Genomic DNA, 41,201 nt, shown 5'->3' with positions numbered 1-41,201 from the left:
TAGAGCAGTAGACGGGCTATCGCATCTACTGGTAGGTCTTTAACTCTTGCCGATAACGTAGTGCGCGTGACACTTAGGCTGGTAAGCATAACCTCAGCTAATTAGCTGAAGCTCCGTGTCTTTAGACCGGGGTTGCTTACCATACAATTCCTCCCACTTAAGAACGCTGAATGGGTGAGACGTAGAGACGCGCCATGGCGCGTCTCTACATAGCTAACCGAACTTGAGATTACACATAACTCAAGTTGAGGGTAATCGACGAGGCATTATCGAACACCTTGATGAAACTGATGTTGATGTTATCGTTGTAATACCAAGCATTATTGGCAGAATCATTGAGATGCTGCGCCCGTTCCTCTGGGCTGTTACCAGTAATTGCACTCACCTGTTGTCCGGCAATGGTAACGCTCTTGAGTGGACCAGAATTTCCCTTTGCCTCCCCTGGATCATGCAACAGAGCCACAAAGAAATACTGCTCGTATTGGGGCGTATATCCATCGTGGATGCGCTCTACTTTAATCTCCCGCGTCTTTTCGCTGGTGTAGCTGTGGGTAATCTTGGTCGCCCGATATTCATCATTGGCTTTATCGTCATCCACTTCGGCTTGTGGAGCAGACGAACGGCTCACCCCATCATCCAAGTACATGGTGTATTCCCCTTGCTGCCCAGGATAGACATTCAGGGTAATCGGATTGGGTTTCCCTTCTGCATTTAATTGTCCCACGTATTGTTCTATCTCAATTGTGGGAATAATTGCCCCTGCGCGGACATACATGGGAACGATAAAGTGAATGTGATCGCCATTGAGATTGATATTGGCATCAAAATCTCGTATCGTTGTTCCCCCTTCTACCACAGAACCCAAAGGCATACTGTTGTTCACAAAACCATACCAGTCGCTACCTTGGGGCAGATAAACATCCCGCTTACCATTGTTGTTATTTTCCGATTGCGGGTGCAACACCGGAGCAATCAGCAGATCTTTGCGGACAAAGAACTCATCGTTGAGGAATTGTTCTTTATCGTTGTACAGGGATAGATCTTGGGGATCGTTGAGGAACAAGGGACGGCATATCGGTAGACCATCCAGAGTATTCTCAAACAAAGCATCATAGAACAACTGCATCAGGCGATAGCGCAGCTGAATATAATGCCGGCAAATTGTCGGAACCATGTAGTACAACTCTTGGGGGGCGGGAATCTCCTTACCCCATGTTTCAAACCACTCCGTATACTGGAAGACTTCTTGGAACTCTTTGCGCCCTTTGCGGACGTAGTGATTGCGGAACCAGGGCAAGAAAGCGCCTGCAGCCGTCCAACGAATCACCAATTCAGGACTTGCCCACTTCTGCTTATCGTCGCTGGCTGACTGTTCAAAACCGCCAATATCTTGCCCGGTAATTGCCAAGGCGTGCATACCGAGAGACAGAACTTGGGAGATATTCATCTGGAAGAAATCCCAGTCAGAGGAGTTATCCCCTGTCCACAAGCCAGCATATCGGTGAGAACCCACATAACTGCCCCGTCCAATGATAAAGTTGCGCTTATTCTCCCGTCCGGGTAGTTTATTCAGTCCTTCGTAGGTGGCTTTGTGCAGATTGTAGGAGTAGGCGTTCCATGCTTTGAGGACAGTGGTTTGTTCCACTGTGCCTTCAAAGTCGGTGTTGATATAGAGCTTGAAGGGGAAGCCTTTCATATCTCCCCGTTTGTCTCGGATTGCCGGGGTGGTCATATCCTGCCAGACAAATTCTAGCCCCTGCTCGAACAGGTAGGTATACTGCTTACCCCACCATTCCCGGACTTCCGGGCGGGCGAAATCGGAGTAGTGCCCTGGACTTCCCAGCTCGTTGCCAGCGGCATCGTTTCCGTAGTACACTTCACCGATGTAAGGTTTGCCGCTGTTGTAACCTTCAACCCAGCCACCATTGGAAGAGTATTCATTACCGCCACCGTAGATTTGGTAGTGAAAATTGTCGGGATTGTTCGCATCGTAGCGCAGGTCTTTGACAAAGTAGTCGTTGTCTAGTCCCTCTTTGTAGGTTGAGTAGTAACCTGGGTTGCCCTCATCTTGTTTGCTAATCACCGGGGTAATATTAGTGCTACACTTAACCCCCCGCGATCGCAGGTAACTGAACATTTCCTTGTGATTGCCGAAGGTTTGCTCCTGGGGATTGTTCTTATTCGTTTGGTAGTTCGGCTTGATCGTAAAAGTCCGGTAGTTATCTTGGAGATCCACATCTACAGCCAGCCCATCCAGAGGAATACCATAATCCCGATGTTTGTCAACAGCCCACTTGAGATCTGCCGCACATTCGTATCCATAGCACCCTTGGTGATATCCCAGAGCGTAACGCGGTTTCAACTCAGCGCGACCGACAATGGCGGTAAAGCTATCTAAGATATCCTTGGGATCTTCTGCGATGAAGACGTAATAGTCAAGGTCGTTAAAGCGAGTGCCCAACATATAGCGACTGGAGTTGCTATAGTTGATATCCACGAAGACTTGACTGGGGTTATCCAGGAGAACTGCATTGACGTTTTTACTCCCCGGAATACCATTAAACTCATAGAAGAAAGGCTCCGAGTGGTAAAGGGGTTCGCGGTTATCTAAAGGTCCTCGATCATAGACCTGTCGATACCGCATATTATCGAAGTTGAAATAATTCAACTGCTCGGTATTTTTGCTGAGTTTGGTTCCTCCCTGTTCGCCAAACCCAATATACTTGGAATCGGCTGGACTCTTGACTGCTTGGATGATGGCATAATCATCTAGACCATTGGGGGTATAGTAAATTCCTGGTTCTGCGGTTTGCCAAAGGGGAATTTTTGCATAGTCGGCATTGGATGTGGAGTTGTTGAACACTTTGATGCCAAAGGGGTCCAAGGTGACAACCACTTCCATGACCACGGGATTATGGTCAGACTTGGTTTTCAAAACCACCTGACCATTGCCTTCTATGTACTCTACATCAAAGAGTAGATTTTTGAGTAACTCTTCGTCTGTTTCATCAAAGTTACGGTTTGCCAGCAAGTGGTCAAGAAGGCTATATTCCCCCTCCGTTGATTTTTTCGGGTTGAAGCGCACCCGCAAGGTATCATTCTGAAGGATCTGGATTAACATCAGGCAATCGCTGCCATCTCCCTTCTTGAATGTAAGGCTCAACGTGTTTTGAGTCGCCTCGAAGGAATGACTGACAGCTGAGTCCAGTTTGTCCCATTCTTTATAGCGACCAAAATATTCCTCAACCTTGAGAAACTTGTAAATGCGATTACTTGGAAAAATTTCGTTCGACATGATGATGTTACGTTCTCTCGGCAAAAATAATTAAAGAAATGTTGAATTTTGTTCTGAATAGAGTCACGCAACAAAATATGGGAATTTCCCAGATAATGTCGCGAGGGAAACATGATTGAAAAAGTTGAAACGCTAATGGTGAATGAATTATCGCCACAAGCTTTAAGCCGAAAAACAAAGGCACTATTAAGAATTATTTCATAGATACTGCCATGAAATCAAAACTTAGATATGGATGTTTTGGTACTGAGCAACCCGGAAATACTTTCCCGTTCAAATTCCTCGATATACCTTAATCCAATTATTCCCTTTTTCCCACTTTGTGGCTATTTTTAATGGGGTGATATTCGATCGCCATCCAGATGCAATCGGTATCCGCGTAATATTGATGCCACGGATAGGTATACTTCTGGTGTTTGTGAACTTTACCAAATGGAATGATCTGGGTGTATCCCTCAATCATCAAGAGATCTTCATAGAGAGTGCCAAAATTATTCTCTTTAAACTTCTGCATACTTCCCCGTCCAAAGATTTGGGTATGAATTTCAAGGAAGTCATGTTGGTTATGGATGGCACAATCGGTAAGAGAAGGGGCATACCAGAGGTTGACTTTGACTGAAAACTTCTCTTGGTGATCAGGCTGACTCGATTGCCTTGCCATAAAGTAAGGATCAACTTCTAGGATTCCGGCTTCGTCTTGGGGGGACTTCCAGAGAGGTACATCTTTGGGAAAGTCTACACCAGGGAAGTTGCCTAACAAATCCCACCCTGACTCAAAGACAATCTTACCGATGTTTTTCGTCTCTACCACTTCAAGCAACAGCAACGATTTTGCTTCCTTGATGATGGTATCGTTGAGGATTGTCGAGGAAAAGGCGGGAATAATGCTCCGACTCGTTTCGTTCAGGTAAGCATCGGAATCTTCTGGGTTGACGACAATGGTACGCCTGTCAATGGGATAATTTTCCACATTTTCAACATACTTCGCATCTATGTATGTACCAGAAAAATTAAGGGGCTTGACTTTGTTTGTTCCCATGTATTTTTGATAAATTTATAAGATCAGTTGACCCGATTTTCAGTGAACCCAAGGATGGTTTAGTTCATTTACTATACATACAATTATCACAGTAAGGTAGTAATTACTACTGCCTCAACAAATTTTAATATTATTTATTTATTTTTATATTCATATAGCCATATTGGAGACTATTTATAAAGTAAATAATTGCCTGTACTTTTGAACTCTAGAGAGCCTGTCAACTAAATCTGTCGTAGATAACGGGGGTGAGCAGGTGTACCCCAACACACCTGTTGAGCCGGAATATTACTAAAAACACTACTGCGGGCGCCAATCACTGCATTCGCCCCAATTTGGACACCGGGAGCAATAAAACAATCAGTAGCAATCCAAACTCCGTTCCCAATACTAATTCCCGCCGTTTTTAGACCAAAAGCCGAATCTTGAATATCATGACTTCCGGTGCAAAGATAGCTTTTCTGAGAAATCACACAATGGCATCCGATGCGAATCTGCTCTAAGCTGTACAAAACCACATCATCCCCAATCCAGCTATAGTCTCCGATTTCTACCTTCCAAGGATAGGTAAAGCGAGCGGTGGGACGGATGAGTACCCCTTGACCAATCGTGGCACCAAATAAGCGCAGCAAAAAGCAGCGAAAGCCATTGAAATTATGAGGACTTATCGGAAAAGCAACAGCTTGAACTAACCACCAGAGTAAAACAAACCAGCTTGAACGCCCCCGGTCAAAGTTGGACTGGTCATACTTTCGCAAATCAACTAAAGGTGTGTCATCCAAAACAGGAGGTTCGGTTAAACCTGGAACAGTGGTGTCTAAGTCTTGGCTCATAGATACTTATACCATTTTAGATTTTAGATTCTTGGCTAATCAGTTATTGGATTTTTTCCTAGTCAAATCAATACAGTAAACTGGCAAGCTAAAACCCCTTAATATCACGTATCTTTCGTGTTTTTCCAGTTTTCTGTGTCCTATTTCTTTTCACCAAATCTTAATCAGCAATTTGAACCTTGTAACAATCGATTAGGGCTTGGGAGAAACCCCAGAAGTAGCCGGAGATTTCGGAGATGAAACATCTGATGTTTCTACCTCTGGATTCAGCTGACCGCCAAACTTGCGTAATTCGTAGAGTTTGACACCAATTTGATATTCGTATTGACTCAACAAACGTCCGTAAATATAACCTGCCTTACCATCCAGAAACCCGAATTGGATAAAATAAAAGATAATGAACCGCAAGGTAGGTTTAAATGGCATCCAAACCCAAACCTTTCTCAGAAAACGCTTACGCTGTACCGCATCACCAAATAAATTAGCACCAATCGTACCTGATTCATCATGACCCGTGAGCATATTAAGGTAGACCCGGGCTTCCCAGTTGGAATAGCGATTGTGTCGTGCCAGCCAGTGGTAGATATCTCGGAAATCGATATGATCCATGTCCGCTTTGAGATAACCGACTAAGCCTTTAAGGATAACGTGTTCGTGAACTTCATTATCCCCCGTGTTGGGGATTCCTTCGGTTCCCAGGTTTTCGTAGCGACCTTTTTGATGTTTAAACAAGCGCAGATTCCAATCGGGATATTTCCCCCCGTGGCGAATCCACTTGCCTAAGAAATAAACACGGCGATTGATATAGTACCCTTCATAGTTAGGATCGTTAATCGCCGTAGCAATTTCATCCCAAAGTGCAGGAGGAATGCGTTCATCGCAATCTACAATCAGCACCCATTCATTGCGAAAGGGTAGATTCTCCAAACTCCAATTTTTCTTTTTGGGCCAACGTCCATTAAAATAAAATTGCACAACTTTCGCTCCAGCGTTTTCGGCAATTTCGATAGAGCGATCGCTACTTTGAGAATCCACTACGAACACTTCATCGGCTCTGGCGACACTAGCCAGACAAGCCGGAAGGTTAGCTTCTTCGTTTTTGGCTGGAATTAGAACAGAAATGGGAACTGTAGAATCAGTAGTGGTCATGATTAAAAAATATTTAATCGGTAAAAACGGGAACGTTTGACTTGTATTTTGAACCCTACAATGAATAGGAGTCAAAACGTGAGCGAGTTTGGGCGAGTGGAACTGTGATAAATGTTGAAAATTGTGGCATTTTCCTAATTCCTTGATAGGATAATGAGATTTTGCCACCTTGACCCTACCATCCCAGCTTACTAAACGAACCTTTGGCTAGATACTCAAATCCATAGCCATAGTTTAGCGTCTTAAGCGTCTTTCTTCTGGTGGGATAGGCTACAGTACAATTCTCAGTTAAAGAATTTGACCTGGATCAGGGATGGGAAACAGTGATAGATGTGCCATTACGTTCTATCAATGTTATAGCTTCCTCACTCACTAACCTGCCAACTTTCTGTTGAACCCTCAATCGTTACCGAGATGAGCATGCAACACCGCTAGGGTTTCTGCAAGCTGGCTTAGGCGCGTTTCCAGATCATTTTTGCGACTCAGTAGCTGTCGTAGCTTCTGATAACGCGCGATCGCTAAACTAACGCTAGGGACTTGATCCGCAGGACAGATACGCACCCAAAACTGCCCATCAGCATCCAAACCACAAAGGCGATAACCCGCACGGGGGGATTCACAGGTGACATGAGTATCAGTATCAGATTGATGCCACGGTTGGGTTACATAGTCCATGAGTCGATCCACCTCAGCACGACGTACTCCTGGGTGATCAGCTTCAGGTTGACGGGCGTGAGATTCTAACCAACCCTCAACGATGGGTCCATCCATATAAATATCTTGAATTTGGCGCACAATCGTGTGCAGTTGGTTCTGCCAACCTGAGACAATCTCTTCAATTTCTTTAAGCAGGTTCATTGCCAATGCGGGATTGGCGCTATGGCGATGTTCACTGAAGCTAGCGGATTTAAGTTTAGGTAGTGTAGGAGTTTTACTTTGCTGTTTTTGAGCCGGGAATGGCGTAACACTAATCGAAAATGAAGGCTCTTTTCCTTTGGCGGAGTCACGGGCATTGCTGTCAGTTGAGTCTGTTGGGGACGCCACAGCCGTGGATGAGGCTTTGTCATCCTGGGCTAACTGAGATAGAGTGCTTTCGATCCGTTGCAGTTCTGGTTTCATGTTTCTGATGCCACTGGGCAAAAATCACGCTTAATGCAGCAGATGAAGTCCCTAGGGTTTGGTTTTGGGACATTGCCACCCACTTATTCAATTTTTAACCCAATCCGGGAATGGATTCGGCAAATCGCTAATTTTTGGTCATTGTCCAGTAAAATCGATCATGGCAGACGAAAGCGATCGCAGGAACTATACTACCCATGGGTCAGCTTATCCTGGTCACAGGTCCAGCACGTTCTGGAAAAAGTGAATGGGCAGAACAGTTAGCCCAACAGACGGATAAGCAGGTCGTTTATGTGGCAACGGCACAGGTTGATCCTAACGATTTGGAATGGGTTGCCCGGATTGAGCAGCATCAACAGAGACGCCCTGCTGAGTGGACATTGATGTGGACACCGATAGAATTAGCACAGACAATTCTGGAGTGGGATCAACAGAATTACTGTCTGTTAATTGACTCTTTGGGAACCTGGGTCGCCAATTGCCTAGAACAAGAGGATTCTAGTTGGCAGTATAGGAAAGACACCCTCTTGAGCCTTGTCAGCCAAACCTCAGCCACCATAATTCTGGTTGCTGAAGAGACAGGTTGGGGTGTGGTTCCAGCTTATCCCATGGGCAGAACCTTTCGCGATCGCCTCGGTCAAGTCGTGCGTCAGTTGGGTATTATGGCAAACCCCGTTTATTTGGTTACGGGCGGTCATCTGCTTAATCTCAGCACCCTGGGATCACCGCTATCACGGGAATCGCTACCATAGAAATACAGACGGTAATAATAAAGCAGCTATCGCTGCTGAGGTCTAATATATTCTATGGCATCTGAACAGCAAGTCAAACGTTACCTAGCCTATTGGTTTCAGGTTGGCAAAAAAGTTGTCGTCCGCAATGGTGAAAACGTGCTGCAACCGCAGCGAATCATTGCTGGCGATCGCTATAGTCAGGAGTTTGAGGAACTCTGGCAATATCTACTTTCACCCGAAAGCGGGGATTGTTATCTCACAGGAACCAGTCAAACGGTTTGTGAATTGTTGACATCAAAGTGGGACCTTGAACCCTGTTCCCGCTGTGATATGCCCGTTCCTATGTTCAACGTGGGATCACCGCCAGAGTCTTGCACCTGTGACGATTTATCCAATTGGCCCAATACGGATTTACCCACGCCGCGAGAACCGATCAATACTCAGAATCGCTTGAGTGCGATTCACCAACGCCTTCGTCACGGGGAAAATAGAGAGGGTGGCGATCGCGATCGTTCTCCCGATCCAAAAAATCAGACAAGAGAATCTTCTCGTCCCCCAGAATCGTTAAATCAAAAAGACTATATGCGGTTGGTGCGCGATCGCTCTTGTTGTCCGTTACCTCAAACCTCTACAGAACCTACCGATACCCAGTAAATTCGGATCACAATTCATTGGCAATCTGGTAAGCACAAATCTGCTAGTGATTAAAGTTCTCAATCAAACTTAACACCCTTGCACTGGGTAACTCTTCCGGACTGGATTTGAACCGGAAGTTATTTTAAGTAGAGCTTACATTGAACTTAAAGTGTTTTGCCGACTCTAGGTCGAAGGTATCCAACAAGACATAACCTAAACCGAGCCAATATCCTAGCTGGAGCAGTTTTCCGGCTGATGGCTCGTGATGGCAAGCAAAGTGCGAGCAAACGATGTCTTTGTTTCCCCGTTCACCTCCTGAAAGGAGTGGATAGGATATCTATCCCGATCGAGTCGCCTGTTTGGGTGTAAGGTCTGTTAAGTCGATTGACATTGAGCTGCTTATGAAGTTCTCCGCTATGCGAAATATAGGAATTGCCGCAGGCGGAGCTTTTTTATGGGTAATGTTATTCATTAAAGCTCAAGCTATTAATTCTACTCAACACCATCACTATCTGTCAAATTTACACCAACTTCAAGAAACTAGCGCAACTTTAAATACGGATATCTTGCAGGTTCAACAGGATTCTTTGGATGATTATGAAACTATTCTTAATGATTTAAGGCAACTTCAGAAATTACACCATACCCTAGAAAATATTCCTAATTTTGTCAATAGCCAGCATGAACCAAAAATTAAGTCGGCTTTACGACGTAATCGCTCACTATTTGAGCGCAAGAAAGAGTTAATCCAAGAAGTAATCAAAAAAGAAACTATTCTCAATCAATCCTTAACCTCTCTGCCCAATACTATTCAAGAATTCTCTAATAAAGCCGCAGCGGAACCAAAGGCTGATGACTTGATCAATCGATTAAATCCTCTATTGAACGATGTTTTAATTTATACTCTGTCTCCCAATGATGAATTAATTTTAAAAATTCAGAGACAAGTGGCAGCAATTCGGCAACGTGCAGCTGTATTGGCAGCGTCTTCTGCTTTAAGTATTTCTGAACTCGATACCGCCCTAATCTATGCCGAAATTATTGTGACCCATGAATCTCAGGTTGATAGTCTGGTGATGCAAATTCTGGAATTGCCCACTGATCAACAGAGTCAACAGCTCCTGCAAATTTATCACCGTTCTTATCAACTATCTTTAAGAAATACTCAATTTTACCGTATTTTATTTTATACCGTTTCTGGTGTTATAACCGCCACGTTATTTATTCTGTTTACATTAAAAACTAAAGAGTTAACCCAAAAACTTCAAAAATGTGAAGAAAAATATCGCAGTAGTTTTGACAACTCAGTCGAAGGAATTTTTAAAATTACTCCCAGTGGACGCTTTTTAAGTGCGAATACAACGTTAGCTACTATTTATGGTTATGCTTCTGCGGAAGAAATATGTGCAAATTTAACTAACCTGAATCGACAGCTTTACGTTCAGCCCAACCGTCACGATGAATTAATTCGTATCCTCGAAAAATATGGAACAGTTTCAGATTTTGAATCGCAAGTTTACCGCAAGAATGGTAGCAAAATCTGGATTGAGGAGAAGGCAAGAGCCATTCGCGATCGCCACGGTGATTTTATATATTATGAAGGAACAGTAGAAGATATTACGGTACGTAAAGCGTGGCAAGAAGCGCTACACTATGAACAAGAGCAAGCCGAACGTCTACTGTTAAATATTTTACCCAAAGTAATTGCTCAACGGTTGAAACAACTCGAAAGTACAATCGCCGATAATTTTGAGGAAGTCACGGTTTTGTTTGCTGATATTGTTGGCTTTACAGAATTATCGGCTCGCTTTCCACCAGCGCAAGTTGTTGAATTACTCAACCGGATTTTTTCTGCATTTGATGAATTGAGTGATTGCTACGGGTTGGAGAAAATTAAAACGATTGGTGATGCGTATATGGTGGTGGGTGGATTACCCACTCCCCGCTCCGATCATGCTGAAGCCACTGCGAATATGGCACTGGATATGCAACAGGTAATTACTAAATTTAATAACCAGAATAATCAGACCTTAAGCATTCGCATTGGTATGAATACAGGACCCGTTGTTGCTGGCGTAATTGGCATCAAAAAGTTTAGTTATGATCTGTGGGGAGATACGGTTAATATCGCCTCACGCATGGAATCTCAAGGACTCCCTGATCAAATTCAAGTTACTGAATTTACGTATAAAAAGTTACAGGATAAATATTTATTTGAAGAACGAGGTATGATCCAAGTTAAAGGGAAAGGAAAAATGATGACTTACTTTCTTAAAGGGAAGATTAAATAAGGTCGTCTTTAGACGACTTGAGCTTTTCGCCTTGGGTTTAACCCAAGGCGAGAAGACAGCGAATGTTAAAGCGCACAAGGACTATCGCTTCCGTTATTCTCCATTGGCGCTACCGTATGACTCAAACGCATAAAGAAGGATTGAGGCGTGTCTTCAACATTAGACACCACTCCATGCAAACGTCGCACCAATGCCATAATCTTATTCCCATACTCCGGATCAGGACTCCAGCGCCGACTCAAGTCATACACAGAAGGCGCACTCCCGCGTAAGACAAACTGAAACCGAGGGCTGACGATGGGCGGATGTTCAATGGGCGCCGTTGTTCCATAGGCTTTTAGGTGCTGAATGTGAGCTTTCACACCTGTGCGGATATCGGGGAAAAATGCACCCGCCGGATCACTATTGGCTGTCCCTAAACCGCCAAAATTATTTTGTTCCGGTTGTAATGAACCCCCAAAGCGTAAGAAATCGGTCATCAGACACATCTGACAAAAGGCTATGTCGTGATTAACATCTTCTTTTTCCGCCTCTTCAATGTAAATTGTATGGATGTCGGGGAACTGGTCAAGTGCCTTTTCATTATTACTGGTGAGAAAGGCTTTTAAATCTTCTTCTGAAGCATTGCCAAACCAGATAATCTTGTCAGACTGATCCAGATCGGTTTGAGTCGCTGTATTCAGTAATACCGTTCTGGTATCATTATCCCAGCCGACGGAGATATTAAAGGGCTGGAGATCAACTGCTTTTACATACACGATATTGCCATAACTGATTTGGCGAATATCCGATTCCACAGTCAGATCAACACCTAAATTCGCTACCAGATCCGCCGGAATATAGGAATTCCCATTGACCAGAAGCCCTTTTTCGTCATGGTCATAGTTTTGAATTTGGATATTAATCAGTTGGAAATGGGGTGAAGTTTGATCCGATTTTGCCGTTTGACCACTCCATTGCAGCAAGCCATCAGCTAAACCTTGAGCAAAGCGATCGCGGTTTTCTTGGAGTAAGGTTAAGTCTTCGGGATTGTCTAGGAAGCAGACATTGAAGATAACAGATGATGCGGCAACTTCACGACAAAAGGGAAGCTGATTTTTGGCACTCAAGGTATCAGGTTTAACGCCCCGTGAGAGCGGTTTTCCCGGTAAACGCAGTTCGGGGACTTTCTTTAAGAACGCTTCTAAGACTAACTGAGCATCTTTCTTGCGTTCCTCGTTACCGTCAATATAATAAGCTTCAGTCCCTCGAACAGAACCATTAAAAGCATTGCCACCCAATTCTATCGCCACATCCCCAGGCAGGACGCGCTCGTTGATCCATTTGATTGTACCGGCAAGATCTAGGTCGTCGGGTACGATGAGGAAATTAACCCCTCGTGACTGGAGTTCCTGCACTAGGGCGTTACGGGTAAGAATCATTTCCTGGGCTTCTGTGGTGCCTAACGCCACGACTCCGGGATCTTTAAGGTTATGACCCGCAGAAACCAAGATGCGTCTGACAGAGGTTGCGGGTGGAGTTGGGGGTTCAGAGGGTTTGGGTTCTGGTTCTGGAGTGGGTTTGGGTTCTGGTTTGGGTGGCGAGATAACCACAGGTGCGCCAAAAAATCCCAGTTGCACCAGGGTAGCCGGTCCAACCACACCATCGGCAATCAAGCCCTTTGCCTTTTGAAACAGCCTCACTGCTGCTTGAGTTCCTGGTCCAAACACGCCATCTACCCCAACATTAATTTTGGCATCTGCTAATGCTTTCTGTATTTTGCGGACATCTTTACCATGCATGTAGGGACTTGTCAACTTAATGATTTCAAAGCCCTGCCAGACTTCCCCAAAACCGCCGATAATACTCCGATTCAGTCGCCGTTCGGTTGATGGTCCATAGCCTCCATCTTCGGCAATCCGATCTTGGGGATTGTATCGATTCCAAACCCGTTGGAACGCCTGCACAGCAAGGCTACGAATGTCGCGTCCGCCGCGAATATAGTCGAAGTGAGGATAATCCCTCGGACCCAACCATCGCCAGCCATGTCGTTCGAGAAAGGGTCGCCAGCCATCGGTATCTTGGATATCGACGGCTAAACCACTTTGGTGATTACTGCGAGGCGGACGGGCGGCGAGTTGAATCCCACAGCGACGACCTCCTCGATAGTGATTGTAGAGGATGAGCTGTTGGGCAATGGTGCGATAAGCGGAATTGATGACTAGCGGAATACCGCGATCGCGAATTGCCCGCCCCATGGCTGCTTTTGCAGCGGGCTGGAGGAAGGGCCACACCGCTTGTCCCAGGCGCACATTCAAGTCTTCAAAACTGACCAGGATGTCAGGCGTGACAAAGTTCATCTCATCAATCACCTGTTGATCCAGTCCCCGCACGACATGAGTGGAACAAGAACGCACCTCAGACAGGGTTTGGGTAGAACCCGGGGGAGACACTGGGGGTAGCAAGACGGTTTCGCCGTCCCAAATCTGGATATGGTTGGTGAAGGCGTACCAGGTATTTTTGTTGTTAAACAGGACTTTGGCAAAAGCCACCCGGATATGGTGGGGTTCTCCGTCCTTAGGGTCCCAACTGTGCAGTTCTAACTCTGTCCCTTTGGTCAGACTATACAGGTCTTCAGGGTTAGAGATTTGACTACTATCGACAGGTTGCTGTTTGAGGAGGGTATCTGCAAATATTTTAAGCGTTAAAGCCATTGGCTGTTCATAAAATAATTTGGATCAATTGTAGTAATTTTACTATAGTGCGTTGTGGAATTTCTTGTTTAAGAGAGGTTAGAGTAGATTGAATTAAAGTTAAGGGTTGAACTCTTAAGATTTGATTAAGAAATAGACTCTGAACCTGCGATCGCGCTATACCGAATCCAGGTTATCTAAGGAGTCAGACCCAATTAAAATTGACGGTTTGAGATCGGGGAACAGGAAACAGTAAGGACTTAACATTTGTTAACATTTCTTAGTACAACTTGCCAGAATTTATGTCCAGGTAATGATGTCCCGTCGCCAGAATCCCAAAGGGTTACTTATGATTCACGGACCATCTCCCCAGAACAAATATCCGTTAGCCGACCAAACTCGGTTAGTCTTCCTCAAGAACATTATCAATAATCCTAACATTATCGTTGGTGACTACACCTATTACGATGATTTTGAGAATCCAGAAAATTTTGAACGGAATGTTTTATATCACTTTGATTTTGTCGGTGATAAGCTATTAATTGGCAAATTTTGCGCGATTGCTTCAGATGTAAAGTTTATTATGAATGGGGGGAATCATCGCACCGATTGGTTTACTAATTATCCCTTTCCGATATTTGGTTCCGGATGGGAAGTCGCCATGCCTGATAGCTGGCCCCACAAAGGGGATACGGTGATTGGGAATGATGTCTGGATGGGTTATGAAGCAACAATTATGCCAGGTATTCATATAGGGGATGGGGCGATAATCGCCACCGCATCAGTAGTAACTCGCTCTGTTGAACCTTATACGATTGTGGGGGGAAATCCGGCGCAAGTAATCCGTAAGCGTTTTGACGATAATGTTATCGCTGAACTGTTAGAGATGCAATGGTGGAACTGGGATATTGAGAAGATTACCCGTAATCTGAAAGCAATTTGTGGTTCAAATATACAGGCATTACGTGAAGCGGTATGACTAACGGTTAGGGGAATTAGAACCCCAGCATCTTCAAGACAGCGGGATTCTCGTCGAGTGCGATCGCGTACAATATTCTCCTGCTAAGGAATAAAGGATCAATTTTACGCTATCAGTTATTGATCCAAAACTGGGTGTGACACCCCTCACCCCTCAAGGCGATTATAAGAGTAGTAGATGTACCTTTAGGACTAGAGAGAGTTACATGAGAGAGTGACTCTCTTCTTCCTTTTGGGATCAAAAAATCCACTCAAGTAAATTAATGCAACAATTCTTTGACGCAAGTGGTAAGAGTTGGAGAATATTTTAGCTCTTGCAACGTAGGCGTGACGCGCAGCGATAGCGACGTAAGGAGCGTCAGCCTTCTCAAAGAGTAACCCAACGCAAGCCGTGTAACGGATTGAGTTTCGCTATCGCTCTACCCAATCTACTTGAGACTTTTGTACTTACTTTAATATACTTCCTAGGAACGGGCAGACGATGTTCAAGCAGTATCTGCCAAAGACTACTACTATAGAAACTACAAGTTAAGCTGAAAGTATTACTAAGGAGGGCTGAATGAATGATCAGGAGTTGGCAACTCTGCTAAATGATCTGGAATCGGATCGGGTGGAACGTAAGGCTTTAATATCTGACCGAAATATCATTCGTCAGGCTATTTGTGCTTTTGCCAATGACTTACCCAACCACCAGCAACCCGGAGTTCTGTTTATTGGTGTTAATAATGACGGAACTTGTGCAAACTTGCTAATTACTGACCAACTCCTGCTCACGCTATCCGATATGCGATCTGATGGAAATATCCTGCCTTTTCCGTGCATGATTGTCCAGAAACGAACGATTAGTGGATGTGAATTAGTGGTTGTCATCGTAGAACCATCTGATGATCCACCTGTGCGCTTCAATGGACGGGTTTGGGTACGGGTGGGTCCACGCCGAGCAACGGCTACACAACAAGAAGAGCGTCGTTTAGCGGAAAAAAGACGGGCAAAGGATTTACCTTTTGATATTCTCCCTCTACCATCGGCTAGCTTAGATGATCTAGATTTAGACTTATTTCGTCGCGTTTATTTACCTTCATCTTTAGCGATTGATATCCTCGAAGAAAATGAACGCTCTATTGAGCAACAACTCACCTCAATGCGCTTTGCCACAGTTGAACCCCAGCCCAAACCAACAGTATTGGGTGTCTTAGTCGTTGGTAGTGATCCACGACAATTTATTCCGGGTGCCTATATTCAATTTCTGCGTATTGATGGCAGTGAATTAACAGATCCTATTAAAGATCAGAAGGAAATTGGCGGTTCACTTACTGATTTACTCGGAATACTTGACGCAACGCTTCAAGCTCATATTTCCGTAGCCACAGATATCACCGCCCAGCCAATTGAAATGCGACAGCCTGATTATCCCATTGTTGCGCTACAACAACTCGCAAGAAATGCCGTGATGCACCGCACTTATGAAGGAACATACGCGCCTGTTCGGATGACCTGGTTTAATGATCGTATCGAGATCCAAAATCCTGGTGGTCCTTTTGGTCAAGTGACTAAGCAAAACTTTGGTCAGCCCGGTGTAACCGATTACCGCAATCCTCACTTAGCCGAAGCGATGAAGAACTTAGGCTATGTGCAGCGATTTGGAGTGGGGATTCAATTAGCACGCAAAGAACTGCAAAAAAACGGCAATCCACCTTTAGAATTCGTTGTCGAAGACGCCCATCTGCTAGTCACACTTAAGAAAAAACCATGAACACAACGATTATTGCGTTTTTCAATAACAAAGGCGGTGTAGGTAAAACATCGTTAGTTTATCACTTAGCCTGGATGTATAAAGATATGGGGCTGCGAGTTGTTGCCGCTGATCTCGATCCTCAAGCAAATCTAACGGCTGCATTTCTAGACGAGGAGCGATTGGAAGAGCTTTGGTTAGGCAAGGATGCTCATACTGTTTTTGATTGTATACAGCCGCTATTAAAAGGAACAGGTGATATTGATAATCCCTACCTGGAATTCATTGAAGAAGCTCAGTTATCGCTTTTTGGAGGAGACTTAGGGCTTTTAGTCGGAGACTTATATCTTTCTGGTTTTGAAGATGAGCTTTCAGCACAGTGGCCCAATTGTTTAGGTGGAGGGGGTCAAGAACGAGCGTTTCGCGTTATGTCTGCCTTCTGGAGAATTATGCAAAACGCTGCTTTAGTTCATAAGGCTGATGTTATATTACTAGATCTGGGTCCTAATTTGGGGGCGATCAATCGGGCGGCGCTAATTTCAGCCGACTATGTAGTTGTTCCTCTGTCACCAGATTTATTTTCGTTGCAAGGGTTACGGAATCTGGGTCCAACCTTGCGAACATGGCGCGAAGAATGGCAAGAGAGACTAGCTAAAACAAGTTCTCCGGGAAAGAAGAGTTTAGCCACAGATTTACAGCTTCCCCAAGGCAAAATGCAGCCAATTGGGTACGTTGTTTTGCAACATTCAGCCCGATTAGATCGTCCAGTGAAAGCGTACAACCGTTGGATTGCTCGTATCCCAACGGTTTATCATGAAGATGTATTAAATCAGCCGCTGACTCATACTATTTCTGTAGCCGATGATCCGAATTGTTTAGCCTTGCTAAAAAACTATCAGAGTTTAATGCCCATGGCTCAGGAAGCCCGTAAGCCTATCTTTCACCTCAAACCGGCTGACGGGGCGATTGGCGCTCATACTTATGCAGTGAGGAATGTTTACCGAGAATTTGAAAAATTGGCTCGTGCGATCGCACAACGAACGGAAGTGAAAATAACCCCAACTCTATTAAGTGATGTAAACAATCCTCAAACCCTTACAAATGAAAAATGACGTAGCTTGCTTGGCGCTTCACGAGTATGATTAAGGACGATCCCCAGCGTTAATTTTCATCAAAGTCCGACTACTTAGACATATAACACCAATCAGGAAACATCGGTTAAATTCTGGGCGGCTTTTGTTGTGCAGTTATTGGTGACAAGCTAGCTTGAATCCCTAAACCTACTCCGACAATTTACTTGACCAACACTCTGGTAGAGGCAATTCATGAATTGCCCCTACAAGTAGCGCCTACACCGCCAAGCAAACCTTACTCATAATCCTGTTGCGAATCAACCTTAAATGTCCCCACAGACGCCTGCAACTCTCGCGCCACTTCCACCGTTTTCCGCAGTGAATTCGACACCTTCGTTGAGGAATCTGAGGTTTGGGCTGAAACCATGGCAATTTCATACATCAAACTACTCACTGCTTGAGCCGTTTGAGTCTGAGACACCGTAGCCGTAGAAATTAACTGCACCAATTGGTCAATCTGATAGGATACCTCTAACATCTGACCCAAACTATTTTTCGCATCATCCACCAACTGTGTCCCTTCTACCACCTGCTTGGTGCTTTGTTCCATCGCCTCAACCACCATCGCTGTTTCTCGTTGAATACTCTCGACAATCTCTTCAATTTCTTGAGTCGCCGCTGCCGATTTTGCCGCCAATTCTCCCACTTCTTCGGCAACAACAGCAAAGCCTTGACCCTCTTCACCAGCCCGTGCTGCTTCAATCCCGGCATTAATAGCAAGTAAGTTGGTTTGTAGGGCAATTTTCTCAATGATAGATACCACCTTAGCAATCTGTTGAGACGACTCACCCAAACGCTTCACTTTTTTCGCTGTCTCACCAATCGTACTCCGCAGATTTAAGATATTTTCTACCGTTAAATCCATCGCGGCTTGACCCATTTGTGCAGTATTGGATGCCGTACCAGCAACTATAGCCGCTTGGCGAGCATTCTCTGCGACTTCTTCAATCGACTGGGTCATTTGTTCGACAGAATTTAAAATCTGAGTTGTTTCTTCTGCCTGTTTCAGTGCTGCTTCTGCCAGTTGGTGAATCGCTTTCTCGTCTTCCCCAACCGCCATATTCACCTGAAGCGCTGACTCTTGTACCCGCATTACAATTTGCCGCAAGTTCTCAACAATCGAGTTAAAAAAGTCAGCAACGGTGCCAATTTCACCAATGTTTACCTCTGCCCGTACCGTTAAGTCACCTCTGGCTGCTCCTTCTACATCATTGAGCAGTTCAACTAATTGCATTTGAATGGCTTCTTTTTGTTGACGTTGCTCCTCTGCTAGGTTTTCAGCTTTTTGACGGGATTGCTCAATTTGGGCTAAGAAATCTAAACGATCTAAGGCTGAACCGAGTTGAATCGCCACCTGTTTAAAGAAAGTAATTTCTGATTCTTGCCACGCTCTGGTACTGGAACATTGATGAGTCACTAACAAGCCGTGAAGATCTCCATACGCCAAAATCGGCGCGACTAAATTAGCTTTGACTTTAAAGGGTTCGAGTTGACCCAAATAACACTTGCTTAAACCCGCCTTGTGAATATCTTCAATCGCCTTGACTCGCCCCCGCTTGTATTTCTCCACATATTGCTCCGCAAAACAGGGGTCAGCAATATTCGCGCCCAAGGCTTTGGGAAAGCCTTCTGCCACAGATTCAGCCCTGATTGTTCCTTTCCAGTTTTCGTTAAACAGATAAACGATCGCGCGATCGGTTTTCATCGTTTTGCGAACTCCTGTAATCGCGGCATTATAAATTTCTTCCACGGTCACAGATTCCCGAATACTTGACGTAATTTCGTTTAGTTGTTGCGCCCGTTCGGTTTCTGCTTCTTTCTCCACCAAGAAGTTCACCCGGTCTAAGGAAAGACCTACTTGAATCGCTAACTTTTTGAGAAACTCAATTTCCGACTGCTGCCAATTATGGGGAGCATTACAGTGGTGAGCAATGAGTAAACCAAATAACTGCTCATCTTTGAGAATCGGGGTTACCAAATTGGCTTTAATTTGTAACCGTTCCATTAACTGGAGATGATCCGGATGGAAACCCGCTTCAAAAACATTATTGGTGGGTACGACTCGTCCTTTTTGGTAAGCTTCGATGAGAGCATCCCCAATACAAGCGTCTTCGATTTTATCCCCCAAAGCCCGAATAAAACCGGGAGCGACGGCTTCATTGGAGATGTATCCACGCCAATCGGGTTGGAACCGATAAATTACCACCCGATCAACGCTCAGAATTTGTAACGCTCCTTGAACAGCAGTCTGGAAAACTTCCTCTAAGTCTCGTTCAGTACGAGCGCGGGAAATGGCGATTTTGGTAAATAATTCTGCCTGTTGAGTTTCTGCTGATTGCTGATATAATAATCCTTTAACGCTGGTCACGAGATTATTAAAAGCTTGTGCCAAGAGGCGGGTTTCTGTCGGACCCACGGATTCAGCCTGCACATTGAGATCCCCACCGATGATCTGTTCAGCCGCGCCAACCAATTGTTTTAAGGGCATTGCCAAGCGACGGGCTAAAAACAACAGGGTTGCCGCGATCGCACCGCCTAAGAGCAGAAACGCTAAGGAAAAGGTCAACGTGGCTTGAGACCCAGTTTTGCGGAGATCACTTAGTTCCATGGAAACTGCAACTACCCAGTTGGTTTTGGGAACGGGGACGAGAAGATAACGGCGATCCGCGTAGGTAAAAGTGGCACGTTTTAAGGAATCGCCAACCTGAGAGGGGACGGACTCGATAGTTAGCTCCTTAAATGGTAAATTGCTCACCACCGATTCCGCCTCAGAGTTCTGAGACTGTGCGCTATCGAGCAACATTTTGACACCTTGCGCGATCGCATCACCGCCTACGACTGTCTGCTGACCTTGTTCATCCTTAATCCCCACGTTATGAATGACGGTGACATTACCCTCGTTTGTTAGGGCTAAAAGCTGTACGATTTGAGAATCAACCCGGTGTAGTTCTGAGAGCAAATTATTCAGCACCGTCGCGAACACTGTAGCGGGTAAGACGCCTTTGACCACACCCAAAAATTCCCCAGAGTTGGGATCAGTAATCGCTTGACTCAGTTCAATCCCAAAGGTATTTGCCGATTGATCAAACGTCGGTTCGAGCAACCGACCCTCACCCGTTTTAGTCTGTTGCCACCATTGTTCATCCCGTTGCACAAAGTCCGAAAGTGGCTGACTGTATGCTACATTAAACCCGTGCTTATCGGTGAAAAATAACTCAGCAAATTCGCCAATTTCTGCCGTTTTCTGAAGATAACTATTCAGCGATGGATTGAGTTGGACAATTTTATTCGTGGCAAAGGTTTGTTCAAGCTGTTCAATCGGAATTGTCGGCAGTCCTTCTTCTTGAGCCACTGTCGCCGTATTTTTAGCCGCGTTAATAACTAACGGGTTATTTGCCACAATCGCCGGTATTTTTTCGGCTTCGGCTAACAACTCATTGACAAGATCACTGGTTAACAATGCTTCATTTTGTAATAACTGCTCAGTTTGTTGTTGGCTGCGCCTAGAAATAATTCCAGATGTCACCAATCCGGCTAATGCCAGGGGAACCAGTACCGCCGGTAAAATGGTTTGTAATAACTGAGTCCGCAGGGGAGTACTGGGTTGGGATGACAACTGATTGTAGCCTCCGGAAAGAGTACGCCACACGAAAGGCTGTTTAGCCCCTTCTGGAGGCGTCATTCCTGGAGGTGGAACGGGTTCTAAAGGGAGTTGACTGTGGGGATAATTCGTTGCACTTTTTTGATACCCTCTATTCAAAGCGTCTTCGGTGAGTTCATGGGATTGAGAGTTATAAGTGTTAAGTGGATCAAACTGAGTAGCCATGAAATGATGTCCTTGAAATGAGAGTCTTTTTGGATTTTTGATTGTTGATTGTCATACTCGCTCTTCGAGAAGCAAGCTACGTCAAAGAATTATGGTATTGGCTCAGAATAGGTTGAGTAACATCAGGGTCAAAAAACGATAATGTTGAAACGCACCCCTACTCAAAACTCAAAACAGCCTTATACTTCATTGGTTATATTTGTGACCAAATCCGTTGCCACATTGACAGACGAAACTCTGTAGGCTGGCTCTAAATACAACGGCTCAACTTTCCCCTGTCTTCCTCTCTCCCACTCATCAACACGGGAAATGCTATATCAGCCTTACATCATTAGAAAACTAGACCTAAAAAAAAGGATATCCGAGTGACTTTGGTGTAAAAAACACGGCAGATGTTTATCCTCAGGGGGTGTGCAAAAATAAACCCCACACTTTTTGCTTGAATCCTAATTCACGAATGAAAAATGACAATTGACAATTGACAATTAACAATTGTCAATTGACCAATGAGATACGACGCCTAAAGCACTCGTCTACAAGCCACACTAGCCGCCTTTACACCCCCACCAGAGGAAATTAAAGCGCCGATGGGACCACCAACAGCTTCCCCGGCGATCGCCATTTCAATCGCTACCGCCAACGTACAAACATCTAAATCTACTTCTGATGCGGGTTGCGCTTCTGGATGATTGTCTTTCCAGGCTTGGGCTAAAGGAACGGCAAGTTCTGCTAATTGATTTTCTAGGTCAAATTGCTGCACTTCTTCAGAAGATACAGTATCAGGGGTTGAGGGATTGATCTGACTTAATTGGTTTTCGGATTTGAATGAACTCATAGCGCTAGTACCTAAAAAACACCACATTCAGGAATAGTGGGATTTGAAGCGAAAACGATAGATTACCCTGGTGGTGTCCAACCTTGAGGAGAACGGAAGCAATAAAGGTGAGCGATCGCAGACCCTAGGCTTTCATTCCCACATCTGGTTGAATCTGTAAGACAGTCGTATAACTTGTAATACACTTTCCTTATCATAGGGCAACTACACGAGTATCAGCAACAAAGTCTTGGAGGTTTTATCGAGTCTTCATAAACTTGGACAGGGGAGTGCAGGGGAGATGAGGGAGAATTTCCCCATCACTTCCCCTCCTCACCCACCCCTTAGACATTACTCAAACAGAACCGTCACCTCACTTGATTGGGTAAAGTAGTTCCAAATCGCGATCGCTAAATCATTCTCATATTCCAGCTTTTCTATACCCTGACAATTCTGGCAATCCCTTGCACATGATGAAGTTTGACCATCTGCAGTTTGACCATCTAGGGAACCCTCTGGAATTGCTAAACAAATGTTAACAACCGGGATCTCGTTTCCCTCACCCAATCCGTTGTAGGTGCTGAACGTCACCGCAGCAACATAGTCCATATTTATGATCAAATCGGCGAGTCGGATGAATGCCAAAATAAACTCCTCGCACAGATAATTCAATAACTGTTTTGTCAAAAAAAACCTTAAATAAAAAGGTTAAGTTGTACACCCAATGGGTGTAGTCAAGGTGGAACTCTTCAATTTGGTGTCGTAGATGCACTTACTCGCAACGGACTAGAGAAGATAGCTCCTCTGGCTTGAGTTTTTCTCAAAAAGAGGGTTTCTTTTCTATGCCATTGCGATGACCCTGAAAGCGTACTTAACCGTAAGATAGCGTAAAACACGTAATACACCAATAGCATGATAGTCAATCTGCACCCTTCTCGGCAATAGGCTAATCACCAATATGGGTGATTAGGGATTGGTGAGTGCTAATTGAAAAAATTTTCCTGTGTACCCCCGTACCCCATCTTTCTCATTCCGCCAAAAAATCCAGCAACGCCTTCGCTGTCTCTTGCGGCGCTTCCTCTGGCAGAAAATGACCACAGTCCAACGCCTGACCCCGAACATCGATCGCGCGATCGCGCCAAGTTTGTAAGACATCATAGCGGCGTTGCATGACACCTTTTGCGCCCCATAGCACCAACAGAGGACATTGAATCTTCTGGTCAATATCTGCCTCATCGTGCTCTAGATCAATGGACGCGGCGGCGCGATAATCCTCACAGGTGGCGTGAATCACAGCAGGTTGGCTAAAGCAGCGAATATATTCCGCCATCGCCGCCTCGGTAAACCCCGCCTGTGTCGCACTCCATTGGTGTATCTTGGTCTTCAGGTAAAATTCTGGGTCAGCACCAATCAGTCGTTCCGGAAAATTATTCGGCTGGATCAGAAAAAACCAATGTTCGTAAGCTGTGGCTAACTCTTTATCCACCGTTTGAAAAATAGTTCGGGTGGGTACAATATCTAAAACCGCCGCCTTCTCAACCCGCTCAGGATGGTCAAGCAGGAGGCGATGCAACACCCGTCCGCCGCGATCGTGCCCGACGGCAAAAAAGCGCTTAAAACCCAGGATATCCATCAGTTCTACTTGGTCTTGGGCTGTTACCCGTTTAGAATAGGTCAGGTGGGCTGGATCAGAAGTGGGTTTATCGCTGTCACCATAGCCGCGCAAATCTGAACAAATCACTGTGAAGTGTTGCGACAGAAGTGGCGCAACCTGATGCCACATTACATAAGTTTGAGGATAACCATGAAGTAGTAACAGAGGATATCCTTCGCCACCCATCACCAGATTAATCGTGGCATCTGAGGTAGAAATCCGGTGCTGGGTAAATTGCTCAAACATAACTGTGCCGATGGGGGACAAGTAGACAGATCTTAACTAAGTAGGTTAGTTTATATTCAGACATAGTATCTAGCTGCAACTCAGATGGTGCAGATGGTGAAATCCTTTCAAGCAGCAGATACAGGTGCCTCAGATTATTCATCCTTTTTCTGATCGCGATCGCGCCGTTGAGTCAACGAGAGGGCATTTACATTTCAAGGCAAGCATCTACCCTTATAGAACATCGGTTCCATCATCGAATCAGATGCTGATTTTCTACAGAAAGATTAACATAAGTGACCTGAACATCTAGTTGATGATGTAGGGGAGCCGCTTGCACCCTGACATTAATTTTTATTTATAAAATTATTAAAAATGAATTTAACCCGTCTAATTCAAGAGTTAAACAACTTTAGTAAACATGGTAATGGCGAGCTAATTCTACAAAACGCTCAGACAGTTTGGACGCTTTACCTGGTTCGGGGTCAATTACTTTATCCCAAGAGTAAACAGCATCCAGTGAGGCGCTGGAACAGAGCCATAAGGCAGCATCGAGCGAATTGGAACTGGAGGGATGATTACTCCCAGTTTTCAGACAATCATAATTGGGAATGTCAGCTTATTGATCGCGGCTTGAGCAAAAAACAACTCAGCCTGATTCAAGCCAAGTTAGTCATTCGCAGTTTAGTTCAAGAATGTTTATTTGAACTTAGTCCTTACCCGGATTTAAACAGCGACTGGAAACCTACCCAAACAGCGATATCGACATTTTGCAAGGTTGTCGCCTTATCCACCAACGAAATACAAACGATTCTGGGTACAGCCATGCAAATGCAGCAACAATGGCAAGCGGCTGGCTTAAGTCACCTTAGCCCAACTCTAGCTCCTATTTTACAAGAGGGAGCAGACACTTCTGAGTTGCCGATTGAAGACAAGTATCTCAACGGAAAATTAACCTTGTGGGATATTGCTATTGAGCTAAATAAATCCATAATTGATGTCACTCAGTCTTTGACGGATTGGGTTAAGCAAGGGATGCTCAAATTTAAAGAAATTCCTGATTTATCCTTACCAAGGACTAAGGATAACGTTGTAGATACTCCGGTAGTCGCCGACAGAAAACCACCGGAAGTCAATCCGACTCCACTCAGAAACAAAACGCCTTTAATTGCTTGCATTGATGACAGTCCGGTGTTAACGCTCACCTTAAGAAAAATTTTAGTCCCCAATGGGTATCAAGTGTTGAGTATTCCCGAACCGATGCGAGGATTTTCCCAACTTATTGAATACAAGCCAGACTTAATCTTACTTGACCTACTTTTGCCCAATGCTGATGGCTATAGCATTTGTAAGTTTCTGCGAGAAACTCCTGTGTTTAAAAAGACACCCATTATTATATTGACGGCTAAAAATACGTCAATTGACCGGACTCGCGCTCAGATTGTAGGTGCAACAGGGTTTTTAGCGAAACCACCTCAAGCCCAAGAATTGTTGGACATGGTGCAGAAACATCTGGGGTAAGTCAGTTAGCAAACAGAGACATTCCGCCGGAACGTCTCTACTGATGTGTCTTAACCGATACCCGTGGTTGCTATACAACAACAAGTGACTAATTGAGAGATTTCACATCAATTTTGAAATGGGCAATTAGGGTCATCCTTTCGTAAGATAAGAAGTACAGATGCAAGAGTTCGGGATTATCCTGATCAAGATGCATGACAACGCCATCTAAGGCGAGTTTGTGATGGTCAATCCACCCGCCCTTAGAATCCAGTAATACGCTGAAATAAGGACTTTTATCCGGATGGTTGGCTTTCAGTTCTTCGTAGTCTTGATAAAAAGGAGGGATACCAATCCCTAGAGGCATATACAACCCCTTATTATAGTTGTCTACAGGTAACTGCGGCAGGTCTTTGATATTGACGCCACTGATAAACAACTTATTTTCTTCCCCGGTTTTCGTATCCGTGAACGTCAACTCCAGTTCCTGTAATGTTTCATCGACACCTACCGGATCAATATTCCGAAGAACGGCTTTGTCAAATTGACCAATGCGCCAGTATTCATTTCCCCAGGGTTTATCTGTATTATAGTATCCAGGGGGAACAAAAGAGCCAAACTGAATCTCATGTTCACCGCTATAAAAATCGCCCCAGGTTTGTAAATTATTCGCGAGAACTGTTCTGACTTTACGGATTTGCTCACCGGAAGCAATTATTTTTTCATCAAGGGGGAAATCGGCTTGAACCTCTTGCTCATTGATGACATCTCGCAGCAAATCAGTCTTGACAACGGTGCCACTGGGATCTTGCCAATGTTCTAGGCGTCGCCAGTATTTCCAATAGGATATATTGTTGACTTTTTCAAAGACTTGTTTGTAATATCCTAAGGGAAAGTCGAACCATCCTTGGTAGTAAAGGGCTTTATCGCCATCCTCTTTGGCGGTTAGAATAACTTCCCATAATCCACCATTGATGCAATTATTTGCCAAAGCAACTTGAGCGAGGTTTTCTTTTTCAAAGCCATCGCCGCCACTAATTTCAATATGTTCGGAGTCAGCCGGAAAACTAATCTGTTGGCGGTTCCATTCGCGGTCAGTAAAGGCAATAACTTCTAACCCTTCATCGTTTTTGACCCATTCTGGTGCTTTTGGAGTTAAAAGGCTTAAGTCAATATTTTTGATAACGATTTTAGCCGTGTGGTCGTTATTCGGCTCTAGGACAAAATCGAAATGGGTATCATCTCGTTTGACAACGGTTAATGTCCGGTCGTTATAGCGTCGGAATTGCTTACTTAAACTTGATGTGTTGGCTGGATATTTAGTATTCGATAATTCCTTGAGATTAACCTGAATTGCATCGCTGACTTTATAGCGAGTGGTCTGTCGATAAGCTAGTCCAGCTCCTCCTAAACCTACTACACCAATGCATACGGCAAGCGTGCCAATTAAAATCTTTTGCTTTGTTTTCTTAAGTGTTTTGCTCGCATTTGAAGCGGTGTGCATTGGACTATCTTGAGGCAAAGCAGAGTTTGACATGCAAGTTTCCCTGGTTTTTTCGTTCTGAATAGCATATTAACTAATTCATTTAAACTTGTGCAACCCTTTTCTAACGACTGAAAAAAAGTTCATCATTGCTTAAAAAAACCAAAGCATTACTTTATGGTTTCTTTATATAAAATGATTCATTTTGACTTGGGAATTTAGGTAAAGAAGGCGCAAATGCGCTATATATAGAGAATTTAAGAGCAAAAAGCATTATATATAGCGTTTTAACCCTAAAAAGGGTGATTTGCCTAAAAATGGCGAAAAACCGTTAAAAATGGATAATCGTTTTTCTGGGCGGGGATATTCTCCACCTTTAGGCAGAAGAGGTAATTGTGAAAATAGCTAAAAATATACTTAAGTAAATACTCGCGAAAAAAGTTTTCTTAAAAAATTATTAGTAATTGCATTGATGTGCTATAATTTCATTTTTTATATTAGCTGCTCATAAAGTTGTCGGCACAATTAGATGCTTGTAGTATTACAGCTTTAGTGCTAAGACAAAACAGTGTGTGGTAAATTAAAACATATTGCTATAGGCAGCGATAAACGTAATATAGACAATACAAGGGTTGTGAGTTCTCTCAGTTATTCCTACACAGAGACGGTGTAAGACAGATAGACCGGAAATGGAAATATTTGTATTACAAAGGGGTGTAGGGGCGGATTTTACCGACCATCCCGGCATATCAATTAACTCAACTTGCACTTTCCCCCTGTTGAAAAGGAAATCGCAGCTATACAAACTTGCGTCCGCAAGGTAAGGACTGGCGGACAGTCAATCAGTCAGCTACCTCAAATTGGTCAGAGTCGGGACGAGTTAGCCCGGTTTGCGGCTACTCGTGTTGGCAAAAATCCAAATCAAGTTAACCTGAAAAATATTAAAGAACTGACACAGGAAGGGGCGACGGGTGTTTCAGGTGCGCCTGTATTTTTTCTGTTCGATGACCAAGGTCAGTCTATCGCGACAGTCAAGCTTTTTCCCAATCTCCAGGAATTTGCCCGGGAATTATCCGCCTTGAAGCGGTTTGAGCAGGAAAAGTTTGAAGTGATTAAATCGCCGCAGAATTTGGGTGTGGCAAAGGCGGGAGAGTTGGGCGTTTTGGTGAGTTCGGTTGCGCCTGGGGCGGCAATTGATGATTACTTGCAACGGCTAGGGACTGCTACTGGAGAGAATCGTAGCACACAGATGGAACGGACAAAGCAAGCGGTAAAGGGTAATGCACGGGCATTAAGTGAACTGCATTCGGTGCGTGGCGGACAAGTCCCTCAAATGTTTTTGGAGCGACATGTTGATGCGGTAAGGGAGATTGCAGGGAAACTATCTACAATCGTTCGTGAGGGCAATTTGTTAAGTTTAGATGAATCCTGGCCGCATGAGCAAATTGAGCAGGTAGTTAATGATGCGATCGCGCACCCTGGACAAGCTTCTTTTGTTCACGGTGACGCGCATCCAGGGAATTTCTTTTGGGATCAGCCAAGTGAACAACTAACGGCGATTGATACACCCACAATGCACTATTCAATGGGGGAGGGGGGAGAACCGATTGGTGCGCCAGCGCGGGACTATGGCAATTTTTATCAAAAGTTGGCTAATTTTGGGGTTAATTATGGGGTGTCTTTAGAGGAAGTTGAGCAGTTACAGCAGGCTTTTGCTGATGCATACCAGGGGGAAATGCCAGAAGCGGCGGTGAAATTTTTTCGAGTTCGTGCTGGGTTGGGTGAGTTGATGAAGGCGATCGCGACGGATGATGAACGAGTTATCTATAACAATCTGCAACTTATAGTAAAACTACTAGAGGAATAATGAATATTGCTTTTTCAGTACCTCTGCCCTTTCGTAAGGTCAAGAGTTTAGTAGTTAGTAATAATCTGGTTTTGGTATCCGATTCTGATCAGATGGTGGCGATTACGGCTGAGGGGCAAATGCTTTGGCATCTAAGATTTGAACATCCAATCGGTAAAATGGTGGTTGCGCCTTCTGGGGACATTGTTGGCATCTGTGATGGTGGAAAGCAGTTAACGGTGCGATCGCCTAATACAGGAGAGCTAAAATTGTCGATTCCCGTCAATAGCTTTGTTTATGCCATCCCGGCGGTAACAAAAAGCCACTTAATATACCACGGTTGGGATAATCAGTTAAATGTATTTTATCAAACAGGTGAGCTTTGTTGGTCGGCTCCAACGGATAAAAAGGCAATCTGGATACAACCTGTTGTCGTTGAGGATTGGGTGTTTACCAGCACTCAGGGTGTGATGGCTTATGCTGTTGATGATGGCTCTAAGCGGGGGTCATGGGATGAGTTATCGCCTTCAGAGGAAATTTTAACCATGAGGAGGGCTGACGCAAAAAGAATTGTTGTTGGCTACGGCATTAATCAGCTATTCATGCTTAATAAAGAACATTGTACTGTCTGCCCTTGGATTCTGCCTTCTGGATACCGCATTTTTATGGATTCGTTGACAGTTTTTGAGTCTCCAGATAGTGAATTAACGCTAATTGCTACAGCCGGAGTGGATGGGAAAAAAGCGGTTGTTTCAGTAACGGAGTCAGGGGAGATGTTATGGGAATACCCGATATCAAAAACTCCGGTGGCAATTTCTGTGGGAACCGCAGGACAAGTTTATATCGCCCAAAGTCCAACCCTGGATGAGTGGGATAAGTACAAAGACTTTTGTGAGTTTTCCTGCTTTCTGCTTGAGCTTTCGGCGACGGGTGAAGAGTTATGGAAGTGGGAAGCACCCGCGCCGATTACGTCTTTGTTGGCGGTAGCTGATGATGCGATTTACGTGGTTTGTGATGGAAATCTGATGAGTTTAGGGCGAAGCTAGCGCAACGCATGAACCTACTTTTGAGCCGGAATTGGCTGCTCAAGTTCCGATCGCCAAACTTGCCAGTAAACGCCAATCCGCTCAACAAACACTCCCGGTTTTTCCGCATAAATGCGTCGTCCCAAAAACTGGGCAGATTGCTGCAATTGTAGTCGTCGGCGGTCAATTAAACCCAATAGGGCGTCTAGTTGAGTGCGATCGCGAGCTAGTTTGGGTTCGTGTTTCAGCAGTTGGCGCAACATCGCCAGATCATGATCATCCCCTAGATAATCGGCTAACTCTTTCGTCTCGGATGCCATTTGATCCATAAAATCTGGCCAAACTAATTTGAGAATTCGCAGGTGATACCAAAGATATTTCACCCGCTTGCGCCAATCATGAAAAGTCTCAACGCTGGGCTGCTTAACGGCACAATTTAATCCTTTATCCCCTCGCTTATAGACACGCTGGAGACTTGACTCAATGGTTGACCAATCATTACTTTTAATTGACCAATGCTTAACTCGTTTCCGCGCCTCTTTAATCATCCGAATGGCATCGTCTTGAGCATTTTTTTCTGCCAAAACCCGTTCACTAATGGATTGACTGCGGGCTTCTAATGCTTGACGCACTTCCTTAAAGCCATTGGCTGAGATAATTTTGGCAAAATGTTCGGTTAAATCATCTAAGGTTTCAATCGCTACCTGAGCATCCCGCACATCCGATAACAATCGCCCTGCATCTCGGAAACAGTTATTTTCTTGGTGGTACGTCTGTGAACCAATTTCATCGCGAACTAAGCGCACTAAGGCTCGTAGCTGCTTCAACCGCTTACGAGCATCGTGAACCGCTTCCTCTTGGCTATCATCGGTTTGACCCAATAATTGGGCTAATGCTTTGTCAATCTGTTCGTAAGCAATGCGCTGAACTCCCTGAGATATAGATTCGTGTGCCTTTAATCGATATGCCATGGTTAAGTGTGCGATCGCGCTGGGAATTAGAGTAAGCTGACAATGCTGCCAGGAATAGGGAAGCAGGGGGATCTCCAGGTGCAGGGGGAATTAAATATCAACATATATCCTACGTGGTTTCCCTTGCGGCAATTTCTTCAGCCTACTACATAACAGACTTGACTGTTCACTGGTTAAAACAATCGTTCCGTCGGGTAGTATTGCTCCCCCTAAATCCGCATCGGTCAAATCTGCGCCACTCAAATCTGCGCCACTTAAATCCGCACCTCTCAGGTTTGCCCCTTGTAGGTTAGCACAATGTAAATTTGCCCAAATCAAATCTGCTCGGCGTAAATTCGCCCGACATAAGTTAGCTCTACTGAAGTTTGCCCGAGTCAAATTGGCTTTTTCTAAAATAATACCTTCAAGATTTGCCTGACTCAAGTCGATTCTCTGTAGATCTACTCCGTTTAACTCTAAGTTGCTGAGGTTAAATCCCCGATAATCCCGTTCTCCCGCCCCATACTCCTCCAGTAGGCGATCGGGTACTATTCTGATCCGTTCGAGTTTCTTAAATAACTCTTGCTTTCTAGCCGACGCCGAGGATTGGTGTTGGTTAAGGATATTTCGATCAGAGGATTGCATAGCCTTTTTTTCCTGATAAATTGAACATAGTTAATCTTCAGGTATTGGGCTGAACGATTAATTGAGTAATGTCCTACTTTTGGGTGAATTTAATCCGCTTTAGAGGTAACTTAACCCCCCATCCTGCGTGACTCTAATTTGTTCCCCACTGTGATCTACGTCGCTATTTTACTCGAACCGGAGACTATAACGCCCTCTGCTAAAAGAAAGGGATTTATCCCAATTCTGTATAAAATTGCACTTTATCTACCCCACCGCTTACGACATCTTCCCTTAGTCAGGGGAGGTTGGCAGGGGTGAATATTAAGTCAATGTTACCAATAAATGGGATTAGATATCGGGGAGAAGGGTAATGGTTTTGCCTAAATAACTACAGGGATGATAGACGTCCGCTATAGCAGAACATACTATTATTGCCTATTTAATTTTGTACCAGACGTTGCAGGCAACGTCTAGTATATTATTATTTTTTGTCTTGGCAAAAGCGCTGATAAACGGTAACTAACCCATCCGCATCTCCGACATTACCCGGAAACAGTACAACAGGTAAATCCGAAAACTGGGGATGATCCGATGGGGTTCGCACCACTGAACAGCCAGGAATAATTTGACCCAGTAACCGGGCTGCTCTCAACTCTAATCCTGTACTTAAGACATCATTCGAGGTAATTCCGCCCTTACTAATTAAAAAGCCAATATCTCCGGGTAAGCCCCGGACAATATCCATCAATAACGCCGAAACTGCTGCGCCAAACTTGAGCCGAGTTTCCACGTCTTTAAAGACCAATTCCTCACGACTGGTATAAATTACTGGTGTTTTATTAGAGTTGTGAATCTCATCAACGGTAGCGAGAACTTTGGCTAAAAGTGCATCCCGTTGGGTTTGTGACTCTTCGAGTAAATCAGTAACATCCACCTCAACCCCGACAATATCGGAGACTTTGAGCAGTTGTTCAAGCTGTTGGGTGGTCTTTTTAACATGAGAACCCACCAGTACAACTCCGGGTTTTCCCTCTCTCACATACTGTGCCATATTCTCTGGCGGAACCGGTTGAGCGCCCAGATTCGCCAGAGAGGTTAAAATACTGGCAGCCGAGCGAAATAGGAATCGTTTTCCTTGAGCGGCGGCGGTAAGGACATCAGCCGCAAATTTATCTAAATCCCCTTGAGTTTCCCCATCAACGACACCACATTGGTTCCCACTCAGGTTGAGGAGGCGTTCTAAACTCCCTTGGCGAATATCCCAGAGGACAAATCGCTCAACGTCTTCGGCTTTAATCCTTCCTTTGGTCTTTTCTTCGACATAATCGGGTAAATAGCTGTGGTGATAACCGAATACCGAATCACGGGCAAATTCGGTTTCATGAACGGGTGTGGGAGCGCCATTCACCATCAGGTAATGGACACTGTCGCGGGTTACTCGTCCACCTTCAAAGAACGCCGGGACTAAGAAATGAGCATCAAAGGGTCCCACTTGTTGGGCAATCACATCGGTTTCTACGGGATAATGTCCCCGTAGGGTGGAGTCAGAGCGACTGACGACGAGAAAATCGTCGATTTTTTCGGTTTCTATGGCAATTTTCAGATTATGGCAAACATCACAGGTTACTGTTGCGGCTTCCTCTGGCGTCAACGCCCGAGTATTGGTCAGGACAAAGAAAATCGGCGAAGCGTCAGCTAGTCCTAAGCGCAGCGTTTGCACATCCCAGCGCGTCAGCAGCAAGCAACTGTGAACGGTTTGGGAACCGGTCGGGTCATCATCCAAAACGATAATTTTGGGTTTGCTGGTCATCTCTTGTTGTCCTGCGATCGGCAATGGTTAATTCGTCCCTAGAATTCAGAGTATCAGGATATCGAGTCGGAAGCACGTTTAGCGCGTCGGATAGATAAACTTGTTCCCCCCTTCAAAAGGGGGGCGAGGGGGGATCTCTATTCAAGTTGCTCTTTTCTTGAATAAGTTTAGGGATTTCTCTATTGGGTTGAGATCCCCCTAAATCCCCCTTAAAAAGGGGGACTTTGATCCATCCAAACCTCGCCCCGTCTCCGGAGTTCTCCCGTCAGCCTGAACTATTTAAATGCGCGACAGCATTATCACTCACTGGGTAATTCGATCGCGAACTCGGTACCTTGACCTGGAATCGAATCACATCGTAACTCACCCCCATGGCGTTCCACGACGATCTGATAACTGATGGATAACCCTAAACCTGTTCCCTTGCCTACAGGTTTTGTGGTAAAGAATGGATCAAATATGTGTTGGGAAACCTCGCCAGGGATTTCCTCACCATTGTTCCCGATGTAAATCACTACCTTTGAACCTCCCTGAATCTCACTATCCTCAGACCCAGGAACACGGGGAATTATAGCCGTGCGAACCCAAATTTTAGGTTCAAAGTTTAGGTCAAGTTCCAGTTTCTCCTCTAGGGCATCAATGGCATTACTGAGGATATTCATAAACACCTGATTAAGCTGACCCGGATAACATTTAACCTGGGGGAGTTGATGATACTCTTTAATCAGATGAATCTGAGGGCGGGAGGATTTTTGTTTGAGTCGGTGCTGTAATAACAGTAGGGTATTATCAATCCCTTCATGAATATCAACCGGCTTATACTCCGCTTCATCCAGACGCGAAAAATTGCGTAAGGATTTCACTATCTTAGTGATGCGCTTCGCCCCCTCTTGCATGGATGCCAGCAGTTTGGGAAAATCGTAGCTGATAAAATCGATGTCGATACTATCGAGTTGCTTCCCGATCGCGCTCACCGATTCCGGGTACTGCTGTCGATAGAGCTGGATTACGTGGAGGAGGGTTTGAGCATATTCCGTCGCTGGCTCGATATTCCCATAGATAAAACTGGTAGGATTATTAATTTCGTGGGCAATTCCCGCCACCATTTGTCCCAACGAGGACATTTTTTCGGCTTGAATCAATTGGGTTTGGGTGCGTTTTAATTCGTTGAGGGTGAGTTGTAACTCCCGTGCTTTTTCCCGTTCTCCTTCTTCCGCTTGTTTGCGCTCAGTGATATCCGTAATTGAACCAACAGCGCGGACTGGGTTTCCTAACTCGTCCCAATGGGCTTGTCCCCGCGCTAATAACCATTTATAACTGCCATCTTTACAGCGCATCTGATACTCTAGGGAATAATCAGCGGTTTCCCGGTTGAGATGCCTTTGAAAGGTTTCCTTGACTAAAGGAACATGCTCAGGATGAATATAACTCATCCACTTGTCAAAATTATCGATTTCCTCATAGTCATACCCCACTATTTCCAGACAACGGGGTGATAAAAAATGCTCCTGGGTAATCAAGTTATGATCCCAAATCCCATCATTATTACCTGAGAGCGCTAATTGCCAGCGTTCCTCACTCCTTCTCAGTTCAGTTTCGGCGCGTTTGCGATCTGTGATATCCTGTCCAATGCCAATACTGGTTCCATCACTGAGGCGAATATTTGCCCAAGAGGTTTCTATCGTTTGACCATTTTTAATCCGGACGCTGAAATCTTGCCATTTTCCCGAAGCATTTAACATAAAATCCCAGACGCTTTGGCGATCCTTTGGATTGGGATAACATTCGGTTAACAAATCAATCTGATCAAGTTCGGCTTTAGACCAGCCTAACACCCGTTCCACCTCTCGGTTAACTAATTGAATTTGACTTGTGGCATCATAAAAACAAATCATCACCGGAATATGGTCAAAAATAGTTTGTAGAAGTTCTTTCTGATACCGGAGTTGGGCTTCAGCTTGTTTGCGTTCGCTGATATCCTGGGTTGAACCCACCATTCGCACCGGATATCCCGCGTCATCCCATAAAGCTTGAGCGCGAGACTGTAGCCACTTATAGGTTCCATCCTGACAGCGCAGACGATATTCGATCGCGTAATGGGGTATTTTTTGCTCCAGGTAATCTTGGAGACTATGATTAACGAAGTCAAGATCCTCGGGATGCAAACGACTTTGCCATTCAGGAAAATCGAGTTCAAATTGATCGTCATCGTATTCTAAGATTTTGCGGTAGCGATCAGAAATCAAGGCTTGACCGGTGGAGATATTCCAATCCCAAATTCCATCTTGATTCCCCTGAAGGGCTAATTGCCAACGTTCCTCGCTTTCCCGGAGTGCGGCTTCGGCTTGTTTGCGATCGCTAATATCGGTGGCTGTCCCTAAAATTTGCTCCGGCTTCCCCTCCTGGTTCCACGTAAAGACTGTCTCACGACTAGAAAGCCAACGCCATTCCCCTGTTTTGTGTTTAATCCGATATTCTAAATCAAACACCTGATCCAGTTGGGCGGTTTCTAGTTGCTGAAAATGGTGGAGAATTCCCGGTAAATCATCCGGGTGAATCAGCGTAACCAGAATATCATCCTCCATCTGAATCACTTCTTCTGGTGTATAGCCAAGCAGGTTCTGGATTTTGCGATTGAAATAAAGAATTTGCTTACTGATGCGGTCATAAATATACAAGATACTGGGATTTGCCTGAGTAATTGCACGCAGCAACCTCTGGTTTCCGCGCAGGGCTTCTTCCATTTGCTGGCGCTCGCTAATATCCCGCGCCACCCAGACGACGGAGTTTTCTGCGATCGGGGAAATACTCGCACTAAACCAAACCTCTCGCCCCTGTAGCTCAAGAGAGTAATCTAGGGTAAGGGTTTGCTTGGTTTTGATCGCCTGCTGAATCGTTTCCACCCAAACCGGATTGGTTTGGCTGGGATCTTCCAACAATCGCTGGATCTGATCTATAAAATCCGTCATTTCACATAGACAACTCGAAGCCGTTGGCATGACTTCGACATCTTGAATTTGATTATCGTAAGTATTAATAACTAAAACGACATCCGTCATCGCCTCAAACACAGCCCGGATTTTTGTCTCAGACGTGGATAATTTCTTTTGTAGTAATTCACGCTTACTAATTTCCTGTTGCAGTTGCTGATTTAACTGGCGTAATTGGTAGGTTTGCTGATCTAACAAATGCTCCAATGTTTCCACAGTTTGATAGATATCCATTGGGTTAATCGCGTTTAGCACCTGCGTCTGAGTAATCAAACCCACTAATTCTCCCGCTTCACCTGACACCACCAACCTTCGCACTCGATGCTGCTGCATACGTTGATGCGCCGTCCAAATAGAATCAGTCGGTCGAATCGGTAATAGGGGGGTACTCATCACGGCGGCGGCGGGAGTGTGGGCGAGATCTAATCCCAAATTGCTAAACTGAACAATATCTCGTTCGGTAACAATACCTATTGGACGGAGCAAGTTTTTCCGAATGTAGGGGCTCTTTTCACGATTATCGTTTGTTTCCCGCCCTGATTTGACTAAACCCGCCCCCACCGACGTTTTGAGTGTAGAGACTTTACGTGATACGTCTGAATTTTGCGTTGAAAAAGGGAATTCAGCCTCCTCGACAATCACCACACAACTGACTCGCTGTGAGGTCATCAGTTGTGCTAGTTCCAGGATAGAAGCTGTCCCTAGGGCGTGAATCACAGGCGTGGACATCACCTCAGAGACTTTTTTGTAGTTGAGTAAATCAACGGGTTGGAGAACATCCCGAATCGTTTGCGGTGTGATTAAACCAACTAAGTTTCCCCTCTCTCCCACCACCGGAAGATGGCGAATTCTATACTGACGCAGCCGATTAATCACGGTGACAATATCTTGAGCTTCAGTTTCTGTGATCGTAATCACTGAAGTGGTCATCATAGACGCCACAGACATGGTACGCAAGTCTTCACCAGAAGCAATCAGTCGCACCGTATCTCGTTCAGTAAAAATACCCACAACTGGACTATTCGGTTGATGATTCCCTAATACGAGTAGACAACTGCTGTGAGTCTGACTCATCCGCGCCAAAGCCTCGTTCACCGAGATATCAGGTGTCGCGGTTAGAGGGTAGCGATCGATGGCTAAACGGTTGCTATGATTCAGTTTAAAGGCAGTAGCAATGCTCATGGAGAAGCGCTCCTGAAGCCAAAGGTTTTTCTATCTTCCTATTTAATTCACGATTTATAGACTTGTTTCAGGGTTTTATCCCATTTTTTCTCTTAATACTTCATACTGCGTGCAGGGGTGACTTTTTTTCTGCGATCGCCACGAAATGACTTACGATTAAATCTGTCAAGTCCAATGAGTAAACCTTAAGTATAGACGACTTTGGGGGATCTCTGTATGTTTGGGTCATAGAAATACCATGGAACGCTTAATTTCTGCCTTGGGGCTGCTGGTATTCATCGGCTTAGGCTACGTTTTATCAATCAATCGGCGGGCGATTCGCTGGCAACCTGTATTATGGGGAATTGCCTTGCAGTTAATTCTGGCAGTGTTAATTCTCAGGACAGCACCAGGGGTGGTTATCTTTGAGTTTTTAGGGCAGTTAGTGACTCAGTTCCTGGATTTCTCTGATGCTGGGGCAAAGTTTGTCTTGGGGGAAAATTTAGAGGAACGTTTTATTGCGTTCAAAGTCCTACCTACGATTATCTTTTTCTCGTCTACGGTTAATGGGATTGATGCGGCGGCGACGGGGGCGCTGGATGGGTTGAAATTGGCAGCCAATGTAGCGGCGATGTTGATTGCATTCTTGGGACTGTTAGCCATGGTGAACGGCATTCTGGGGTGGTTGGGTGGATTAGTTGGACTACCCCAGCTCACGCTAGAATCAATTTTAGCGGTTATTTTGGCTCCCGTGGCGTGGTTAATGGGTGTTCCTTGGTCAGACTGTAGTCAGGTGGCAGTTTTATTAGGAAAAAAGACGATTTTAAGTGAATTTATTGCTTATCTGGATCTTAAAGCATTGATTGAACAATCTCAGTTATCAGAACGGTCAATTATTATTGCTACTTACGCCTTGTGTGGCTTTTCCAATATTGGTTCAATTGGAATTCAGCTGGGTGGAATTGGCGGAATCGCACCGAATCGGCAAGCTGATTTAGCACGGTTAGGCGTGCGAGCATTAATTGGCGGAACACTCGCTTGTTTTATGACCGCTTGTATTGCTGGAATGTTATTGTAGAAATGAGAAACTAACATGGCACGTCTTTCCTTAAAATCCGCCCTCCTCACTGATAATTGAACAAAACGATTTAACAGCTATGTCTAAACGTCAATCCTCTAACTCCTCCCAAAAGCGCGTAGCTTACCAAGAATTTGGTGGTAATCCGGTGGCTACGGAACGCGGAGTCCAAGAACTTCCACCCAATCAGCAAAACTTGCGTATTCAAGCCTCTCGTAAGGGGCGCAAGGGGAAAACCGTTACGGTAATTAGTGGTTTTCAATGTAAACCGGATACCTTAACTCAACTTCTCAAACAGCTTAAAACCAAATGCGGTAGTGGTGGTACGGTTAAAGATGATACCTTGGAAATCCAAGGAGATCATGCTCAGAAACTACTGGAAATCTTAACCCAGTTGGGCTATAAAGCCAAAATTAGTGGGGGTTAGTGCCTTGTGTAGAGACGTTAAAGGCAATGTCTCTACTTATGTGTAGGCGCAAGGATGGTGCCCCTACATTTGCTATACTATGGAAAACATTTTATAAAAAAATTACGATGGTTGCTGCTCCTGAACATCCCTATCTTACACCTGATCAGTATCTCACACTGGAGGAACAGAGTCCGATCAAACACGAATATATTGATGGGCAAATCTATGCTATGGCTGGAGCCAGTGACCCTCATGTTACGATTGCCCTTAACCTTGCCACGCTACTCCGTAGTCATGTCCGAGGTTCGGGGTGCCGAGTCTATATTTCCGATATGAAAGCCCGCATAGAATCATTAAATCGATTCTATTATCCTGATGTTATAGTCACTTGTGACCCACGGGATCAAGAAACCTCGACTTATAAGCGATTTCCGACTCTAATTGTCGAAGTTTTATCGGATTCTACTGAAGCGTTTGACCGAGGGGATAAATTTGCCGACTACCAGGAACTGGCAAGTCTACGTGAATATGTATTAATTAATACTAAACGGCAACGAGTTGATTGCTTCCGCCGCAATGATAAAGGGCAGTGGTTGTTACAGTTTTATACTCCTATACAGAAAGAATTTATACTCGAAAGTATTGATTTTACCGGAACGTTGGTAGCGCTTTATGAAGATGTAGATTTTTAATAAAAATTAGAGTAAGCCTCATCAGCCCTGACACCCGCTAAGAACTCAAGTTCTTGGCTAAAAGCTCAAGTCCATTAAAATGGACTAAAACTAGAGATGCAGTCCTCTTTAGACGACTTTCGCTTTTAGCCTTGGGTTTTAACCCAAAGCGGTTGATGAGACTGGTGCAAAATGTGAGTTTTAAAAGGTATAAGCTTTGGTTCAGGGCTTAAGTCTGTGCCATTCATATTAAGATTAAGATAATCTCATGAATGACGAAAATTTTTGCAAAAACAACATCAACATGATGTTAAGTCGCTCACAAACTAAAGTTATTTTTCCTGTAATTACTCTCGCCTTGGTTAAGGAATACCTATCTAATAAAAAAACTATTTTTTTAAACTCTGAGATTAAAGCAGCTTATCAAAAAACCGTTAACGCTATGATTGATTATTTGCAACATGATTTACATATAGGGGGTAAATACTATGATGCCTATCCGTCTAGGAATCTACCTAAATACGGAGTGTTAAGAGCGATTAATAGCGGTGAATATGAATTTACGTCACCCTATGTAAATAATGCTCAATTGCTGGATCAATGGATTCCTGAAAGAATTCAGCAACATATTAGCGGTAAATTAGGTGAAATTCCTCTCTTAAGCAATCGGGAAATTCGCTCTGAACTATCATTGCACAATAATCAATTTCTTAATTTCATAGAAGAGAATATTCGTCAAAATTCAACCAATTTTGAGATATTCAGCTTTGCTGTTATCAAGGTGCATCTTGAAAAATTTTCCTGTAAACTCTATAGAGATACACGCACATCGGCAAATGATAGCGGAGTTGATATATCGACTAACTTTGGGGTGGTTTATCAAATTAAAAAACTAAAGGTTTATAGTAAAGCTGTAGCGGATGATATTTATGCAGAACTTAAGGGTAATTTTGACCGGGAACGCTTGAGCGATGGCAATGTGATTTTGATTATCGATGATATCTCGAAAGATATTAAAAGTTACTTAATTAACATGAAGGTTCAATCAATTACTATTAAGGAAATCTTAAAATTAGCGTCTCACTTTGAAGACATGGAAGACCGAGAAAAAATATTAAGGATAATTTACGAAGAATTCCACCGCGAATATTCGAGCAATCTTCCTTAAATGGGTTACTGAAATAAATGGATTGAATGGATTGGGAGGTACAGATTTTGTTTAGGTAGGTAGCAAAATAACTCATGAGTGTTTTAACGATGAGGGCGAAGACAGCACAACGACGAACCTGGTTTAAAAGCCTAAATCTGCTTTAGCTGCATCAGCTGCAGCAAATACCTCCTCATCGGACATTTCATCCCAAGAGGGTTCGCCAATTTCTGCGTAGAATGCTTGATCATAAGGACGAGTTCGCACAACAACTGGCATGGGTACGGCATGTCCTAAAATTAATGCCTGTTGTTTAGAATCCAACTTAGCTAAAACTGATCGCAAACTTTGACCTCCTGAAACTCCGGTAAAGA

28 protein-coding genes and 2 pseudogenes (1 of these 30 only partly in view) are annotated in these 41,201 nt (G+C 44.4%); 14 read left to right on the top strand and 16 right to left on the bottom strand.

All coding sequences use genetic code 11. The annotated features are described in order from the left end of the window. Positions 1 to 229 precede the first annotated feature (229 nt). The 5 genes from RID09_RS19785 to RID09_RS19765 all read right to left on the bottom strand — a co-directional run bounded on the left by RID09_RS19785 (position 230) and on the right by RID09_RS19765 (position 7,435). Positions 230 to 3,295 (bottom strand): TIM-barrel domain-containing protein, encoded by a 3,066-nt coding sequence (locus tag RID09_RS19785; protein ID WP_446337635.1) that lies wholly within the window; start codon positions 3,293 to 3,295, stop codon positions 230 to 232. Positions 3,296 to 3,596: 301 nt separating this feature from the next. Beyond that, positions 3,597 to 4,334 carry a hypothetical protein gene (locus RID09_RS19780; protein WP_446337634.1) on the bottom strand — a complete coding sequence of 246 codons (738 nt, stop codon included), beginning with the start codon at positions 4,332 to 4,334 and terminating at the stop codon, positions 3,597 to 3,599. A 224-nt stretch (positions 4,335 to 4,558) separates the two neighbouring features. Next, complete coding sequence (gene hpsU / locus RID09_RS19775) at positions 4,559 to 5,167, bottom strand: hormogonium polysaccharide biosynthesis acetyltransferase HpsU (protein WP_446337633.1); 609 nt, start codon at positions 5,165 to 5,167, stop codon at positions 4,559 to 4,561. 192 nt (positions 5,168 to 5,359) lie between these two features. Continuing rightward, the gene (locus tag RID09_RS19770) at positions 5,360 to 6,316 is read right to left on the bottom strand and encodes a glycosyltransferase family 2 protein (protein WP_446337632.1); all 957 of its coding nucleotides are present in this window, start codon (positions 6,314 to 6,316) and stop codon (positions 5,360 to 5,362) included. Positions 6,317 to 6,715: 399 nt separating this feature from the next. Continuing rightward, entirely contained in the window at positions 6,716 to 7,435 is a 720-nt protein-coding gene (locus RID09_RS19765) for a hypothetical protein (RefSeq protein WP_446337631.1), read from the bottom strand. A 197-nt stretch (positions 7,436 to 7,632) separates the two neighbouring features. Here RID09_RS19765 and cobU point away from each other — a divergent pair, with 197 nt between their 5' ends. The 4 genes and pseudogenes from cobU to RID09_RS19745 all read left to right on the top strand — a co-directional run. Continuing rightward, entirely contained in the window at positions 7,633 to 8,187 is a 555-nt protein-coding gene (gene cobU / locus RID09_RS19760) for a bifunctional adenosylcobinamide kinase/adenosylcobinamide-phosphate guanylyltransferase (RefSeq protein ID WP_446337630.1), read from the top strand. 54 nt (positions 8,188 to 8,241) lie between these two features. Beyond that, a complete protein-coding gene (locus RID09_RS19755; protein WP_446337629.1) occupies positions 8,242 to 8,823 on the top strand; it encodes a hypothetical protein in 582 nt (193 codons plus the stop codon). 383 nt (positions 8,824 to 9,206) lie between these two features. Further along, positions 9,207 to 9,971 (top strand): annotated as a pseudogene (locus tag RID09_RS19750) (DAHL domain-containing protein); the annotation flags it as partial. A gap of 90 nt (positions 9,972 to 10,061) precedes the next feature. Further along, a pseudogene (locus RID09_RS19745) lies at positions 10,062 to 11,096 on the top strand (adenylate/guanylate cyclase domain-containing protein); the annotation flags it as partial. A gap of 65 nt (positions 11,097 to 11,161) precedes the next feature. On the opposite strand, the gene tftA reads toward RID09_RS19745, so the two are convergent. Continuing rightward, positions 11,162 to 13,789 carry a hormogonium tapered terminus morphoprotein TftA gene (gene tftA / locus RID09_RS19740; RefSeq protein WP_446337628.1) on the bottom strand — a complete coding sequence of 876 codons (2,628 nt, stop codon included), beginning with the start codon at positions 13,787 to 13,789 and terminating at the stop codon, positions 11,162 to 11,164. Between the two features lie 328 nt (positions 13,790 to 14,117). On the opposite strand from tftA, the gene RID09_RS19735 reads away from it, so the two are divergent. The 3 genes from RID09_RS19735 to RID09_RS19725 all read left to right on the top strand — a co-directional run bounded on the left by RID09_RS19735 (position 14,118) and on the right by RID09_RS19725 (position 17,590). Beyond that, entirely contained in the window at positions 14,118 to 14,747 is a 630-nt protein-coding gene (locus RID09_RS19735) for a CatB-related O-acetyltransferase (protein WP_446337627.1), read from the top strand. 558 nt (positions 14,748 to 15,305) lie between these two features. Beyond that, positions 15,306 to 16,499, top strand: coding sequence for an ATP-binding protein (locus tag RID09_RS19730; protein ID WP_446337626.1), 1,194 nt, complete (start codon positions 15,306 to 15,308; stop codon positions 16,497 to 16,499). Beyond that, complete coding sequence (locus tag RID09_RS19725) at positions 16,496 to 17,590, top strand: ParA family protein (RefSeq protein WP_446337625.1); 1,095 nt, start codon at positions 16,496 to 16,498, stop codon at positions 17,588 to 17,590. Before RID09_RS19730 ends, RID09_RS19725 begins: the two co-directional genes overlap by 4 nt. Before the next feature lie 256 nt (positions 17,591 to 17,846). Here RID09_RS19725 and RID09_RS19720 read toward each other — a convergent pair whose 3' ends face one another. From RID09_RS19720 to RID09_RS19705, 4 genes are all read right to left on the bottom strand, one after another. Then, complete coding sequence (locus tag RID09_RS19720) at positions 17,847 to 21,437, bottom strand: GAF domain-containing protein (RefSeq protein WP_446337624.1); 3,591 nt, start codon at positions 21,435 to 21,437, stop codon at positions 17,847 to 17,849. Between the two features lie 520 nt (positions 21,438 to 21,957). After that, positions 21,958 to 22,272 carry a hypothetical protein gene (locus RID09_RS19715; RefSeq protein WP_446337623.1) on the bottom strand — a complete coding sequence of 105 codons (315 nt, stop codon included), beginning with the start codon at positions 22,270 to 22,272 and terminating at the stop codon, positions 21,958 to 21,960. 330 nt (positions 22,273 to 22,602) lie between these two features. After that, positions 22,603 to 22,938, bottom strand: coding sequence for a hypothetical protein (locus RID09_RS19710; RefSeq protein WP_446337622.1), 336 nt, complete (start codon positions 22,936 to 22,938; stop codon positions 22,603 to 22,605). A gap of 340 nt (positions 22,939 to 23,278) precedes the next feature. Continuing rightward, complete coding sequence (locus RID09_RS19705) at positions 23,279 to 24,151, bottom strand: alpha/beta fold hydrolase (protein WP_446337621.1); 873 nt, start codon at positions 24,149 to 24,151, stop codon at positions 23,279 to 23,281. A gap of 354 nt (positions 24,152 to 24,505) precedes the next feature. Here RID09_RS19705 and RID09_RS19700 point away from each other — a divergent pair, with 354 nt between their 5' ends. After that, positions 24,506 to 25,651: a response regulator gene (locus RID09_RS19700; RefSeq protein WP_446337620.1), complete on the top strand. Its 1,146-nt coding sequence runs from the start codon at positions 24,506 to 24,508 to the stop codon at positions 25,649 to 25,651. Between the two features lie 88 nt (positions 25,652 to 25,739). On the opposite strand, the gene RID09_RS19695 is transcribed toward RID09_RS19700, so the two are convergent. Beyond that, entirely contained in the window at positions 25,740 to 27,167 is a 1,428-nt protein-coding gene (locus RID09_RS19695; RefSeq protein WP_446337619.1) for a hypothetical protein, read from the bottom strand. A gap of 709 nt (positions 27,168 to 27,876) precedes the next feature. Here RID09_RS19695 and RID09_RS19690 point away from each other — a divergent pair. Further along, a complete protein-coding gene (locus RID09_RS19690; RefSeq protein ID WP_446337618.1) occupies positions 27,877 to 28,980 on the top strand; it encodes a phosphotransferase in 1,104 nt (367 codons plus the stop codon). Further along, a complete protein-coding gene (locus RID09_RS19685; protein WP_446337617.1) occupies positions 28,980 to 30,005 on the top strand; it encodes an outer membrane protein assembly factor BamB family protein in 1,026 nt (341 codons plus the stop codon). The genes RID09_RS19690 and RID09_RS19685 overlap by 1 nt, the downstream gene beginning before the upstream one ends. Before the next feature lie 14 nt (positions 30,006 to 30,019). On the opposite strand, the gene RID09_RS19680 is transcribed toward RID09_RS19685, so the two are convergent. The 4 genes from RID09_RS19680 to RID09_RS19665 all read right to left on the bottom strand — a co-directional run bounded on the left by RID09_RS19680 (position 30,020) and on the right by RID09_RS19665 (position 37,543). Next, positions 30,020 to 30,955, bottom strand: a complete 936-nt coding sequence (locus RID09_RS19680; protein ID WP_446337616.1) for a CHAD domain-containing protein — start codon at positions 30,953 to 30,955, stop codon at positions 30,020 to 30,022. A 90-nt stretch (positions 30,956 to 31,045) separates the two neighbouring features. Further along, positions 31,046 to 31,579 carry a pentapeptide repeat-containing protein gene (locus tag RID09_RS19675; protein WP_446337615.1) on the bottom strand — a complete coding sequence of 178 codons (534 nt, stop codon included), beginning with the start codon at positions 31,577 to 31,579 and terminating at the stop codon, positions 31,046 to 31,048. A 463-nt stretch (positions 31,580 to 32,042) separates the two neighbouring features. Further along, positions 32,043 to 33,371, bottom strand: coding sequence for a four-carbon acid sugar kinase family protein (locus tag RID09_RS19670; protein ID WP_446337614.1), 1,329 nt, complete (start codon positions 33,369 to 33,371; stop codon positions 32,043 to 32,045). A 299-nt stretch (positions 33,372 to 33,670) separates the two neighbouring features. Beyond that, positions 33,671 to 37,543 carry a PAS domain-containing protein gene (locus RID09_RS19665; protein WP_446337613.1) on the bottom strand — a complete coding sequence of 1,291 codons (3,873 nt, stop codon included), beginning with the start codon at positions 37,541 to 37,543 and terminating at the stop codon, positions 33,671 to 33,673. A gap of 238 nt (positions 37,544 to 37,781) precedes the next feature. Between RID09_RS19665 and RID09_RS19660 the strand changes: the two genes are divergently transcribed. The 4 genes from RID09_RS19660 (at position 37,782) to RID09_RS19645 (ending at position 40,848) form a co-directional block, all read left to right on the top strand. After that, on the top strand, positions 37,782 to 38,600 hold the full coding sequence (locus RID09_RS19660; RefSeq protein WP_446337612.1) for a nucleoside transporter C-terminal domain-containing protein: 819 nt from the start codon (positions 37,782 to 37,784) through the stop codon (positions 38,598 to 38,600). A 79-nt stretch (positions 38,601 to 38,679) separates the two neighbouring features. Continuing rightward, positions 38,680 to 39,027, top strand: coding sequence for a translation initiation factor (locus tag RID09_RS19655; protein WP_446337611.1), 348 nt, complete (start codon positions 38,680 to 38,682; stop codon positions 39,025 to 39,027). Between the two features lie 107 nt (positions 39,028 to 39,134). After that, the gene (locus RID09_RS19650; protein ID WP_446337610.1) at positions 39,135 to 39,701 is read left to right on the top strand and encodes a Uma2 family endonuclease; all 567 of its coding nucleotides are present in this window, start codon (positions 39,135 to 39,137) and stop codon (positions 39,699 to 39,701) included. Between the two features lie 247 nt (positions 39,702 to 39,948). After that, positions 39,949 to 40,848, top strand: a complete 900-nt coding sequence (locus RID09_RS19645; protein ID WP_446337609.1) for a hypothetical protein — start codon at positions 39,949 to 39,951, stop codon at positions 40,846 to 40,848. Positions 40,849 to 40,971: 123 nt separating this feature from the next. On the opposite strand, the gene RID09_RS19640 is transcribed toward RID09_RS19645, so the two are convergent. Next, on the bottom strand, positions 40,972 to 41,201 hold the end of the coding sequence (locus tag RID09_RS19640; RefSeq protein ID WP_446337608.1) for a helicase HerA domain-containing protein. It continues 1,486 nt past the right edge of the window; 230 of the gene's 1,716 nt are visible here — the last part of the coding sequence; its start codon lies beyond the right edge, outside the window — the gene reads right to left on this strand; it ends in the stop codon at positions 40,972 to 40,974.

It is taken from the genome of Coleofasciculus sp. G1-WW12-02 (assembly GCF_040219735.1).
In the GTDB taxonomy this organism is placed as follows: Bacteria; Cyanobacteriota; Cyanobacteriia; order Cyanobacteriales; family Coleofasciculaceae; genus Coleofasciculus.
This window is presented reverse-complemented; position numbering and strand designations above follow the sequence as displayed.

Bases quoted from the DNA above. Each gene is read 5' to 3' on its own strand.
- RID09_RS19665 (WP_446337613.1), bottom strand. From the start codon at position 37,543: ATGAGCATTGCTACTGCCTTTAAACTGAATCATAGCAACCGTTTAGCC.
- RID09_RS19705 (WP_446337621.1), bottom strand. From the start codon at position 24,151: ATGTTTGAGCAATTTACCCAGCACCGGATTTCTACCTCAGATGCCACG.
- hpsU (WP_446337633.1), bottom strand. From the start codon at position 5,167: ATGAGCCAAGACTTAGACACCACTGTTCCAGGTTTAACCGAACCTCCT.
- RID09_RS19660 (WP_446337612.1), top strand. From the start codon at position 37,782: ATGGAACGCTTAATTTCTGCCTTGGGGCTGCTGGTATTCATCGGCTTA.
- RID09_RS19685 (WP_446337617.1), top strand. From the start codon at position 28,980: ATGAATATTGCTTTTTCAGTACCTCTGCCCTTTCGTAAGGTCAAGAGT.
- RID09_RS19735 (WP_446337627.1), top strand. From the start codon at position 14,118: ATGATTCACGGACCATCTCCCCAGAACAAATATCCGTTAGCCGACCAA.
- RID09_RS19715 (WP_446337623.1), bottom strand. From the start codon at position 22,272: ATGAGTTCATTCAAATCCGAAAACCAATTAAGTCAGATCAATCCCTCA.
- RID09_RS19645 (WP_446337609.1), top strand. From the start codon at position 39,949: ATGAATGACGAAAATTTTTGCAAAAACAACATCAACATGATGTTAAGT.
- RID09_RS19700 (WP_446337620.1), top strand. From the start codon at position 24,506: ATGAATTTAACCCGTCTAATTCAAGAGTTAAACAACTTTAGTAAACAT.
- RID09_RS19765 (WP_446337631.1), bottom strand. From the start codon at position 7,435: ATGAAACCAGAACTGCAACGGATCGAAAGCACTCTATCTCAGTTAGCC.
- RID09_RS19680 (WP_446337616.1), bottom strand. From the start codon at position 30,955: ATGGCATATCGATTAAAGGCACACGAATCTATATCTCAGGGAGTTCAG.
- tftA (WP_446337628.1), bottom strand. From the start codon at position 13,789: ATGGCTTTAACGCTTAAAATATTTGCAGATACCCTCCTCAAACAGCAA.
- RID09_RS19670 (WP_446337614.1), bottom strand. From the start codon at position 33,371: ATGACCAGCAAACCCAAAATTATCGTTTTGGATGATGACCCGACCGGT.
- RID09_RS19655 (WP_446337611.1), top strand. From the start codon at position 38,680: ATGTCTAAACGTCAATCCTCTAACTCCTCCCAAAAGCGCGTAGCTTAC.
- RID09_RS19725 (WP_446337625.1), top strand. From the start codon at position 16,496: ATGAACACAACGATTATTGCGTTTTTCAATAACAAAGGCGGTGTAGGT.
- RID09_RS19675 (WP_446337615.1), bottom strand. From the start codon at position 31,579: ATGCAATCCTCTGATCGAAATATCCTTAACCAACACCAATCCTCGGCG.
- RID09_RS19720 (WP_446337624.1), bottom strand. From the start codon at position 21,437: ATGGCTACTCAGTTTGATCCACTTAACACTTATAACTCTCAATCCCAT.
- RID09_RS19730 (WP_446337626.1), top strand. From the start codon at position 15,306: ATGAATGATCAGGAGTTGGCAACTCTGCTAAATGATCTGGAATCGGAT.
- cobU (WP_446337630.1), top strand. From the start codon at position 7,633: ATGGGTCAGCTTATCCTGGTCACAGGTCCAGCACGTTCTGGAAAAAGT.
- RID09_RS19770 (WP_446337632.1), bottom strand. From the start codon at position 6,316: ATGACCACTACTGATTCTACAGTTCCCATTTCTGTTCTAATTCCAGCC.
- RID09_RS19785 (WP_446337635.1), bottom strand. From the start codon at position 3,295: ATGTCGAACGAAATTTTTCCAAGTAATCGCATTTACAAGTTTCTCAAG.
- RID09_RS19780 (WP_446337634.1), bottom strand. From the start codon at position 4,334: ATGGGAACAAACAAAGTCAAGCCCCTTAATTTTTCTGGTACATACATA.
- RID09_RS19650 (WP_446337610.1), top strand. From the start codon at position 39,135: ATGGTTGCTGCTCCTGAACATCCCTATCTTACACCTGATCAGTATCTC.
- RID09_RS19755 (WP_446337629.1), top strand. From the start codon at position 8,242: ATGGCATCTGAACAGCAAGTCAAACGTTACCTAGCCTATTGGTTTCAG.
- RID09_RS19695 (WP_446337619.1), bottom strand. From the start codon at position 27,167: ATGTCAAACTCTGCTTTGCCTCAAGATAGTCCAATGCACACCGCTTCA.